The sequence below is a fragment of the Lentzea xerophila genome (genome assembly GCF_051094245.1).
GTDB lineage: Bacteria > Actinomycetota > Actinomycetes > Mycobacteriales > Pseudonocardiaceae > Lentzea > Lentzea xerophila.
In genome coordinates, this window is the sequence record NZ_CP194934.1 from 8514170 (window position 1) to 8570674 (window position 56505).

General features: G+C 68.4%; 56 protein-coding genes and 1 tRNA gene (2 of these 57 only partly in view). 29 read left to right on the forward strand and 28 right to left on the reverse strand.

Annotated features, from left to right (window positions below; all coding sequences use genetic code 11):
* The 3 genes from mctP to ACRSBM_RS40905 form a co-directional block, all read right to left on the reverse strand.
* Nucleotides 1-428, reverse strand: partial view of a monocarboxylate uptake permease MctP gene (mctP, locus tag ACRSBM_RS40895; RefSeq protein WP_434452069.1) — the start only. It extends 1207 nt beyond the left edge of the window; 428 of the gene's 1635 nt are visible here — the first part of the coding sequence; its start codon is at nucleotides 426-428; its stop codon lies beyond the left edge, outside the window.
* Nucleotides 428-694 (reverse strand): DUF3311 domain-containing protein, encoded by a 267-nt coding sequence (locus ACRSBM_RS40900; RefSeq protein ID WP_434452070.1) that lies wholly within the window; start codon nucleotides 692-694, stop codon nucleotides 428-430. Before ACRSBM_RS40900 ends, mctP begins: the two co-directional genes overlap by 1 nt.
* A gap of 82 nt (nucleotides 695-776) precedes the next feature.
* Nucleotides 777-1487 (reverse strand): GntR family transcriptional regulator, encoded by a 711-nt coding sequence (locus ACRSBM_RS40905; RefSeq protein ID WP_434452071.1) that lies wholly within the window; start codon nucleotides 1485-1487, stop codon nucleotides 777-779.
* A 97-nt stretch (nucleotides 1488-1584) separates the two neighbouring features.
* On the opposite strand from ACRSBM_RS40905, the gene ACRSBM_RS40910 reads away from it, so the two are divergent.
* Entirely contained in the window at nucleotides 1585-2364 is a 780-nt protein-coding gene (locus tag ACRSBM_RS40910; protein ID WP_434452072.1) for a LamB/YcsF family protein, read from the forward strand.
* Between the two features lie 20 nt (nucleotides 2365-2384).
* Here ACRSBM_RS40910 and ACRSBM_RS40915 read toward each other — a convergent pair whose 3' ends face one another.
* The 9 genes from ACRSBM_RS40915 to ACRSBM_RS40955 form a co-directional block, all read right to left on the reverse strand.
* Complete coding sequence (locus ACRSBM_RS40915) at nucleotides 2385-3275, reverse strand: ROK family protein (RefSeq protein WP_434452073.1); 891 nt, start codon at nucleotides 3273-3275, stop codon at nucleotides 2385-2387.
* An 11-nt stretch (nucleotides 3276-3286) separates the two neighbouring features.
* A complete protein-coding gene (locus tag ACRSBM_RS40920) occupies nucleotides 3287-5455 on the reverse strand; it encodes a hypothetical protein (RefSeq protein WP_434452074.1) in 2169 nt (722 codons plus the stop codon).
* Between the two features lie 53 nt (nucleotides 5456-5508).
* On the reverse strand, nucleotides 5509-7617 hold the full coding sequence (locus tag ACRSBM_RS40925; RefSeq protein WP_434452075.1) for a hypothetical protein: 2109 nt from the start codon (nucleotides 7615-7617) through the stop codon (nucleotides 5509-5511).
* A gap of 5 nt (nucleotides 7618-7622) precedes the next feature.
* Nucleotides 7623-8390: an amino acid ABC transporter ATP-binding protein gene (locus ACRSBM_RS40930; protein WP_434452076.1), complete on the reverse strand. Its 768-nt coding sequence runs from the start codon at nucleotides 8388-8390 to the stop codon at nucleotides 7623-7625.
* Nucleotides 8387-9184, reverse strand: coding sequence for an amino acid ABC transporter permease (locus ACRSBM_RS40935; protein WP_434452077.1), 798 nt, complete (start codon nucleotides 9182-9184; stop codon nucleotides 8387-8389). The genes ACRSBM_RS40930 and ACRSBM_RS40935 overlap by 4 nt, the downstream gene beginning before the upstream one ends.
* Before the next feature lie 72 nt (nucleotides 9185-9256).
* On the reverse strand, nucleotides 9257-10075 hold the full coding sequence (locus ACRSBM_RS40940) for a basic amino acid ABC transporter substrate-binding protein (protein WP_434452078.1): 819 nt from the start codon (nucleotides 10073-10075) through the stop codon (nucleotides 9257-9259).
* A 241-nt stretch (nucleotides 10076-10316) separates the two neighbouring features.
* On the reverse strand, nucleotides 10317-12971 hold the full coding sequence (locus tag ACRSBM_RS40945; RefSeq protein ID WP_434452079.1) for an MGH1-like glycoside hydrolase domain-containing protein: 2655 nt from the start codon (nucleotides 12969-12971) through the stop codon (nucleotides 10317-10319).
* 102 nt (nucleotides 12972-13073) lie between these two features.
* Complete coding sequence (locus tag ACRSBM_RS40950; RefSeq protein WP_434452080.1) at nucleotides 13074-14771, reverse strand: ATP-binding protein; 1698 nt, start codon at nucleotides 14769-14771, stop codon at nucleotides 13074-13076.
* A 68-nt stretch (nucleotides 14772-14839) separates the two neighbouring features.
* The gene (locus ACRSBM_RS40955; RefSeq protein WP_434452081.1) at nucleotides 14840-16258 is read right to left on the reverse strand and encodes a M20/M25/M40 family metallo-hydrolase; all 1419 of its coding nucleotides are present in this window, start codon (nucleotides 16256-16258) and stop codon (nucleotides 14840-14842) included.
* Nucleotides 16259-16613: 355 nt separating this feature from the next.
* Here ACRSBM_RS40955 and pdhA point away from each other — a divergent pair, with 355 nt between their 5' ends.
* From pdhA to ACRSBM_RS40995, 8 genes are all read left to right on the forward strand, one after another.
* Nucleotides 16614-17810 carry a pyruvate dehydrogenase (acetyl-transferring) E1 component subunit alpha gene (gene pdhA, locus ACRSBM_RS40960; RefSeq protein ID WP_434452082.1) on the forward strand — a complete coding sequence of 399 codons (1197 nt, stop codon included), beginning with the start codon at nucleotides 16614-16616 and terminating at the stop codon, nucleotides 17808-17810.
* Nucleotides 17810-18835 (forward strand): alpha-ketoacid dehydrogenase subunit beta, encoded by a 1026-nt coding sequence (locus ACRSBM_RS40965; RefSeq protein WP_434452083.1) that lies wholly within the window; start codon nucleotides 17810-17812, stop codon nucleotides 18833-18835. Before pdhA ends, ACRSBM_RS40965 begins: the two co-directional genes overlap by 1 nt.
* A 14-nt stretch (nucleotides 18836-18849) precedes the next feature.
* Nucleotides 18850-20247: a dihydrolipoamide acetyltransferase family protein gene (locus ACRSBM_RS40970; protein WP_434452084.1), complete on the forward strand. Its 1398-nt coding sequence runs from the start codon at nucleotides 18850-18852 to the stop codon at nucleotides 20245-20247.
* A 115-nt stretch (nucleotides 20248-20362) separates the two neighbouring features.
* Nucleotides 20363-21283, forward strand: a complete 921-nt coding sequence (locus tag ACRSBM_RS40975) for a MerR family transcriptional regulator (protein WP_434452085.1) — start codon at nucleotides 20363-20365, stop codon at nucleotides 21281-21283.
* A gap of 68 nt (nucleotides 21284-21351) precedes the next feature.
* Nucleotides 21352-21678, forward strand: coding sequence for a hypothetical protein (locus tag ACRSBM_RS40980; RefSeq protein WP_434452086.1), 327 nt, complete (start codon nucleotides 21352-21354; stop codon nucleotides 21676-21678).
* A gap of 217 nt (nucleotides 21679-21895) precedes the next feature.
* Nucleotides 21896-22039, forward strand: coding sequence for a hypothetical protein (locus ACRSBM_RS40985; RefSeq protein ID WP_434452087.1), 144 nt, complete (start codon nucleotides 21896-21898; stop codon nucleotides 22037-22039).
* Nucleotides 22039-22455 carry a hypothetical protein gene (locus tag ACRSBM_RS40990; protein WP_434452088.1) on the forward strand — a complete coding sequence of 139 codons (417 nt, stop codon included), beginning with the start codon at nucleotides 22039-22041 and terminating at the stop codon, nucleotides 22453-22455. The genes ACRSBM_RS40985 and ACRSBM_RS40990 overlap by 1 nt, the downstream gene beginning before the upstream one ends.
* A complete protein-coding gene (locus tag ACRSBM_RS40995) occupies nucleotides 22455-23168 on the forward strand; it encodes an NUDIX hydrolase (RefSeq protein ID WP_434452089.1) in 714 nt (237 codons plus the stop codon). Before ACRSBM_RS40990 ends, ACRSBM_RS40995 begins: the two co-directional genes overlap by 1 nt.
* On the opposite strand, the gene ACRSBM_RS41000 is transcribed toward ACRSBM_RS40995, so the two are convergent.
* Both ACRSBM_RS41000 and ACRSBM_RS41005 read right to left on the reverse strand, forming a co-directional pair.
* On the reverse strand, nucleotides 23161-24375 hold the full coding sequence (locus ACRSBM_RS41000; RefSeq protein ID WP_434452090.1) for an acyl-CoA dehydrogenase family protein: 1215 nt from the start codon (nucleotides 24373-24375) through the stop codon (nucleotides 23161-23163). The genes ACRSBM_RS40995 and ACRSBM_RS41000 overlap by 8 nt on opposite strands.
* 11 nt (nucleotides 24376-24386) lie before the next feature.
* On the reverse strand, nucleotides 24387-25016 hold the full coding sequence (locus tag ACRSBM_RS41005; protein ID WP_434452091.1) for an SCP2 sterol-binding domain-containing protein: 630 nt from the start codon (nucleotides 25014-25016) through the stop codon (nucleotides 24387-24389).
* 101 nt (nucleotides 25017-25117) lie between these two features.
* Between ACRSBM_RS41005 and ACRSBM_RS41010 the strand changes: the two genes are divergently transcribed.
* The gene (locus ACRSBM_RS41010; protein WP_434452092.1) at nucleotides 25118-25753 is read left to right on the forward strand and encodes a TetR/AcrR family transcriptional regulator; all 636 of its coding nucleotides are present in this window, start codon (nucleotides 25118-25120) and stop codon (nucleotides 25751-25753) included.
* Here the strand turns inward: ACRSBM_RS41010 and ACRSBM_RS41015 are convergent.
* Together ACRSBM_RS41015 and ACRSBM_RS41020 are read right to left on the reverse strand one after the other, a co-directional pair.
* Nucleotides 25742-26515 (reverse strand): MaoC family dehydratase, encoded by a 774-nt coding sequence (locus tag ACRSBM_RS41015; RefSeq protein WP_434452093.1) that lies wholly within the window; start codon nucleotides 26513-26515, stop codon nucleotides 25742-25744. The two genes, ACRSBM_RS41010 and ACRSBM_RS41015, sit on opposite strands and share 12 nt — an antisense overlap.
* Nucleotides 26515-27750, reverse strand: coding sequence for a 3-oxoacyl-ACP reductase (locus tag ACRSBM_RS41020; protein ID WP_434452094.1), 1236 nt, complete (start codon nucleotides 27748-27750; stop codon nucleotides 26515-26517). Before ACRSBM_RS41020 ends, ACRSBM_RS41015 begins: the two co-directional genes overlap by 1 nt.
* Nucleotides 27751-27803: 53 nt before the next feature.
* Here ACRSBM_RS41020 and ACRSBM_RS41025 point away from each other — a divergent pair, with 53 nt between their 5' ends.
* A complete protein-coding gene (locus ACRSBM_RS41025; RefSeq protein WP_434452095.1) occupies nucleotides 27804-29009 on the forward strand; it encodes an acetyl-CoA C-acetyltransferase in 1206 nt (401 codons plus the stop codon).
* An 82-nt stretch (nucleotides 29010-29091) separates the two neighbouring features.
* Nucleotides 29092-29352 carry a hypothetical protein gene (locus ACRSBM_RS41030; protein ID WP_434452096.1) on the forward strand — a complete coding sequence of 87 codons (261 nt, stop codon included), beginning with the start codon at nucleotides 29092-29094 and terminating at the stop codon, nucleotides 29350-29352.
* 15 nt (nucleotides 29353-29367) lie between these two features.
* On the opposite strand, the gene ACRSBM_RS41035 is transcribed toward ACRSBM_RS41030, so the two are convergent.
* The 5 genes from ACRSBM_RS41035 to ACRSBM_RS41055 all read right to left on the reverse strand — a co-directional run bounded on the left by ACRSBM_RS41035 (nucleotide 29368) and on the right by ACRSBM_RS41055 (nucleotide 32489).
* Nucleotides 29368-29958, reverse strand: a complete 591-nt coding sequence (locus ACRSBM_RS41035) for a hypothetical protein (protein ID WP_434452097.1) — start codon at nucleotides 29956-29958, stop codon at nucleotides 29368-29370.
* Nucleotides 29955-30683 carry a hypothetical protein gene (locus tag ACRSBM_RS41040; protein ID WP_434452098.1) on the reverse strand — a complete coding sequence of 243 codons (729 nt, stop codon included), beginning with the start codon at nucleotides 30681-30683 and terminating at the stop codon, nucleotides 29955-29957. The genes ACRSBM_RS41035 and ACRSBM_RS41040 overlap by 4 nt, the downstream gene beginning before the upstream one ends.
* An 18-nt stretch (nucleotides 30684-30701) precedes the next feature.
* Complete coding sequence (locus ACRSBM_RS41045; protein ID WP_434452099.1) at nucleotides 30702-31040, reverse strand: hypothetical protein; 339 nt, start codon at nucleotides 31038-31040, stop codon at nucleotides 30702-30704.
* Nucleotides 31033-31737, reverse strand: a complete 705-nt coding sequence (locus ACRSBM_RS41050) for a hypothetical protein (protein ID WP_434452100.1) — start codon at nucleotides 31735-31737, stop codon at nucleotides 31033-31035. Before ACRSBM_RS41050 ends, ACRSBM_RS41045 begins: the two co-directional genes overlap by 8 nt.
* A gap of 137 nt (nucleotides 31738-31874) precedes the next feature.
* Nucleotides 31875-32489: an SIMPL domain-containing protein gene (locus ACRSBM_RS41055; RefSeq protein WP_434452101.1), complete on the reverse strand. Its 615-nt coding sequence runs from the start codon at nucleotides 32487-32489 to the stop codon at nucleotides 31875-31877.
* Between the two features lie 154 nt (nucleotides 32490-32643).
* Between ACRSBM_RS41055 and ACRSBM_RS41060 the strand changes: the two genes are divergently transcribed.
* From ACRSBM_RS41060 to ACRSBM_RS41080, 5 genes are all read left to right on the forward strand, one after another.
* The gene (locus ACRSBM_RS41060; protein WP_434452102.1) at nucleotides 32644-33837 is read left to right on the forward strand and encodes an AAA family ATPase; all 1194 of its coding nucleotides are present in this window, start codon (nucleotides 32644-32646) and stop codon (nucleotides 33835-33837) included.
* A gap of 160 nt (nucleotides 33838-33997) precedes the next feature.
* Nucleotides 33998-34144, forward strand: a complete 147-nt coding sequence (locus tag ACRSBM_RS41065) for a hypothetical protein (RefSeq protein ID WP_169746017.1) — start codon at nucleotides 33998-34000, stop codon at nucleotides 34142-34144.
* A gap of 231 nt (nucleotides 34145-34375) precedes the next feature.
* Nucleotides 34376-35227 (forward strand): NAD(P)-dependent oxidoreductase, encoded by an 852-nt coding sequence (locus tag ACRSBM_RS41070; protein WP_434452103.1) that lies wholly within the window; start codon nucleotides 34376-34378, stop codon nucleotides 35225-35227.
* A gap of 68 nt (nucleotides 35228-35295) precedes the next feature.
* A complete protein-coding gene (locus ACRSBM_RS41075; protein WP_434452104.1) occupies nucleotides 35296-36663 on the forward strand; it encodes a S28 family serine protease in 1368 nt (455 codons plus the stop codon).
* A 14-nt stretch (nucleotides 36664-36677) separates the two neighbouring features.
* The gene (locus ACRSBM_RS41080; protein ID WP_434452105.1) at nucleotides 36678-37025 is read left to right on the forward strand and encodes an NTP pyrophosphohydrolase; all 348 of its coding nucleotides are present in this window, start codon (nucleotides 36678-36680) and stop codon (nucleotides 37023-37025) included.
* A 6-nt stretch (nucleotides 37026-37031) separates the two neighbouring features.
* Here ACRSBM_RS41080 and ACRSBM_RS41085 read toward each other — a convergent pair whose 3' ends face one another.
* The gene (locus ACRSBM_RS41085; protein WP_434452106.1) at nucleotides 37032-37805 is read right to left on the reverse strand and encodes an HAD family hydrolase; all 774 of its coding nucleotides are present in this window, start codon (nucleotides 37803-37805) and stop codon (nucleotides 37032-37034) included.
* 7 nt (nucleotides 37806-37812) lie between these two features.
* Nucleotides 37813-38505, reverse strand: coding sequence for a TetR family transcriptional regulator (locus ACRSBM_RS41090; protein WP_434452107.1), 693 nt, complete (start codon nucleotides 38503-38505; stop codon nucleotides 37813-37815).
* A 97-nt stretch (nucleotides 38506-38602) separates the two neighbouring features.
* Between ACRSBM_RS41090 and ACRSBM_RS41095 the strand changes: the two genes are divergently transcribed.
* On the forward strand, nucleotides 38603-39520 hold the full coding sequence (locus ACRSBM_RS41095) for an SDR family oxidoreductase (protein WP_434452108.1): 918 nt from the start codon (nucleotides 38603-38605) through the stop codon (nucleotides 39518-39520).
* A 28-nt stretch (nucleotides 39521-39548) separates the two neighbouring features.
* Nucleotides 39549-40217 (forward strand): dienelactone hydrolase family protein, encoded by a 669-nt coding sequence (locus tag ACRSBM_RS41100; protein ID WP_434452109.1) that lies wholly within the window; start codon nucleotides 39549-39551, stop codon nucleotides 40215-40217.
* Between the two features lie 4 nt (nucleotides 40218-40221).
* Here the strand turns inward: ACRSBM_RS41100 and ACRSBM_RS41105 are convergent, their stop codons facing one another.
* Nucleotides 40222-41241 (reverse strand): NAD(P)-binding domain-containing protein, encoded by a 1020-nt coding sequence (locus tag ACRSBM_RS41105; RefSeq protein WP_434452110.1) that lies wholly within the window; start codon nucleotides 41239-41241, stop codon nucleotides 40222-40224.
* Between the two features lie 320 nt (nucleotides 41242-41561).
* Between ACRSBM_RS41105 and ACRSBM_RS41110 the strand changes: the two genes are divergently transcribed.
* The 4 genes from ACRSBM_RS41110 to ACRSBM_RS41125 all read left to right on the forward strand — a co-directional run bounded on the left by ACRSBM_RS41110 (nucleotide 41562) and on the right by ACRSBM_RS41125 (nucleotide 46618).
* Nucleotides 41562-43382 carry an NHL domain-containing thioredoxin family protein gene (locus ACRSBM_RS41110; protein WP_434452111.1) on the forward strand — a complete coding sequence of 607 codons (1821 nt, stop codon included), beginning with the start codon at nucleotides 41562-41564 and terminating at the stop codon, nucleotides 43380-43382.
* A gap of 36 nt (nucleotides 43383-43418) precedes the next feature.
* Nucleotides 43419-43712 carry a GroES family chaperonin gene (locus tag ACRSBM_RS41115; RefSeq protein WP_084401587.1) on the forward strand — a complete coding sequence of 98 codons (294 nt, stop codon included), beginning with the start codon at nucleotides 43419-43421 and terminating at the stop codon, nucleotides 43710-43712.
* A gap of 283 nt (nucleotides 43713-43995) precedes the next feature.
* Nucleotides 43996-45780 carry a VanW family protein gene (locus ACRSBM_RS41120; RefSeq protein WP_434453447.1) on the forward strand — a complete coding sequence of 595 codons (1785 nt, stop codon included), beginning with the start codon at nucleotides 43996-43998 and terminating at the stop codon, nucleotides 45778-45780.
* Between the two features lie 109 nt (nucleotides 45781-45889).
* Nucleotides 45890-46618 (forward strand): DUF1206 domain-containing protein, encoded by a 729-nt coding sequence (locus ACRSBM_RS41125; RefSeq protein ID WP_434453449.1) that lies wholly within the window; start codon nucleotides 45890-45892, stop codon nucleotides 46616-46618.
* Nucleotides 46619-46693: 75 nt separating this feature from the next.
* Here the strand turns inward: ACRSBM_RS41125 and ACRSBM_RS41130 are convergent, their stop codons facing one another.
* Nucleotides 46694-48529: an acyl-CoA dehydrogenase gene (locus ACRSBM_RS41130; protein ID WP_434452112.1), complete on the reverse strand. Its 1836-nt coding sequence runs from the start codon at nucleotides 48527-48529 to the stop codon at nucleotides 46694-46696.
* Between the two features lie 243 nt (nucleotides 48530-48772).
* Here ACRSBM_RS41130 and ACRSBM_RS41135 point away from each other — a divergent pair, with 243 nt between their 5' ends.
* The 3 genes from ACRSBM_RS41135 to ACRSBM_RS41145 all read left to right on the forward strand — a co-directional run bounded on the left by ACRSBM_RS41135 (nucleotide 48773) and on the right by ACRSBM_RS41145 (nucleotide 51408).
* Entirely contained in the window at nucleotides 48773-49198 is a 426-nt protein-coding gene (locus ACRSBM_RS41135; protein WP_434452113.1) for a hypothetical protein, read from the forward strand.
* Nucleotides 49199-49295: 97 nt separating this feature from the next.
* Nucleotides 49296-50807 (forward strand): sodium:solute symporter family protein, encoded by a 1512-nt coding sequence (locus ACRSBM_RS41140; RefSeq protein ID WP_434452114.1) that lies wholly within the window; start codon nucleotides 49296-49298, stop codon nucleotides 50805-50807.
* Nucleotides 50808-50991: 184 nt separating this feature from the next.
* Complete coding sequence (locus ACRSBM_RS41145) at nucleotides 50992-51408, forward strand: hypothetical protein (protein WP_434452115.1); 417 nt, start codon at nucleotides 50992-50994, stop codon at nucleotides 51406-51408.
* On the opposite strand, the gene ACRSBM_RS41150 is transcribed toward ACRSBM_RS41145, so the two are convergent.
* On the reverse strand, nucleotides 51394-51888 hold the full coding sequence (locus ACRSBM_RS41150) for a DinB family protein (RefSeq protein ID WP_434452116.1): 495 nt from the start codon (nucleotides 51886-51888) through the stop codon (nucleotides 51394-51396). The genes ACRSBM_RS41145 and ACRSBM_RS41150 overlap by 15 nt on opposite strands.
* A gap of 153 nt (nucleotides 51889-52041) precedes the next feature.
* Here ACRSBM_RS41150 and ACRSBM_RS41155 point away from each other — a divergent pair, with 153 nt between their 5' ends.
* Nucleotides 52042-53232 carry a helix-turn-helix domain-containing protein gene (locus ACRSBM_RS41155; protein WP_434452117.1) on the forward strand — a complete coding sequence of 397 codons (1191 nt, stop codon included), beginning with the start codon at nucleotides 52042-52044 and terminating at the stop codon, nucleotides 53230-53232.
* An 880-nt stretch (nucleotides 53233-54112) separates the two neighbouring features.
* A complete protein-coding gene (locus ACRSBM_RS41160) occupies nucleotides 54113-54880 on the forward strand; it encodes a M43 family zinc metalloprotease (RefSeq protein WP_434452118.1) in 768 nt (255 codons plus the stop codon).
* 263 nt (nucleotides 54881-55143) lie between these two features.
* On the opposite strand, the gene ACRSBM_RS41165 is transcribed toward ACRSBM_RS41160, so the two are convergent.
* Nucleotides 55144-55217: transfer RNA gene (locus ACRSBM_RS41165), tRNA-Gly, on the reverse strand.
* Between the two features lie 48 nt (nucleotides 55218-55265).
* Between ACRSBM_RS41165 and dcd the strand changes: the two genes are divergently transcribed.
* Entirely contained in the window at nucleotides 55266-55847 is a 582-nt protein-coding gene (gene dcd, locus ACRSBM_RS41170) for a dCTP deaminase (RefSeq protein ID WP_434452119.1), read from the forward strand.
* Here the strand turns inward: dcd and ACRSBM_RS41175 are convergent.
* Nucleotides 55844-56505 carry the 3' portion of a cation diffusion facilitator family transporter gene (locus ACRSBM_RS41175; RefSeq protein WP_434452120.1) on the reverse strand. It continues 319 nt past the right edge of the window, so only the last 662 of its 981 coding nucleotides appear in the window; the start codon falls outside the window, past its right edge — the gene reads right to left on this strand; its stop codon occupies nucleotides 55844-55846. The two genes, dcd and ACRSBM_RS41175, sit on opposite strands and share 4 nt — an antisense overlap.

Below are 56505 nucleotides of genomic sequence, written 5' to 3' on the forward strand. Positions count from 1 at the left end.
TGCAGCGCGATGTACGGCATGGTCGCGACGATGCCGGTGATCGCGATCAGCAGCGCCAGCCAGTGCGAGCCGTAGCGGCCCTTCACGAAGTCGGCGGGCGTGACGTAACCGTGCACGCGGCTGACCGACCACATCCGCACCAGCGGCAGGAACACGATCGGGTAGAGGATCACCGTGTACGGCAGGGCGAAGAAGCCCATCGCGCCGGCGCCGAACATCAGGGCGGGCACCGCGACGAAGGTGTAGGCGGTGTAGAGGTCGCCGCCGACCAGGAACCACGTGATCCAGCTGCCGAACTTTCTACCGCCGAGACCCCACTCGTCGAGGTGGTCGAGGGTATCGCCCTTCTGCCACTTCGCTGCGAGGAAGCCCATGACCGTGACCAGCAGGAAGAGGGCGCTGAAGACAATCAGCTCGGTCCACTGCATCAGTTCGCTCCCTCGTCCAGGTCGTCAACGCCGAGCTTGTCCGGCTTGCCGGTGACCACGGGCTGGTCCTTCGTCTTGACGTAGACCAGCCCGACGCAGAGCACGCCGAGCGGGACGAACGCGAACTGGTACCAGTAGAAGAACGGCAGTCCGAAGATCCGGGGCTCGTCCTGGTTGAACCACGGCGTGATGAGCATGAGCAGCGGAACTATCAGCAGCAGGTTCCAGTTGCTCCAGCGCAAGCCGGTCCTGTGATCCGACGGCATGGTGGGCCCTCCGTGTACGCGGTGTTGCGCGGATGTTAGGCCTGATGAAGGGTGCCGTCAGCCTCGTGATCGGAATCGTTGCCTACGACTTAACGTTCTCTTTGGACTGATCCGCCGCAAGACGGCTGACGAGGTCCTGCTCGGCGGCGTCGAAGTACTCGTCGAGCTGTGCGACCGCCTGATCAACCGTTCCCTTGTTCAACAATTCGACGATTTTGCGGTTCCACGGCAGGTAGGTCTGATGAAACGCGTCCACCTCGTGGGCGACGCGGAAGGCGAGCATGAGCTCGGCGAAGAGCCGGTCCGACTCGTCGCTCAGCCGGATGCTGCCCGCGAGCCCGACGATGCCGCGGTGGAACTGGATGTTCGCGCTGCCGGTCTTGCTGAAGTCGTTCTTCTCGGCCCGCGCCACGGCCTGGCGTACCGGCGCCCTGACCGCTTCGCGCTGGGCATCCCCGACGTCGTTCCACAGGCGCAGGGCGCCGCACTCGATCACCCGGCGTGCGGCGTAGAGGTCGCGCACGTCGTCGCCGGTCGGCCGGCGGACGAAGACCCCGCGGCTGTGCTCGTGCACCAGGATCCGGTCACGCGTGAGCAGCCGGAACGCTTCCCTGAGGGTGTTGCGGCTGACGCCCAGCGCCCCGCCGATCGCCTCCTCGCTGAGCCGCAGCCCCGGCTCCAGTTCGCCGTCGAGCACCCGCTCCCGCAGCATGTCGGCGACCTTCTGCGCGGTGCTCGCGCGCTCCAGGTCGGCCTTGCCCTGCGCCAGCGTCGACACCCACGTCTCGGTCACCTCGGCAGTCTATTTGCAGGATCGTTCTATTGCACTATCGTAGAATCGTTCAACAATCCAACGATCTGCGAGGTCGTGAGGGCTGGAGGGGGCGGGCATGGATCTGAACGCGGATCTCGGTGAGGGGTTCGGACACTGGAGGCTGGGCGACGACCGGGCCCTGCTGTCCGTCGTGACCAGCGCGAACATCGCTTGCGGCTACCACGCCGGGGACGCCGACACCATGCGCGAGACCTGCGCGCTGGCCGCTTCCGCTGGTGTCACCGTCGGCGCCCACGTCGGCTACCACGACCTCGCCGGGTTCGGGCGGCGGTTCATCGACGTCTCGCCGGACACGTTGACCAACGAGGTGCTGGCCCAGCTGGGCGCGTTGTCCGCGTTCGCGCGTGCCGCCGGCACTCGGATTTCCTATGTGAAGCCTCACGGCGCGTTGTACAACGCGTTGGTCCGGCACGAGGCTCAGGCTGATGCCGTCGTCGACGCGGTCCGGCTGTTCGATCCCGGGCTCGCCGTGCTCGGGCCGCCGGGGGCCGTGTGGTTGAAGCGCGCCTCGGTGGCCGGGTTGCGGGTGTGGCACGAGGCGTTCGCAGACCGGGCCTACACGGCCGCCGGGACGCTGGTTCCCCGTGGTGAACCGGGGGCTGTGCTGCGGGATCCCGCCGAGATCGCCGCCCGGTGCGTGCAGCTGGCCGTCGAGGGCTGGGTTCGCAGCGTTTCCGGACGGCCAGTGCGGATCGCCGCCGATTCGATCTGCGTGCACGGGGACACGCCTGGCGCGGTGGAGATCGCCCGCGCGGTCCGGGTGGCGCTGGAGGGCGCCGGGGTAGAGATGGGACGAGTCGAGTCGCCGCTGCGGCACACGCGCGTCGCCGGGTGACCGGCGTCTCCTGATGTTGCCTAGCGGACCAGCGCGGCCGCGCCCACCAGGCCTGCCTCACCGCCCAGCCGGGCCGCCCGCACTTCCAGTCCGGCCAGGTACGACAGCCCGGCGTGCGCCTTCAGCGTGCGGCGGACCGGTTCGAACAGCAGCTCACCGGCCTGCGCCACCCCGCCGCCGATGACGGCCAGGTCCAGGTCGCACACCGCCGCAGCGCCCGCGATGGCCATGCCCACCGCCTGGCCCGCTCGGTCGAAGGCGGCCAGCGGGATCTCCTCCCCGGCCAGTGCGGCGGCGGCCAGGTGGGCGGCGTCGGCGTCGTCCGGGGCCTGCCAGCCGGCGCGGCGCGCCCAGTCGACCATGCGAGGGCCGCCCGCCACGGTTTCGGCGCAGCCCCGGCCGCCGCAGGTGCAGGGGTCGCCGTCCGGGTCCACCACGACGTGACCGATGTGGCCCGCGTTGCCCGTCCGGCCGCCGAAGGGACGTCCGTCGAGCACCAGGCCGCCGCCCACGCCGGTGGACACGACCAGGCCGACCATGAACGTGCTGCCCTGGCCCGCGCCTCGCCAGTGTTCGCCGAGGGCCATGCAGACGCCGTCACCCGCCAGCTCCACCCGGAGGCCGGGGAACAGGGAGGCGACCGCGGAGCGGAGGGGGAAGTCCTGCCACGACGGCACGTTGATCGGGGAGACGGTGCCGGCGTGGGTGTCGACCGGTCCCGCCGAGGCGATGCCGACGGCCGAGACCGGCGCGTCCTGGACCACCGCGGAGATCACCGAGACGACGGCGTCCCAGGGGTCGGCGGCCGGCGTGGGGACTCGGGTGGAGCGCACCACGTTGCCGGAGGGGTCCACCAGGGCGGCAGCGATCTTGGTGCCGCCGCAGTCCAGTGCCAGCACGAGATCAGTCACGGGAAGCCATGCTAACCAGCTACTTCCAGGCGGATGGGGGCAGTGGTTCTGACCAGGTCGGCCGCAGCCACGCGGACGACCGCCGACCAGGAGTCCGGCGCGGCCCAGGAGGGCGCCGAGACCGTGAAGTCGAGCGGCAACCGGCCCCGTGCGGGAAGAAGGCCTCCCACGCAGAACGGCCCGACGATCTCCCACGAGGACCGTGGCGACAGCAGCCGTGCCTGAACCGGCAGGTCACCATGGGCACCGGAAGCCAGGACCACCCGCAGCACCGACGACTCCCCGGCGCGCACCGACACCAAAGTCGGTGCCGAGGCCACCCACAGGACCTCGACCGGGTCTTCCGCGTCCCATTCGGGGACGGTGAGCAGCGCGACGTCGTAGACGTCGAACGGCAGGCCCTCCAGCGTGGCACGGATCGGGTGGCACCCGGGGGTGCGCGGCGAAACCAGGCTCACCTCGGCCGCGACGTGGCCGCCCGCGGGGAGGGAGACCGGCAGCGTCTCCCAGGACGCCGACCAGCCGTCGGGCAGCGACAGCCGGACGGTGCCCGTGAACGCGGGGCCGTCCGACACGGCGACCACGCGCAGGCGGGCCGGGCCGAGGACCTCCAGGTGCAGGTTCGCGGGCAGGCCGCCGAGCGGTGCGGGTTCGTGCAGCCAGTAGCGCGCGAAGACCGGGGTCACGGCGGGGCGGACGGGTCCGAGCGGCGGTCCGGCCAGCGAGAGCCGGGAGGGGACGGACGGCAGGGTGCCGGCCGGGGGAGTTCGCGCGCCGAGCACGCCGACCAGCGGTGACGGGTCGAGGTGGTCGACGTCGTTCCACAGCGCGACGGTCGTGGAGCCGACCATCTTCTCGCCGACCTCGCTGTGCCAGACGCTCACCGGGCCGATCAGGTGAGGCGCCGGGAGAACCGGGCCGTCCACGGCGACGAGGGAGGCGATCGGGTCGTACGACAGGGCGAAGTGAGTGGACGCGATCTCCGTGCCGCCGCCGCGTTTCCAGCCGTGGTCGATGTCGTCCTCGACCAACGTGTAGGTGCGCCAACCATGTGCCGGCACGTCGCGCGCCAGGAACGTCACGGTCACGCCGTCCACCAACGTCGGCAGCACGGACCCCTCAGACTCCACGTGCACGTTGCGAGCGGAAGGAAGGTGCACGGACACGATGTCGGTGCACGGCGCGGACAACGGGTTCCAGACGACGACCGACGAGTCCATAGTGGACGTCAGGGCGGCGAGTGAGCGCGAGATGACCTCGGACCGCAGGTCGAAGGCTTCCCGCGGGTGCGCGTGGGCGGCGCGCGCGAGGGCGGCGGTGGGAAAGGTGGCGCCGGTCAGCCGGGACGCGTGCGAGGCGAACACGGCGGCGGGTGAGTCGTCCTCCGGAGCGCGCGGTACTGGCACGGAGCTCCGCACGTAGTAGTCGCGCGGCAACGAGCAGATGACTCGTGGCCACGTGTAGCGCGCGCTCCAGTCGTGGTGGATCGCGGTCACCCACGGGTTCGGAGCGGAACGGGCGTCCCCGACCGGCAGCATCACGTGCGGCGCCGAAGCCGAGTCCCGCAGCTCCAGGAACGAGGCGTAGACCGAGCGCTCGGCCTCCCCCAGCGAAGCAGCCGTCAGCGAGGAACCGGAAGGCAGCGCCGAGAGCAACGGCCGCACACCGACCACATTGGACTCCAAGCCGACGACCTCGACGCGGCCCTCGGCGATCAGCCGCAGCAGCAGCGAGCGGTGCTGCGGGAACGTGTCCCAGTAGGGCTGCACCAGCTCGGCCGACGTCACGGCGAACCGGTAGGCGAGGTCGGTCAGCGCCAGGTCCAGGTGAGCCCGCAAGGCAGAAAAGGGCGCATCGCCCGCCACGTGCGCGACGAGGTGCACCGTCCACCCCGGCGAGCCCACGACCAGCGAGAACGCGCACTGTTCCGTGCCGGCCGCGGACCGCACGACGACCTGGGCGGGCACCACGGCGCCGGGCGGGTGCTCGGAGACGTCGACGGCGACCTCGTAGCCGAACGGGCCCTCCGCCAGCGGACAGCCGTGCCGCGGCGAGTGCAGGCCGCGGCCGCGGACGTGCGCGTGCACCGGTCCCGCCAGGGTGGGCGAGGTCAACCGCACCACCTGCAGCAACGCGGTCCGAGGTCCGACGAACAGCTCGGTGGACTCGGCAGCGATCACCCGAGCATCGCACCATCGTTCCGCACCGGACGAAATACCACGATGGTGGCGTTCTACCGCTTCAGCATCCGGGTCAGACCAGCGGCGACGGTCGTCGCCAGCACCCAGCCCGACACGATCAGCCCCGACGCGATCCACTGCGACGCGCCCGACGTCTGCCAGCGGTTCTTGTTGCCGAAGTCGACGATCGGCACGACCAGGTCGATCGTGTAGAGCCACGCGTTCCAGTGCAGGTGGTCGTCGGCGTTGATCTCGTCCAACCGTCCGTTGACGTGGAACCAGATGCTGCCGGCGGCCCACGCCGCGATCAGCCACCCCAGTGCGCGCGCGGGGCGGTAGCCGTAGCCGACCATCGAGCGCTGCAGGAAGCTCCACAGCAGCACCAGCGGGCCGAAGAACCGCATGCCCTCGGCGACCGCGCGGTACCGCAGGCGTTGCTTCTCGATCAGCACCGTGGAGGCGTGCTCCTCGTTGCCCGCCGCGGTCAGCATCTCGGCGAACTGGTCGTACGGGCGCGGGCGGTAGCTGCGCCGCATCGCCTGCCGCAGCCAGCGCAACCGTTGCTGCACCTGATCGTCGTCGCGCAGGTCGATCGGGTAGGCGAGCGAGTCGTAGCGGAAGTCGTCGAGGTCGATGAAACCGGTGGCGTTCCAGAAGTTCTCGTTGTCGTCCAACGACGTGCAGCGCGCCTGCCGCAGCGTCACCAGGCCCTTGGGCGGCGACACGACGTTGAGCATCAGCTCCTGCACCTGCATGCCCATCGCGTTCAAGGCGTGGCTGTCCAGTTTGTAGCCGAGCACCGCGCCGTTGAAGTTCGCCATGCGGCCGATCACCGCGCGCCGGCACCGCACACCGCCGTGCGCGACGAACTCCTTGTCGCCGCGCGCGCAGATGAGGTCGCGGCCGATCATGGCGCCGCCGATGTCGAGCGACGGCTTCTCGCGTGGCTGGTGGCGGTACTTGCCCGGCCTGGTCAGCCGGCTGCCGCGCAGGTCGAGGTTCGCGCCGACGGTGATGCCGCGCAGCTCCAGGCCGCCGGAGACGTCCGACTCGCGCACCACGAAGTTGCTGCCGATCTGCGAGCGGTTGGCCAGCACGGCGTCGGCGGCCGGATTGTCCACAGTGGCCCGTTCGATCGTGATGCTGCCACGCACGTGCGTGTCGACCATGCGCAGCTGACCCTTGATCTGCACGTGCCGCCCGACGACGTCGCCGCCGATCTCCGCGCCGTCGACGTGCAGCGCGCGGCCCGAACCGGTCGGGTCGTTGCCGACGGCGGGCGGCGACACGGCGTCCAGCACGGCGTCCGCCAGCGAGAACGTGCCGCCGATCTTCGCGTTCACCGCGCGGATGGTGCCCTGGCTGGTGAAACCGCGGTCCAGCTCCAGGTCGCCGGAGACGTCCACGCGGTCGAGGAAGAGCGTCGCGGACGGGTCCGCGTGCGGGTCGTTGGTTTCACGGAAGTCCGAACCGCGCGAAAGCGTGGCGCCGCTGAGCGACAGCGTGGAGCTGATGCGGGCGTTGGCGAGGAACACCACGCCGTGCGAGGTGAACGCGCCGAGCAGGTTGCCGCCGACCTGCATGCCGTTGCCGTTCAACGTGAAGCCGTCGGCGTTCCGCAGCACCGAGCTGCCGAGGTTGACGTTGCCGCCGATGCGCGCGCCCGCGAGCCGCACCTCACCCTCGGTGTGGATGCCGAACCCGAGCAGCGCGCCCGCGACCGTCAGCCGGTCACCGTGCACGCACAGTCCGCCCGGCACGCTGAACCTGCTGTCCCGCAACAACACCGAGCCCGCGATCTCGGCGTCGGTGAGGTCGGTGAGCCCGGTGACGCGGCAGCCGAGCAGCGAGACGTCGTTGCTGCTGCTCAGGTTGCGCGCCTCGAGACCCGGCAGGTCGCAGTCGGCGAACGAGATGCCGGCGAGGTTCGCCTGCCGCAGGTCCGGCGCGGCCTCGAACTGGCAGCGCTCGAACTCCAGCACGTACGGCACCTCGACCGCGCGCAGGTCGAGCACGTCGGTGATTACGCGGTCCACCACGCGGATGACGGGCGGGGTGCTCGGCTTGCGCCGCGGCAACCTCCACCCGCCACCACCGGAACTGTCGTTCTCCCCCAACAGCCCCCGCAGCACGTCCGCCGCGGCGACTTTCCCCCTCGCCACGCGACCTAGACCGGGTCGCTCGGGCCGTGGTGCGTCGGGTCGAGCACGCGGGCCAGGAACTCCTGGGTGCGCGGTTCCCGCGGGTTGCCGATCACGTCGGCCGCCGGGCCCTCCTCGACGATGTAGCCGCCGTCCATGAAGATCACCTTGTCGGCGACCTCGCGGGCGAACTGCATCTCGTGCGTCACGACCAGCATCGTCATGCCCTCGTCGGCGAGCTGGCGCATCACGCCGAGCACGTCACCGACGAGCTCGGGGTCGAGCGCCGAGGTCGGCTCGTCGAACAGCATCACCTCGGGGTCCATCGACAGCGCGCGGGCGATCGCCGCGCGCTGCTGCTGGCCACCGGAGAGCTGCGCGGGCATGGCGTTCGCCTTCTCCGTCAACCCCACGCGCTCCAGGTTGCGCAGCGCGATCTGCTGCGCTTCCTTCTCGCTGCGCTTGAGCACCTTGCGCTGCGCGACGGTGAGGTTGTTCAGCACGCTCAGGTGTGCGAACAGGTTGAACGACTGGAAGACCATGCCGATCTTCGTGCGCGCCCGGTCGATGTCGACGTCCGGGTCGGTCAGCTCGACGCCGTTGACGACGATCTTGCCGCCGTTCGGCTCCTCCAGCAGGTTCACGCAGCGCAGCAACGTCGACTTGCCGGAACCGGACGGGCCGATGATGCAGACCACGTCACCGCGGTTGACCGTGACGTCGATGCCCTTGAGGACGTCCAACGAGCCGAACGACTTCTTCAGCCCGGTGATCTCAACGGAAATCTCGCTCACAGGACGGACACCTTCTTTCCGCCGGAGCGGCGCTCCAGGTACCTCGACAGGTGCCCGAGCGGCAACGTGATGATCAGGTAGCAGAGACCGACGACGAGGATCGGGGTGAGCGACGGGCTGCGGCTCAGCGTCTCCCGCCCGAACTTCGTGAGCTCGTACTGGTCACGGGCCAGACCGATGATGTAGATCAGCGAGGAGTCCTTGGTCAGCAGGATCAGCTCGTTGGTCAGCGGCGGCAGGATGATCCGGAAGGCCTGCGGGATCACGATGGTGATCATCGCGCGGCCCTGGGACATGCCCAGCGAACGCGCCGCTTCGACCTGCCCCTTCGGCACGGCCTGGAGGCCGGCGCGGATGGTCTCGGCGATGTAGGCGGCGCCGACGATGCCGAGCGCCAGCATGACCGTGGAGTAGATGTCGAACTGGATCTGGAACGCGAGCGGCACGCCGTACGCGAGGCCGATGAACACCAGCAGTGCCGGAATGCCGCGGAAGAACTCGATGTAGATCGTCGCGATCCAGCGGTACGGCGCGATCGACGAGAGCTTCATCAGCGCGAGGACCAGGCCCAGCGCGAGGCCGAACGCGAAGCCGAGCGCCGTGTAGATGAGGGTGTTCTTCAACGCGACGGTGATGACGTTGGGGAGCATTTCCCCCATCGTCTCGAAGTTGAAGAACGCCGTGCGGATCTGTTCCCAGTCGGCGAGGAACGCGATCACGACGGCGATGAGGACGAGCAGCGTGTACTGCGAGTACCGGAAGTATTCGGCCCGCTTGCGCTTCGACAGCGCCATTCTGTGACTCCTAGCGGATGTGGTTCGGACGCGAACGGGGCGGCGTCCTCCGCCGCCCCGTTCGTTCGAGAGCTACTTCTTCTCCGGCTTCTTGCCGAACCACTTCTCGTAGATCGTGTCGTACTCGCCGCTTTCCTTGGCCTTCTTCAGGACGGCGTTGATCTTCTCCAGCAGAGCGGTGTTGCCCTTCTTGACACCGATGCCGTACTGCTCGTTCGTGTCGAACTCGGCGGAGACCTGGGTGTCCGGGAACTCCTTGGCGTAGTCGAGGAGCACGCCGTTGTCGTTGATCGCGGCGTCGACGGCGCCGGTGCGCACGGCGGTCTCCATCAGCGGGAGGTCCTCGAACTGGATGACCTCGTAGCCGTTGGCGGCCTTGTTGTCGTTCGCGTAGATCTCACCGGTGGTGTCCTGCTGGACGCCGATCTTCTTGCCCCGGAGGTCCGCCAGCGACTTGATCGGCGAGTCCTTCTTGACCAGCAGGGCCTGCGTCGCCTCGAAGTAGGGGTCGGAGAAGTCCATCCCCTGCTTGCGCTCTTCCTTGATGGTCATGCCGGCGGCGGCGAGGTCGCACTGGTTCGCGTTGAAGCTCGCGCCGGAGGTGATCGTCTCGAACTGGGTGTCGAAGATCTCCTGCTCGACACCGAGGTCCTTGGCGATCAGGTTGACCAGATCGACGTCGAAGCCGACGGTCTTGTCGCCGTCGGTGTACTGGAACGGCTTGTACGACAGGTGGGTGCAGGTGACAAGCTTGCCTTCCTTGACAAGCTTGATCCCACCGTCGGTGGTGCCACCGCCGCTGTTGGTGCTCGTCGCGCATCCGGCGAGCGCGGTCAGCGCAAGGGCCGCTGCGGGCAGTAGGGCGAGCACGTGCCTGGGTCGACGAGCCACTGCGTCACTCCTCGTAACTGTTGCGGACGAGTGAACGGGATCCTGCCACCCGGGTGACGTGGTGGACAGCACGTGGGTGTTACAGGCCACTGCCTTGCAATGATTTTGCGTCAAATCGGGCGATTGGGCACAGAATCTTGTGCCATTTGGGTCAGATCACACAACGTCTTCACGTATTGCACACGAATGATAACCATCTGCGAGCGCGTCCTTGATCAGGATTTGATCACGACAGCGCTGCTCAGCGCCTGCGCTCGGCCATCAGGCCCGCCACCAGGGCCGTCCAGCCGGTCTGGTGGGTCGCCCCGAGCCCTTCGCCCGTGTCGCCGTCGAAGTACTCGCTGAACGTGACGTGACTGCGCCAAAGCGGTGACTCGGAGGCCTCGATCCGCTTGCCGTCCGACGGCCTGCGCCCGTCGTGGTCGGGCAGGAACAGCCCGACGAGCCGGTCGCTCAGCTCGTCCGCCACCTGGCCCGCGGTGACCCAGCGACCCGAGTGCGTCGGCATCTCGACCTGGAACATGCCGTCGTGGAACGCGCAGACCGTGCGCAGCGCCTCCACGAGCAGGGCGTTCGTCGGCAGCCAGACCGGGCCGCGCCAGTTCGAGTTGCCGCCGAACATCGGCGTATGCGACTCGCCCGGCTCGTAGCCCATGCGGTGGTCCTGGCCCGCGACGTTGACCTCCAGGCCCTCGCGGTGGGCCGCACTCAACGAGCGGATGCCGTGCGGCGACAGGAACTCCTGCTCGTCGAGCATCCGGTGTAGCACGCGCTTGAGCTTGTGCTCGTCCAGCAGCGAGACGAACGCGCCGCGCTCGTAGTGGAACGTGATGAACTGCCGCAGCTCCGGCCGGCGCTTGAGCAGGTGCTCCAACCGGCTGGTGAACCCGTGCAGCTCCTCGAGCACCCACGGCTCGAGAACCGCGCTCGCCAGCAACGGGATGAGGCCGACCATCGACCGCACACGCACGGGTTCGGACTCGACGTGGCCGTCCGGGCGGCGGCGCGAGACGCGGTCGTAGCAGAAGCCGTCCTCGTCGTGCCAGATGCCGCCGCCGTGCGACCCGAAGTGCGTGAACGCCTCCGCGATCGACAGGAAGTGCTCGACGAACTTGGTGGCGACGTCCTCGTAGGACTCGTCGCCACGCGCCAGCTCCAGCGCGATCTGCATGAGGTGCAGGCTGTACGAGGCCATCCACGACGTGGCGTCGGACTGCTCCAGCCGCCACTCACCGAGCATCGGCTCCGACCGGTTGACCGGCCCGATGTTGTCCATGCCGAGGAACCCGCCCTCGAACAGGTAGCTGCCGTCGGCGTCCTTGCGGTTCACCCACCAGGAGAAGTTGAGCAGCAGCTTGTGGAAGATCCTGGCGAGGAACTGCCGGTCCCTGCTGCCGTCCGCGCGGTAGACCTGCAACGCCGCCCACGCGTGCACGGGCGGGTTGACGTCGCCGAACTCCCACTCGTAGGCGGGAATCTGGCCGTTCGGGTGCATCATCCACTCACGGCAGAACAGCAGCAGTTGCTCCTTGGCGAACGCGGGGTCGACCAGCGTGAACGGGATCGTGTGGAACGCGAGGTCCCACGCCGCGAACCACGGGTACTCCCACTCGTCCGGCATGGAGATCACGTCGGCGACGTCGAGGTGCCGCCAGTGCACGTTGCGCGCCTCGGGCGTACGTCTCGAGCTGGGCGCCTCGGGCTTCGTCGGGTCGCCGTCGAGCCAGTCACGCGTGCGGAACCGGTAGTGCTGCTTCGTCCACATCAGCCCGGCCAGCGCGCGCCGCAGCACGTGCTTCTCCTCGGGACTGGTCTGCGGCGCGACGGCGTCGTGGAACTCGTCCGCTTCGAGCCGGCGGGCGGTCATGGTCTCCGCGAAGCTCGGCCCGAACGGGTCCAGGTGCCCGTCACCGCCGACGAGCCGCAGCCTGATCGTCACCGTCTCGCCCGGCTCCACCGGGTCGAACGAGTACCAGGCCGCGAACTTGGTGCCCGCCGCGCCCGCGTCGTCCGGCCCGACCACCTGGCACGCGGACGTGCTGCCGCGCACCACGTACTCGCAGATGCCGTCCTTGGTCCACGGCGACGGGTTGTGCCCGGCCCCGAAGAGCGACATCTCGTTGGTCTCGTTGTCCGTCATGAGCATCGACGGCGAGTCGTCCAGATGCAGCGTGTACCGGCCGAGATTGCCGTGGTCAGCCGTGACCTTGCGTCCGGTCGTGGTGCTCGCAACGAGCTGACACGGCCGTTGGTCCCGGCCCCACGCCCATGTGTTGCGGAACCACAGTTGCGGCAGAAGGTGCAACGGCGCGTCCTCAGGCCCGTGATTGGTCGCGCTGATCTCGACGCAGATGTCGTCCGTGTCGGCCTTCGCGTAGGTGACCTGGACGTCGAAGAACCGGTTCTCGTCGAGCACCCCGGTGTCGCTGAGCTCGGGCTCCCGGTTCTCCCGGCCCGCGTTGCGCGCCATCTCCCGCAGCTGCGCGTACGGGAACTCGCGTTGCGGATAGCGGTAGACGACCTGCATCCAGGAGTGGGTGGGCGTCCCGTCGGTCACCCACCAGTGCTCCTTGACGTCCTCACCGTGGTTGCCCTCTTCGTTGGTGAGGCCGAAGTACCGCTCCTTGAGGATCGGGTCCTTGCCGTTCCACAGGGCGAGGGCGAAGTTCATGAAGCCGTGCACGTCGCAGATGCCGGCGATGCCGTCCTCGCCCCAGCGGTAGGCGCGGGAACGGGCGTGGTCGAACGGGAACGACGCCCACGCGTCACCCTCGGGCGAGTAGTCCTCGCGGACCGTGCCCCACTGGCGACCAGACAGGTACGGCCCCCACAGCCGCCACGGCGCAGTCGGTGTGTCCGACTCCGCGAGACGCGCCCGTTCCGTTTGTTCGCCCATCGCCCCAGTGTGGGATACGAGGTCGGACGAACGGTCGGGCCCACGTCTCGGCTGAGTCGTTCCTCACTAAAGGCGGGTGGACCGAAACCGGGTGTGAACGCTCTACCGAGCGCCTGACCACAGATACCGGCGCTTGGGGCTTCTCGGTGCGCCTTCGGCGGTGACCAGGCCTTCCTCGATCAGCTTTTCCAGTCGGAGGAGCACGGTCGGTCGTGAGTACCCGGTCGCCGCGATGAGCTCCCTGGCGCTTGCCGAACCGAGTGAGCGCAGTATGTCGGCGACATCGGTCCGGGGTGAGCTGACCGTGAAGAGGTCTGGAGTCTCAGCTGATGCACCGAGCGAGTAGGTGGCATACCGGCGTCCGCCCGTGCGTACGGCGAGTCCTTTGTTCGCCAGGTCGCGCAACACGGCCGTCGCGTCAGCTTGGCTTGCGCCGAACTGCCGCAGAGCGGCGTTGCTGATCGGGCGGCCGTGGTACATCGTCGCGAGGGCGAGTTCGTGTAGTTGGGTGAGTCCAGGCTCGTGCAGTCGTGCGAGCCACTGGCGGGTAGTGGGGTCGAGCAGTTCTGACCTGCTGAACTCAACCTCGAACCGGTTTGCGAAGTTGCGAAAAATCGGCCGCGCCAAACCGGACCGCTGCAGTTCTTTGATCATCGAGGGAACACCGGAGGCTCTGTTCTCGGCGACGAGCCGGTCGCTCAACGGCAGGTAGGTGTCGGACAGCAACGAAGCCAAGAAGGAGTTGCGCGACGAGCTCACTCCCTCGGTGCCGAGATCCTCCAGGACGACGGGGCCGAACAGCCCTCCCGGGCTGCGCACGAGCAGTCGGTCGGGGTGCAGCTCGATCTGGACCTGGGTGCCACGGGTCCCGCCGCTGTAGTCACGGTGCAGGAGGGCGTTGACCACAGCCTCCCGTACGGCCTCCATCGGGTAGTCGAGCTGCTCACGGCGACCGCTGGCGTCGACGTGAGTCCGGACTCTCATGTGCCTGCGCAGAACCGACATCGTTTCGGACACCAGTTCTGGAATCGGGCCTCGAATCACGGGGTTGTCGTCGAAGCGCGGCCCGTTCTCGTTCCCGCTGTACACCACGACTGACACGGTCAGTTGAGGGAAGTGCTGCTGAGGATAGGAACCGAAGGTCAACAGTCCTCCGATGGAGGGCACCAGCGTTCCGTTCTCGGCTCGCACGAGCACTCGCAGACGTTCCAGCGCTGTGACTTCGTCCATGTCGCGAAACGCTCGCGAAGTCTGCCGTACACGTTCGATCGTGCGACCGAAGGAAACGCGGTCCAGGTCGCCGATCACCGCGTCCGGCACGGCTTCCAGGTCGTAGCGGGGCTGCCCGCGGTTGGCGATCGCCAGGCCGATCTCCGCTTGGGTCATCCTGCGATCGCCGTCGCCTACCCGCACGTACGAGCCTGTTGCGATTCCTTTGGACTCCACGTAGCACGGGCGGTGGTCGGAAGGCAGCGGATCGACCTCGGCCACGACGATCGACAGGCCTTCGAACTCGACGACGTCCACCGCTATGCGCAGTGGAGGGTGCAGACAGTCGCTCGCCAGGGCAGCGAGATCGTCGCGCGACTTCGCGGGGTCAGCGAGCCGGACTGGACGAAAACCAGCGGTTTCGTCCAGTCCGAGCACGAGCATGCCGCCGTTGGTGTTGGCGAAGGCTGACAAGCTCTCGGCTGCGCTCTTCGGCAGACCTCCGGCAGCCGACTTCACCTCGACGTCGCTCATCTCCGCGCCCGTCCGGCGTAGACGTTCGATGAGGGACTGCAAGGTCGAGGCTTCCACCGCGCTCCACTCTCAACTTTAAGGCCGTGACTTGCAAGTACCTTAGAGTAGTTGAGAGTAGCGGTGAGTCAGGACTGCTTCGCGTGCGCGTCCAGCACCAGCGCGACCGCCTCGGTGACGCGAGCCGCGTGCGCAAGGTGCAGCCACTCGTCCGGGACGTGGCAGTTCGAGTCCGGCCCGATCACGCCCGTCACGACGAACTGCGCGTCCGGGTACGCCTCGTGCAGCAGCCCCATGAACGGGATCGAGCCGCCCAGCGACACGGTCCGCCACGGCGCGCCGAAGACCTCCTTGCCCGCCTCGTCCAGGACGGCGGAGAGCCATGGGGCCAGCTCAGGGGCGTTCCAGCCGTCGGCGGCCTCGACGCGGGACAGCTCCACGGTCGCGTTGTAGGGCACGTCGGTCGTGAGCTTCTCGCGCACCGCCTCCAGGGCGGCCGACGAGGAAGCCGTCGGCGGCAGGCGGAACGACAGCACCAGCGAGGTGAACGGGCGCAGCACGTTGCCCGCGTCGTCCGGCAGCGGCAGGCCCTCGGCGCCGGTGACCGACAGGGTCGGCCGCCAGCCGGAGTTGAGGGCCAGCTCCACCTCGTCGGACGACATCGGCTGCAGGTCGCCGACGCGCGGCACCGGGTCCCACAGCGCGCCCGGCGCGGCCTCGACGGCCTCGCGGACCTCGGCGAGCCGCCCGGCCGGGATCTCGACGTGCATCTCCGGCACGAGGATCTCGCCGGTCGCGGAGTCCTCGATCCGGTCGAGCAGGGTCCGGGCGATCCGGAACGACGACGGCACGATGCCGGACGCCATGCCGGAGTGCAGACCGCCGTCGAGCACCCGTACGGTGGCGGTGACCTGCACCAGGCCGCGCAGCGAGGTCGTCAGCCACATGCGGTCGTAGTCGGAGCCACCCGAGTCCAGGCAGACCACCAGAGACACCTGGCCCAGCCGTGAAGACAGGTGCTCCAGGTACGCGGGCAGGTCGGGCGAACCCGACTCCTCGCCGGTCTCCAGCAGCACGACGCAACGGGCGTGCGAACCGCCGGCGGCGCGCACGGCCTCGATGGCGGCGATCGCGGCATATCCGGAGTAACCGTCATCGGCCGCGCCACGGCCGTAGAGACGTCCGTCACGCAGGACCGGGGTCCACGGACCCAGTCCTTCGCCCCAGCCACCTACCGGCGGCTGCTTGTCGAGGTGTCCGTAGAGCAACACGGTGTCGTCGGACGAGTTACCGGACGCGGGCACGTCGACCATCAGAAGTGGCGTACGTCCCGCCAGTTGGACGACTTCCAGCACTGCTCCGGGAAGCGCGCGTGACTCGATCCAGAGGCGCACGTGGTCGATCGCGGCGGCCAGTTCGCCGTGTTCTTCCCAGGCCGGGTCGAACGCGGGCGAGATCGCCGGCACGGCGACGAGCTGAGACAGGCTCGGGACGATGTCGTCGTCCCAGAGCGTCCTGACGGTGCTGGTCACAACTGAGCGGTCCACCTCTCGATCCTGTCACGACTCGGCCTCCGCTCGCGTCCGTAGCCTCTAGTCACAGGCCGCCAGCTAAGTTAACGATCGGTAACCGGGACAACGGTGTCCGTTAATCGGACGGCCTAGTCGGAGGTAAAAATGTCGAACCTCCGACAGTTGTCGCTGATCAGAACGTTGACTCGTGTGTTACGAAGTGGGACGGGTCTCACCAACTCGGGTGAGGCCGTGTCAGGATGTGGTCGTAAGCCACCGTCACCGTCGACGGCTGCCTCCCGGCCCCACAGGGTTGGCGGCGACCGCCGGCGTCGCCGCACGAGATCGTCACGAGCGATCAGGCGGTCGGAGAAGACAGAGGAGAAGGCGCATGTCGTCCCCTGAGCAATGGACGCACCCTGAGCCGGACGCAGCGCCGGCCGCCACTGCCGCGAAACCGACAGCGGAACAGGTGATCGCAGGCTTGCGAGCGACCGACGAGGGCGGCGCCGACCTGGTGCAGCTCCTCACCCCCGAGGGTGAGCGGGTCACGCACCCCGACTTCGACATCGACATCACGCCGGAGGAGCTGCGCGGTCTGTACCGCGACATGGTCCTGATCCGCCGGGTCGACCGCGAGGCGAACGCGCTGCAGCGCAAGGGCCAGCTCGGCATCTGGGTGCCGCTGCTCGGCCAGGAGGCCGCGCAGATCGGGGCCGGCCGCGCGATGCGCCAGACGGACATGGCGTTCCCGAGCTACCGCGAGCACGGCATCGCGTGGACGCGCGGGATCGACCCGCGCGAGCTGCTCGGCATCTTCCGCGGCACCGACCAGGGCACGTGGGACCCGGTCGAGAAGCGCTTCCACCCGTACACGATCGTCATCGGCAACCAGGTCCTCAACGCGGCCGGGTACGCGATGGGCCAGAAGTTCGACGGCAAGGTCGGCGACGACGAGGGAGAAGCCACCATGTGCTTCTTCGGTGACGGCGCGACCAGCCAGGGTGACGTGCACGAGGGCTTCGTCTGGGCCGCGGTCTACGACGCGCCGCTGGTCTTCTTCTGCCAGAACAACCAGTGGGCCATCTCCGAGCCCACCGAGCGCCAGTCCCGCCTGCCGCTGTACCAGCGCGCCCGCGGCTACGGCTTCCCCGGCATCCGGGTCGACGGCAACGACGTCCTCGCGACGCTCGCCGTGACGAGGTGGGCGCTCGACGAGTGCCGCCACGGCAACGGCCCGATCCTGATCGAGGCGTTCACCTACCGGATGGACGCGCACACCACCTCCGACGACCCGACGCGCTACCGGCTGTCGGACGAGCTCGAGATGTGGAAGCTCAAGGACCCGATCGAGCGGGTCAAGGTCTACCTGGTCCGCCAGCAGTGGGCCGACAGCGAGTTCTTCGAGAGCGTCGAGGCGGATGCCGACAAGCTCGGTGAGGAGCTGCGGGAGTTCTGCACGAACATGCCCGACCCGCCCGCTGAACGGATCTTCAGCAACGTCTACGCCGAGGGCAACCCCAACCTCGAAGCGCAGCGCGACGAATTCCTCGACTACGTCTCGGGTTTTGCTGGAGGTGAGCACTGATGGCTGCTCCGACCATGGACCGTTCCACGGCTGCCGCCCCGGCCTCGCCGGTGCAGACGCTCACGATCTCCAAGGCGCTCAACATGGGTCTGCGGGCGGCCATGGAGGCCAACCCCAAGGTCATCATGATGGGCGAGGACATCGGCAAGCTCGGCGGCGTCTTCCGAATTACCGACGGCCTGCAGAAGGACTTCGGTGAGCAGCGCGTGCTCGACACGCCGCTCGCGGAGTCCGGCATCATCGGCACCGCCGTCGGCCTCGCGATCCGCGGCTACCGCCCGGTGTGCGAGATCCAGTTCGACGGCTTCATCTTCCCCGGCTTCGACCAGATCGTGTCGCAGGTCGCGAAGCTGCACTACCGCACGCAGGGCAAGATCAAGATGCCCATCGTGATCCGTGTGCCGTTCGGTGGCGGCATCGGTGCCGTCGAGCACCACTCGGAGTCGCCCGAGTCGTACTTCGCGCACACCGCCGGCCTCAAGGTCGTCTCGTGCTCGAACCCGGCCGACGCGTACTGGATGATCCAGCAGGCGATCGACTGCGACGACCCGGTGCTGTTCTTCGAGCCCAAGCGCCGCTACTACGAGAAGGGCGAGGTCGACACCACGACCACGCCCGGCGCGCTGTTCGAGTCGCGGGTCCTGCGTCCGGGCACGGACGCGACGCTGGTCGCCTACGGCCCGATGGTCCGCACGTCGCTGGACGCCGCCAACGCGGCCGCCGAGGACGGCACCTCCCTGGAGGTCATCGACCTGCGCACGTTGTCGCCGCTCGACCTGGCGCCCGTGTTCGAGTCGGTGCGCCGCACCGGCCGGCTGGTCGTCGTGTCCGAGGCGCCGTCCGAGTCCTCGATCGCAAGCGAGATTGCGGCCAAGGTCCAGCAGGAGTGCTTCTACTCCTTGCAGGCACCGGTGCTGCGGGTGACCGGTTTCGACACCCCGTACCCGCCGTCGAAGCTCGAGGAGGAGTTCCTCCCCGACCTCGACCGGGTGCTGCACGCCGTCGACCGCTCTCTCGCCTGGTAAGGGGACAACCGGAAATGCCGCAGTACAAGCAATTCCCCCTGCCCGACACGGCAGAGGGGCTGACCGAGGCCGAGATCCTCACCTGGCACGTGAAGCCGGGTGACACGGTCACGGTCAACCAGATCATCGTCGAGATCGAGACGGCCAAGGCCGCCGTCGAGCTGCCGTGCCCGTGGGCCGGTGTCGTGACGGAGCTGCTGGCCGAACCCGGCCAGACCGTCGAGGTCGGCGTCCCGATCATCACGATCGACACCGACCCCGGTGGCGCGGCCGCACCCGCCGCACCCGCTCCGGCCGCTGCCGCGGCCGAGGCGAACGGCGCCTCGTCCGGCAAGATCGGCGAGGAGATGCCGGGCGGGCGCATCGCGACGCTCGTCGGCTACGGCCCGAAGTCCGGTGCGGCCAAGCGCCGTGCCCGCAAGGACGCACCGGCCGTGGCCAACGCCGCCGCGGCCTCGATCACGCCGGCCGCGCCGGTCGTGACCGCTCCCGCGCCGGTCGCCGCACCCGTCGCCGCTCCGGCTCCGGTCCAGGCTCCCGGTGGTTACGTGCCGCTGGCCAAGCCGCCGGTGCGCAAGCTGGCGAAGGACCTCGGCGTCGACCTGCACGCGCTCACGGGCTCCGGCCCCGGCGGCGTGATCACGCGGGAGGACGTCGAAAGCGCCCGTTCCGCACCGGCCGAGGTTCCCGCTCAGTCCTTTGTGGACAACGGCACGCGCGAACGCCGGGTGCCCATCAAGGGCGTCCGCAAGGCGACCGCGCAGGCGATGGTGGACAGCGCGTTCACCGCACCGCACGTCACCGAGTTCCTGACGGTCGACGTGACCCCGATGATGGAACTGCGCGCACGCCTGAAGAACGCGCCGGAGTTCCGCGGCGTGAAGCTGACGCCCCTGGCGTTCTGCGCCAAGGCAGTCATCCTCGCCGCGCGCCGCACACCGGACGTCAACGCGACGTGGGACAGCGCCGCGAACGAGATCGTCTACAAGGACTACGTCCACCTGGGCATCGCGGCGGCGACTCCGCGCGGCCTGGTGGTCCCGAAGGTCCGCGACGCCGACCGGATGTCGTTGAAGGAACTGGCGATCGCGCTCGACGAGCTCGCCACCGTCGCCCGTGACGGCAAGACGTCGCCGGCCGACATGATGAACGGCACCATCACGATCACCAACGTCGGCGTCTTCGGCGTCGACACCGGCACGCCGATCCTCAACCCCGGCGAGTCCGCGATCCTCGCCCTGGGCGCGATCCGCGACATGCCGTGGGTGGTCGACGGCGAGATCAAGATCCGCAAGATCTGCCAGCTCGCGCTCTCGTTCGACCACCGCGTGGTCGACGGTCAGCAGGGTTCGCAGTTCCTCGCGGACGTGGGCGCGCTGCTGGCCGAGCCTGGCATCGCGATGACCTACTGAGGTTCCATCCCGAGAAGGCTCTCGCACTCCGGTGCGGGGGCCTTTTCGCTGTTCAGCCACCCGTTCGGTTATTCAGGTTGACCCTCCAGCGACTGGAGGGTTCACAGTAGTTCCCGTGACGCGCTACCAGATCGGCGAGCTGGCCAGGATGACCGGACTCACCGTCCGCACCATCAGGTTCTACTCCGACTCGGGCCTCATCCCGCCCGCGGACAGAACCTCCGGCGGCTACCGGACCTACGACGCGGACGCGGTGGCGAGGCTGAAGCTGGTCCGCACGCTCAGAGACCTGGGCGTGGACCTGCCGACCGCCGGCCGCGTTCTGGCCCGTGAGGTGTCGGTGACCGACGTGGCGCGTGCACATGCGGAAGCGATCGACGCGCAGATGAAGACGTTGCGGCTGCGCCGCGCCGTCTTGCGCGCCGTCGCCAAGGGAGGGGAGATGGAACTGATGAACGAGTTGGCACGCATGTCGGACGAGGAGCGCCAGCGGATCCTCGACGACTTCTTCGAGGAGGTGTTCGGGCCCTACGAGCTGGATCCGCAGTTCGAGCAGCACATGCGATCCGTGCGGATCGAGCTGCCGGACGACCCGACGACCGAGCAGCTGGAGGCGTGGGTCGAGCTCGCGAAGCTCGTGCAGGACCCGGACTTCCGCGCGACGGTCAAGCGGATGTCCCAGCAGCACGAGGAACGCCGCCGTGACGGCGCGGACATGGGACCGCCGCCCGGAAACCAGATGGAGGCGTTCAACTTCGCGATCGACCAGGCCCGCGCGGCACTCGACGCCGGCATCGCGCCGGACTCGGACGCCGCGCGCGAGGTCGTGGACCGCGTGAACGCCAAGTGGGCGGAGACGCTGGACCTGCCGAACGACGAACGCCTCGTCGAGCGGCTGCGCGAGCTCGCGGACTTCGCGGACCCGCGTGCCGAGCGGTACTGGGTGCTGATCGCGAAGGTCAACGGCTGGCCCGCCATGCCGGACCACTCGCGTGAGCGGGCCTGGCTGCGCGAAGCCGGCCAGCCGTTCGGCTAGACCTCCGAGATCCCGCGGGAACCGGCTGGGCGCCCAGCTCGTTCCTGTGGCAACGAAGGGGGAACTTCATGTCCGTACTTTTCGAGCTCCTCGGGGGCGCGCTCGCGGAGGCCTTCGGTCCGTCCGGCGACGACCACTCGCGCGGGGACGGCGACGTCTTCCTGGACGGCGAGTGGCACGAGGGCGAGCTGTTCTTCGGTCCCACCAAAATCATCTGGGACGAGCGGATCGTCTTCAGCGACGACGAGGGCAGGGTCGAGCAGATCGTCGACCAGGACCCGCCGCACCCGAACTTCGTGGTGCTGCACTTCCGCCGCCCCAAGGACGTCGTACTGCTCGCCGTGCACCGCCGGGAGCTTCAACGCGTCGGCGCGGTCCTGCAGCTGCCGCTCTAGCGGGGGCTCCCCGACCGGCAAAGAATAGGCTTACAAAAGCCAGGGAAGCCTTACCTGAATTGGTGCGGGTTTAGTTCATCGTGAATAGTTCGCTGTTCGCCTCCGCTTGTCAACCGTGCGACTCTGTAGGCACGGAGTTGAATTCGGGAGGTGTTCAACGGTGGTCAGCCCGACAAAGCGGCGCGGCGGGTGGAAGGAAGCTTATGCTGTCCTAATCGTGTTGCTCGTGTTCGGACTCGCGGCATTGCTGGTCGCGTTCGGGCACGACCTGGGCGTCGTGACGGCGGCCGTCACCACGACCTCGGTGGCCGCCGCCGAGCTCGTCCGGCGGCTGCGGCGCGGTTCGGACGGTGGTCGGTGATGGGCTTCTCCGCTGCCGTGATCGGCAGCTTCCGGAGGCACTACGCCGAGGTCGTGGCCGTGGTGCGGGAGCTGGAGGAGGCGGGTTTCGAGGTCCGCTCGCCGGTCGTCTCCCGCATCATCAACCCCGGCGCGGCCTACGTGCGGTTCGAGACGGACCTGCCGCAGCTGTCCAACCTCGACATCCAGGCCGCCACGCTCGCCAAGATCCTCGATTCCGACGTCGTCTACCTGGTCGCGCCCGGCGGATATGTCGGGCGCACCACCTGTTATGAACTCGGCTGCGTGCAGGAAAGAGGAATTCCGGTCTATTTCTCCGAGGTGCCGGAGGACCTTCCCATCGCGATTCCGCTGGAAAACGTGTGCGCGCCCGGTGAATTGATGAGAAGAGTACAGACACGCGAGGTCGGTGCTTGATGTCCACGTCGTCCCGTCATTCCGTTCGCGCCACGGTGCTGACCCACACCGTCGACCTGGTCGTGCTGACGGTGCGCGACGACCAGCTCAAGGTGCTGCTGGTCGTCCGGGGCAACCCGCCGTTCCGCGGCCATCTGGCCCTGCCCGGCGGCTTCCTGCGCGCCGGCGAGGCGCTGGAGCACACGGCCGGGCTGGAACTGCAGGAGGAGACCGGCCTGGACGCGACGCAGCTGCCGTTGCGCCAGCTGAAGACCTACTCGGACCCGGACCGCGACCCACGCGGCCGCGTCATCACCACGGCGTTCCTCGCCGTCGCGCCGAACCTCCCGGTCCCGATCAGCGGCGGAGACGCCCACCGCGCCGACTGGGTAGAGGTGGAGGACACCCTCTTCGACCGCCTGGCCTTCGACCACGGCACGATCCTGCGCGACGCGATCGAGGCCGTGCGCCGAGAACTGGAGTGCACGAACCTCGCGACCGCGTTTCTGTCGCCCTCGTTCACGCTGCCCGAACTGCGCCGCGTTTTCGAGATCGTGTGGGGCGTCTCGCTCAACGCCACCAACTTCCGCCGCAAAATCGTCGAAAACTACAAAACGGTCATCGTTCCGGTCGGCGAGACCCGGCGCACCTTCAAGGGCGGCCGCCCAGCGCTGCTCTACCGCTGGGCGGGTTCCGACGTTCTGTCGCCGCCGATGACGAGACCGCTCACCTGATCTGCATGCCCGAGATCGCGCGCGACACGACCAAACGCTGAATCTCGGAAGTTCCTTCGAAGATGGTGAAGATCTTGGAATCCCGGTGCATCCGCTCCACCGGGTGCTCCCGCGTGTACCCGGCCCCACCGAGGATGTGGATCGCCCGTTCGGTCGCCCACACCGACACCTCGGACGCCTTGAGCTTCGACATCGAGCCCTCGCCGGCGGTGAACGGCACGTTGTTGCGCCCCATCCACGCCGCGCGCCACACCAGCAGCCGCGCCGCGTCGATCTCCATCTTCATGTTCGCGAGGTCGAAGGCGATCGACTGGTTCTCGATGATCTTGCGGCCGAACGCCTCGCGGTCCTTCGCGTAGTCCAGCGAGTACTCGTAGGCGGCACGGGCGACGCCGACGGCCATGGCGCCGACGGTCGGGCGCGTGGTCTCGAACGTCGCCATCGCGGCCTGTCCGCCGGCCTTCTGGCCCTCACGGGCGCGCGCGAGCCGGGCTTCGACCCGTTCGCGGCCACCGAGGACACAGCGGCCGGGCACCCGCACGTCGTCGAGGAACACGTCGGCGGTGTGGGAGGCGCGCATGCCGTGCTTCTTGATCTTTCCGGGCGACGACAACCCAGGTGTGCCAGGGGGAATGATGAACCCGGCCTGGCCGCGCGAGCCGAGGGAAGGGTCCAGGACGGCGGTGACGACGTGCACGTTCGCGATGCCGCCGTTGGTGGCCCAGGCCTTCTGGCCGTTGATCACCCACTCGTCGGTGGCCTCGTCGTAGCGCGCGCGGGTGCGGTAGCCGGCCACGTCCGAGCCCGCCTGGGGTTCCGAGGCGCAGAAGGCGGCCAGCTTCGGCTCGCTCTCGTCGCCGAAGCACTCCGGTACCCACTCGGCGAGCTGCTCGGGCTCACCGGAGGCGAAGATGCCCGCGACGGCCAGGCCGGTGCCCATCAGCGCCAGGGCGATGCCCGCGTCGCCCCAGAACAGCTCCTCGGTCGCGATCGGCAACGACAGGCCGATCGGGTCGGCGAACCAGGTCGCGAGGGCTTCGAAGCCGTAGAGGCCGATCTTCGCCGCCTCCTGGATCACCGGCCACGGCGTCTCCTCGCGCTCGTCCCACTCCGAGGCCGCGGGCCTGATCACGTCGCGGGCGAAGCCGTGCACCCAGTCCCGCAGGTCGGTCTGGTCTTCGTTCAGCTCGAGCGAGAAGCCACCCACTGAAATGTCTCCTAAGCCTTCGGGATGTTGAACAGGCTCATGAAACCGGCCGCGAACCCGAGGTCGCCCTTCACCTTCAGCTTGCCGGTCATGAACAGCACGGGCGCGGAGGCGTTGCCGGTCGCGAGCTTCAGGAAGTCCGCGGGCGTCAGCGTCACGATGGCACGGGCCTCGCGCGTCACGCCCTTGTTGATCGTGCACTCCGCGTTCTCGATGATGGCCTCGTACACGTCTTCGAGCACGTGGAAGTGCACGACGGCGCGCGTCGCTCCCGCCCTGTCGGCGCGGAAGTGGACCTCCATGCGCCGGAACACCTCGTCGAGCACGCGCGTGCGCAGGGCCGGGTCGGCCACGACGGCCTCGATCTGGTCCTTCGAGGCGCGCGAGATGATGCGGGCGAAGTTGGCCGGGTCCATCTTCGACAGGTCGAGGTCCGCGCCGCCGTCGGCCAGTGCGCCCAGGGCGTTCAGCAGAGCGGCGAAGTCGTCTTTGCCCAGCTTCTTCGGGTCGATGCCGCGGGCGATGACGTCGATGTTCACGCCCTTGAGGGCGGGATCGTCCGGCGAGACCTGCTGCAACGTGCTGATCAGCTCGGCAGGGCTGAGCTTCGCGATCGCCTCGGTGGTGAGGTCGAGCGTCATTGACACACCTCCTGGTACCTACTCGCGAGTAAGACTACTGATGAGTAGATAGAGCGGCAAGCTGATCGGATAATCTTGTGGATCCGAACTGAGAGGTAGTGATGCGCACAGAAGGTCGAGCCAAGCGCTTGCCACGCGCGGTGCGTGAGCGGCAGATCATGGATGCTGCCGTGGACGTCTTCTCACGGCTCGGCTTCCACTCGGCCTCGATGGACGAGATCTCCGAGGTCGCGGGCATTTCGAAGCCGATGCTCTACGCCTACCTCGGGTCGAAGGAAGAGCTGTTCGCGACCTGCATCCGGCGTGAGGCCACGCGGATCATGGAGGCCATCGCGACGGGCGTCGAGCCCGACCAGGAACCGGACGTGCAGCTGTGGAGCGGCCTGCGGGCCTTCTTCGGGTTCGTGGGGGAGAACCGGGCGAGCTGGCAGGTGCTGCACCGGCAGGCGCAGACCCAGGGCGGTCCGTTCGCGGTCGAGCTCGCGGACATGCGCGGCCGGGCGGTCTCGCTGGTCGCGGCGTTGCTCACCCAGTCGACGAAGGCGCCGGCGACCAAGCTGGAGGCCGAGTCGCTGGCCGCCGCGCTGGTCGGGGCCGGTGAGTCGCTCGCGGAGTGGTGGCTCGACCACCCGGAGGAACCCGCCGGTGTCGTCGCGGCACGCCTCATGAACCTCGTCTGGATGGGCTTCGGCGACCTGGTCGACGGCAGGGTCTGGCATCCACCGTCACGTCGTTAGCTCGTGGGCTGAGCCGATCAGGTGGGGTCCCTTGCCCCACACGGCGAACTCCCAGCCGTCAGCACCCTCGGCCGCCGAGAACTCGACGCGACCGGGGATGAGCAACGGCTTCTTGAACCGCACGCCGACCGTCACGGCCCCGGGCAGCCTGCCCTCCAGCGCCGCGACGCAGCGCGCCTTCGTCCACATCCCGTGGGCGATGGCGCGCTGGAAGCCGAACAGCTTGGCGCCCAACGGGTGCAGGTGGATCGGGTTCCGGTCGCCGGACGCCGCGCCGTAGCGCCGTCCGACGTCCGCGGGCACCCGCCACACCGCCGACCCGGCCGGCCGCTCCAGCTCCTCGCCCGTGCCCGGCGCGCCGCCGGTCCGCCGCAGATAGGTCGAAACCCCTTCCCAGACACCGGAAACCGACGTCACCACGTCGACCTGGGTGCCCTGCGGGTGCGGCCGCAGATCGCGCGCGGACACCGTGATCTCCAACGGCTCGTCCAGCGTCAGCGGCCACGACTGCGTGATCCGGTTCGCGACGTGCACAAGACCGGGCAGCGGGAACGGGAAACCCTTGCCGGACATCAGCTTCATCTGCAACGGGAAGCCCAGCACGTGCGGGTACGTCAGGGGCAGCGCGTCACGCAACCCGAAGCCGCACACCGCGTTGTAGGCGCTCAGGTGATCCAGCGACACGTCGACGGAAGCCGAGACCGGTTGGGCGGCAAGGGTTTCCCCGCGCCGGAACGACGTCAGTGCGGCACGCAACAACATCAGGCCCCCAAGAGCATCTGGCCGCACACCCGCACGACGTTGCCGTTCACCCCACCGGAACCCGGCGACGCGAACCACGCCACGGTCTCCGCGACGTCGACCGGCAGCCCGCCCTGCGACAAGCTGTTCATCCGCCGCCCGACCTCGCGCGTCGCGAACGGCACCGCCGCGGTCATCTTCGTCTCGATGAAACCGGGCGCCACGGCGTTGATCGTGGCCCCGCGAGCGGCCAGGACGGGTGCGAGCGTCCGGACCATCCCGATCACGCCGGCCTTCGACGTGGCGTAGTTGGTCTGACCGACGTTGCCCGCGATGCCCGCGATCGACGACACCCCGACGATCCGCCCACCCGTGCGCAGCACGTCGCCGTGCAGCAGAGCCTCGTTGACCCGCTCCTGGCACGCGAGGTTGACCTCCAGCGCCGAGTCCCACAGCGAGGAGTCCATGCGCGCCAACGTCTTGTCGCGCGTGATGCCCGCGTTGTGCACCACGACGTCCACGCCGCCGTGCCGTTCCAGCAGGTACGAGGTCAGCTTCGCGGGATCGCCGGTGATGTCGAGCTGCAGCGCCGACCCGCCGATGGAGTTCGCGACCTTCGACAGCTCGTCACCGGCCGCGGGTACGTCGAGGCAGACCACGTGCGCCCCGTCGCGCGCCAGCGTCGAGGCGATGGCCGCACCGATGCCCCGCGAGGCGCCCGTGACCAGCGCGACCTTGCCCGCCAGCGTGCCGGTCGGCGAGTTCGCGGAAACGTGGATGACCTGGCCGGACACGTAAGCCGATCGTCCGGACAGCAGGAACCGCAGCGTCGACTCGACCCCGTCCTCCGCGCCGTCTGCCACGTAGACGAGATTGGCCGTGCCGCCGCGGCGCAGCTCCTTGCCGACCGACCGCACGAAGCCTTCGAGAGCCCGCTGCGCCACGGAGTCCGGCGACCGCCCGATCACGATCACCCGGCCGCACGGTCCGAGCTGCGTGATCGCGGGGTGGAAGAAGTCGTGCAGTTGCCGCAGATCGGCGACGGCCGAGAGCTCGGACGCGTCGAACACGAGTGCGCCGTAAGGAGCCGAGCCCGTTTCGAGCTGCTTGAGGAAGGGCAGCCTGGAAGCTCCACCGACCAGCACGGGCGTGGCCAACGCGGCATCGCGGCGGAGCGGATACGGGTTCGGCAGGCCGAGCCTGCGAACGAGCTGACGACCCAGCCCCGACGTTGCGAACTTCTGGTACCTGTCCACGTCACACAACCTACTCGCTAGTAAGTCTACCCGCTAGTAGGTAGTATGACGGCATGCGAGTAGCGATCATCGGCGGCAACCGCATCCCGTTCGCCCGCTCGAACGGCCCGTACGCCACCGCGTCGAACCAGGACATGTTCACCGCGGTGCTCGACGGCCTGGTCAGCCGCTTCGGGCTGCAGGGCGAGCGGCTCGGCGAGGTGGTCGCGGGAGCGGTGCTCAAGCACTCGCGCGACTTCAACCTCGTCCGCGAGTCGGTCCTGGGCAGCAGGCTCAGCCCCGAAACCCCCGCCTACGACCTCCAGCAGGCGTGCGGCACCGGGCTGCAGGCGATCATCGCCGTCGCCAACAAGATCGCGCTCGGCCAGATCGAGGCGGGCATCGCGGGCGGCGTCGACACCACCAGCGACGCCCCGATCGGCGTGAACGAGAACTTCCGCAAGCTCCTGCTGGAGTTCAACCGCACCCGCAAGATCAGCCTGCTGGCGAAGCTCCGCCCCAGCCACGTCGTGCCGCACCTGCCGCGCAACGGCGAACCGCGCACCGGCAGGTCCATGGGCGAGCACGCGGCCATCACCGCCGAGAGGTACGGCATCACCCGGGTGGATCAGGACGAGCTCACCGCGCGTAGCCACCAGAACCTCGCGCGGGCCTACGACGAGGGCTTCTTCGACGACCTAGTCACCCCGTACCTCGGCCTGACCCGCGACCAGAACCTCCGCCCGGACAGCAGCACCGAGAAGCTCGCGAAGCTCAAGCCGGTCTTCGGCGACACGATGACCGCCGGCAACTCGACCCCGCTCTCCGACGGCGCCTCCGCCGTCCTGCTCGCCACCGAGGAGTGGGCCCGCGAGCGCAAGCTGCCGGTACTCGCCTACCTGACGTTCGCCGAGACCGCCGCCGTCGACTACGTGCACGGCGACGAAGGCCTGCTCATGGCACCCGTGCACGCCGCACCGCGCATGCTCGCCAAGGCGGGCCTCACGCTGCAGGACTTCGACTTCTACGAAGTGCACGAGGCGTTCGCGTCCCAGGTCCTGGCCACGCTGAAGGCCTGGGAGAAGGAGCTCGGCGAGATCGACAGGTCCAAGCTGAACGTCAACGGCTCGTCCCTCGCGGCAGGCCACCCGTTCGCCGCCACCGGCGCCCGCATCGTGGCGACCCTGGCGAAGTTGTTGCACCAGAAGGGAAGTGGACGCGGGTTCGTGTCCATTTGCGCGGCCGGCGGTCAGGGAATCACGGCGATCCTGGAACGGTGACGCACTCAGGCCTGCCGAACACGACGGTTCGTCATGCACACTCACAGGACCGCGCCGCGGCGGTACTGGGGGTGGGGCGAGAGTGCGGGACCTGCAGGTCGATCCTGAGAGGGACCCGGTGCTGGCGCGTGCGCTGGTGGGAGCCCTCCGGGACGAGTGGCGGCCGGCCGCCGACGCGATGCGGTCGGCGCGGGAGTGGGAACGCCGCGCCTACATCACGCTGACGCTGGCGGCCGCGGCCGAGCGCCGGGTCGAGTGGCTGAAGAACTGGCTCAAGGCGCGTCCGGATGACCGTGACGCCGTCGCGGTGCACCACGCGATGGAGTCTCTCAACGAGAACTAGCGGCGATCGTCAGCACTACGGCTGCACGGCGGCGTAGAACTTCTTCGCGAGCTCCCGCGCGGACGCTCGACACTGCTCGCCGTCGGTGTCGCCAGTGCGTACCACCACCAGCACGGCGTTCTCGTCGAGAACCTCCAACGCGCAGTCCGGAGCCCGCCCTTCCCGCCAGCGCGCGTCCGAACCGATGTTCACGTCACCGTCCTTCTCCCACGACGCGGAGCGGTCGGTGAAGTACTTCTTCGCGTGGTCGCCACCGGACATGACGCCAGTGGCGTCGTCCGTGTTCTCCCACGAGCGGACGCTGAACACGGTCGTCTGCTCGGGTGCCCTGAACGTGCAGGTTCGCGACGACGAGTGGGAACCCGCCGACTGGTCGTCGTCCGGTTCCGCGACCGGGAGTTCCGCGCCCACCTGCTGCCGGATGTCCAGACAGCTCTTCAGCCGCTCGGTCGCGTACTTCACCGGCGCCGGGGATGGACCGCTCGGCTTCACGGGCGGCGTGGAGACCGGCGTCGGGGTCGACTGGAACGTCGGCGTCTCCGCCCGTTCGACGCTGCAGCCGGCGACGAGGGCCAGTGCCGCCACCGCAGCGGCGAACGCCCTCACCCCTTCACCGCCTGCGGCCAGCCCTGGTCGGGCAGCTTCATGTCGGTCATCATGCTCATGATGTCCCGCACCTTGCTGAGGGCTTCGACGAACCGCTTCGCGATGCCCACCAGGTTGTCGAGCGACTGCGTGACCAGGGTGCCGATCGCCCCGGCGAGGTCCTTGACCGTGAACACGATGCCGACGACCGTGGCACCTTCGAGCGCGGCGGCGACCAGTGCGCCGAGGAACTCGGTCACCATCTTCGACAGTTCGGTCATGTACTCGACGTTGTACTTGGCGATGTCCATCAGCCACTTGCTGACGCCGTCGGCCTTGGTCGAGACAGCGCTGATCGCGTCGTTCTGCGAGGTCAGCCGCTGTGAGTAGGCGGTGGCGGCCTCGCCGGACCAGCGGGCGGCCAGGAGGGTGTCGGACGGCTGGTGACTGAGTCCGTTCATCGGTTGCTGGACCTTCTCGACCCAGTTGAAGGACTGCCAGATCAGCGACACGACCGGCATGTGGTGCTCCACCGCGGTCCTGATCAGCTGGAACATCTTCTCCATGGCTTCGCGAATGGTGTCGAGAGCCGGATTGATGACGAGCATCGCCGGACCGAGTACGAAGCGCCAGTCGTTGATGTGGTCGATGCCGGCGTTGAACTTCTGGGCGCACTCGCGAGCTTTGTCTTCGAGCCCTTGGAACCCGCGCTCGAACAGGTTGGTCAACTCATCGGGACCGCTCATGGGACTGTGGTGCTCCTACTAGCCGTAGATCTTGCCGAGGTCGATCTCGTTGACGCTCTCGGTGCGGTCGTACTCGTCCGCGATCGCGCGCAACGCGCCGTCGATCTGGTTGAACTCGGTGACCGCTCCCGACACGCACTTCTCGATGAACGCGCGGAACTGCTCGTACTGGCCCGCCTCGAACGCGGCGTTGACCATCCCGGCTCCCAGGGTCGCGAGGTCGCCCACGAAGAACGCCGCAGCTGAGAGGTGTGCGTCGCGCACGGCCTGCACGACCGGCTCGGCCTTGTCGGCCTTCTCCTGCCAGAGCTTGGCCTCTTCGCGCAGATCCTGGGTGACGACCTTGTAGTCAGCCATTCCAGTCCCCCTCGTCCAGGACACGGAAATCGGTGAAGTAGTCGTCGTCCCCTTCGCCACCGCCGGTTCGCGGCCGAGCAGCCGGCGCGGCGCGTTCGCCGGGATCGATACCGAGACCCGCGCGCACGAAGAGACGTTGGACGTCGTCGGCCAGCACCGTGTCGGACGAGTTGCCCAGCGCCTGCGGGTCACCGTGCAGCGAGATCGGTCCACCGTTGCGCATCCGCATCGACAGGTAGCCGAGCGGGCTGCGGATCTCCGTGACGTCGGTCTGCGGTGGTGCCTGCTCCCGGCGGCGGATCGCGTCGTACTCGGCGTCGATGGCGTTGAGCCGGGACCTCGTGCCCGCCATCCATTCAACGAGCGGCACGTCAGCGGGATCAGTCTGCGGCACCGGGGATGCGGATCGGCTCTGTGGATCCGGACCACGGTGCGCGAACTCCACGGCGATCGCACGTTGAACCGCGGTCACGTACGTGTTGTAGACGGTGGCTGGAAAAGCCTCCGGGCGCAGTTGGTCGATCCAATGTGGGCGAATGCGCACGTTCGTCACCATCTGGTTCTTGTCCACCACGATGCTGACGATCCCCGCGGGATCGCGGGCCTCATAGGAGTCGGCGGCCTGCAGAGCGACGCCCCCGGGATGGGTGAGCTCGGCCAGGCGAGCTCTGATCTGCGGGTTGTCCGGAACGTTCAACCTCGCCAGCTCTATGTGCTCAAGAGGCACAACGCATTCCCCCGAGTTCCGTAGCGATCATGCGTACGGACCGACCATAGCGACGCGCCGAGGGCAACGCTGGCTGTTTGCGTAATCAGACGGTTTCGTTCAGTGATCTAGTCGAGCAGCGACCACGCGGCCGTGCACGACGCCGACACGGTGATCTGCTGCGCCTTGAGGTTCAGCTGGTCCACCATCCCCGCCGGTCCGGCCATCTCGAACGACGCGGCGCCGCTCATCATCCGCGGCGAGTAGTGCGCGCCGCCCTCGGTGTCGCCGATCCGCAGCAACGGCCCGAGCCGCCGCCCCAGCGCCGTCGCGTAGCCCTCGGCGCGGCGCAGTGCGTCCGCCACGGCTTCCCGTTGCGCCTCGCGGATGGCCTCGGTGTCGTCGACGAGCGTCCACGACGGGCCGTTGATCCAGGACGGCTCGGCCTGCACGAGCTCGGCCAGCAGCGCGTCGAGGCGGTCCAGGTTCTTCACCCGGATCACGTACTGCTGCGACGCGCGGCTGCCGACGCGCTGGTTGTTGTCCCAGTTGTCGTGCGCGGACAGCTGCCGCGACCGCACCTCGAACTCCTCGAGCAGCGGCTCGACGGCGGAGATGCGCTGGTTGAGCATGCTCACCGCCTCGGAGCGCTCGGCGCCGAGCGCCTCGAACGTCACGTCCACCTGGGCGCGGTCGGCGGTTCGCTCGACCTCGCCGGTCCCCTTCGTCACGACTTCAGCCACGTGAGCCAGCCAACCGGCATGGGGGTTCATCCGCAACTATTAGTCTCTATTGCTCAATCACTAGAAAAACATATACACGCGCATCCGGCCGCACTTCGAGCTTCGTCTGCGCGTCTCTAAGGCCAGCGCTAGAAACGCGGATACGGTGCGAGCCATGGACCCGGTGCGCAACCCGTTCGCTCCCGGTGCAGGCCAGCGGCCTCCTGAGCTCGCCGGCCGGGACAAAGAGGTCGGCGCGTTCGAGGTGGTGCTCGAACGTGTGGCCCGCGGCCGTCCCGAACGCAGCCTCGTGCTGACGGGGCTGCGGGGCGTCGGCAAGACCGTGCTGCTCGGGGAGCTGCGGTCGATGGCCGTCAAACGCGGCTGGGGCGCGGGCAAGATCGAGGCGAGGCCCGACGCCGACCTGCGCAGGCCCCTGTCGGCCGCGCTGCACCGGGCGGTCAGGGACATCGCGGTCCGGCACCGCGCGCCGGACCGGGTCGAGGCGATCCTCGGCGTGCTCAAGGCGTTCGCGCTCAGGGCCGCTCCGGACGGCGCCAGGCTGCGCGACCGCTGGCAGCCCGGCATCGACGTCCCGGCGGCGAGCGGGCGCGCCGACTCCGGTGACATCGAGATCGACCTGGTCGAGCTGTTCACCGACGTCGCCGAGCTCGCGCAGGACGTCGGCACGGGCGTCGCGCTGCTCATCGACGAGATGCAGGACCTCAGGCCGGACGACATCAGCGCGTTGTGCGCGGCGTGCCACGAGTTGTCCCAGCTCGGTGCGCCCCTCGTGGTCGTCGGCGCGGGCCTGCCGCACCTCCCCGCGGTGCTGTCCGCGAGCAAGTCCTACTCGGAACGCCTCTTCCGCTACGTCCGCATCGACCGCCTCAGCCGCGAGGACGCCGACCGCGCCGTGCTCGCCCCGGTCGAACGCGAGGACGCGGGCATCACCGACGAGGCGATGGACGCCCTGTTCGACGCGTCCGGCGGCTATCCGTACTTCATCCAGGCCTACGGCAAGGCCGCCTGGGACGCCGCGCCGGCCGATCCGATCACCGCCATGGACGTCTCCGTGGCCGCCCCGGAGGCCGACGCCGAGCTGGCGGTGGGCTTCTTCGGCTCCCGATACGAGCGTGCAACGCCCGCCGAACGCGAGTATCTCCGGTCGATGGCCGAGTTGACCGACGGAAAGGATGCGGGCGTCAACACCGCCCAGGTGGCCGACCACCTCGGTCGCAAGCCCTCCTCGCTGTCGCCCGCGCGGGACTCGCTCATCAAGAAAGGCCTGGTCTACAGCGCGGAACGGGGTCAGATCGCCTTCACCGTGCCGCACTTCGGGCGGTTCCTGCTCGGCCGCGAGGAGTGACCTGGGCAACCCTGTCGTTGTCCGGCTGTTCACGTTGTCAGCCGATGATTCATCGGCGTGTGCGCCACCTCACCGGATAATCGCGTGCGTTCACGCTTGGGAAGGTGCATACTTAAGTCACCAGCCAAACAAGACCTCGAAGAGGGAAGTGCAGACCGAGATGAACTTCGCAGCGAAGCTCCGCGCCCGTCGTGCCGAGGCGCGCAACCGGAAGGCCGTGGCTCGCGCGATCGACATGGCGACCACCCCGTCCATGCGTCACGAGCTGATGGCCATCGCCCAGGCTCAGGTCACCACCCTGCGCTGACTATCGACCCGGCACTCGCTCGACGGCGCCCCGCCGCGAGTGCCTCCCCAAACGGGAACCCCTGGAGCACCTCCCGCGCTCCAGGGGTTTTCACTCTGTTAAACGTGATCCACGCCACAGTATGATGGCGTTGTAACAGCGCGCATCGGTCCACCGATGTCACTGTTGACCTCGCGGTGCTGTCGGACCCCCGACCTGGCAGCACCGCGAGGTTTCTTGTTTGCTGGGGACATGAAGATCGCCGTGCTCGGCACCGGCCTCATGGGTGCCCCCATCGCAGCCAACCTCGCCGCCGCCGGACATGACGTCCGGGTCTGGAACCGTACGCGCGCCAAAGCCGAGCCGCTCGCCGATAAGGGCGCCACCGTCGCCGGCACGCCCGCCGAGGCCGTCGAGGGTGCGGAGATCGTGCTGACGGTGCTCAACGACGGCCCCACGGTCACCGCGACCATGCAGGACGCCGCGCCTTCGCTGCCACACGACGCGGTCTGGATCCAGGCGTCCACGGTCGGCGTCGCGGCCACCGAGGACCACATCGACCTGGCCCGCTCGCTCGGCCTGGAGTTCGTCGACGCGCCCGTGCTCGGCAGCACCAAGCCCGCGGCCGAGGGCAAGCTCGTCGTGCTCGCCTCCGGCGCCGAGGAACTGCGCGAGCGCGTCCAGCCGGTGTTCGACGTGATCGGCGCCCGCACGATGTGGGTGGGCGAGGCCGGGGCGTCCACGAAGCTGAAGCTCGTCGCGAACAGCTGGGTGCTCGCGCTGACCGCGGCCGTCGGTGAGGCCGTGTCGCTCGCGGAGGCGTCCGGGCTCGACCCGAAGCTGTTCCTGGAGGCCGTGTCCGGCGGTGCGATGGACTGCGCGTACCTGCAGACGAAGGGCAACGCGATCATCGAACGGTCGTTCCCGCCCGCCTTCACCGTGCAGAACGCGCTGAAGGACGCGTTGCTCGTCAACGAGGCGGCGGTCCGCGCGAACGTGCACCTCGACGTGGCGCAGGCGTCGAGCGCGCGGCTGAACCGCGCCGTCACCAAGGGACACGGCGCCGAGGACATGGCCGCGTCCTACTACGCCAGCTACCAATGAGCACCGGCTACCGATAAGCCCGACGATCGGCCGGTCCGGCGGGCGTGCGGGCTCAATAGCGTGGCCTGGTGAACAGACTCGTACGCTCCGTCCTGGCGTTCGGCCTGGCATCCGCGCAGGTCGTGGCCACCGCCGTAGTCGCGTCCGCGGCACCCGACATCGCCGACCGCATCGCCGCCATCCCCGGCGTGCGGATCATCAACGAGGGCACGTCCGGCACCGCGCGGACGTTCGTCCTCGGCATCCAGCAGCCCGCGGACCACCGCAAGCCGCGCGGCCCGTGGTTCGAGCAGCGCTTCTCGTTGCTGCACAAGGCGGAAGCCAAGCCGATGGTGCTGCACACCTCCGGCTACCACCTGTCCGGCACGATCAGCGCGTCCGAGCCCGCCCGGCTCGTCGACGGCAACCAGATCAGCGTGGAACAGCGGTTCTTCACGCCGTCACGGCCGGCGCCGGCCGACTGGGACGACCTGAACATCTGGCAGGCGGCCAACGACCACCACAAGATCGTCACGGCGTTCAAGAAGATCTACGGCGCTCGCTGGCTCTCCACAGGTGCCAGCAAGGGCGGTATGACGTCGATCTACCACCGCCGGTTCTTCCCGCGCGACGTCGACGCGACGATCGCGTACGTCGCGCCGAACGACGTGGTGAACGACCGCGACGTCTACGGCGAGTTCATCCGCGAGGTCGGCAACGACCCGTCGTGCAACCAGCGGCTGGAAGGCGTGCAGCGGCAGATCCTGCAGCACCGCGACGCGTTCGTCACCCGCCTGGAAGCCAAGGGATACACGTACAAGCAGTTCGGCGGCGCGCACCGGGCACTGGAAGTCCTGGTGCTCGACACCCCGTTCACGTTCTGGCAGTACGGGACCCAGGACCAGTGCGTCCTCGTGCCGGGAGCGGGCGCCTCGGTGGACGACCTGTGGACGTTCATCGACAAGACCGTCGGCTTCGACTTCTACACCGACGCGGGCGTCGCGCCGTACGAGACCTACTACTACCAGGCCGGAACGCAGCTCGGCTGGCCGGAAGCCGACGAGTCCGCGGTGCGCGACCTGTTGCGCTACCCCGGTTCCAGCGTGCCGCGGACGATGGTGCCCGACTCGATCAGGTTCCCGCGCTTCGACAAGCGCGCGATGGCGGACGTCGACCGCTGGGTGCGCCACCAGGGCTCGCGGCTGCTGTTCGTGAACGGGCAGAACGACCCGTGGAGCGCCGAACCGTTCCGGCTCGGGCGGGGGACGCGCGACTCGTTGTCGTTCACGGTGCCGGGTGGCAACCACGGCGCGAACATCGCCAAGCTGCCCGAGAAGGAGCGCGCGGCCGCGACGGCAGCGGTGCTGCGCTGGGCCGGCGTCGCCGCTTCCGCCGGTGCGCTTGCCGCCGACGAGGGCCCGGACTCGCTGGACGCGCTGCGGGCGCGCCGGGGCTGAGGCACGCTGGGGGCGTGAAGCCGTTGCTCGTGGTCGACGCAGCCAACGTCGTGGGATCGGTGCCGGACGGCTGGTGGCGCGACCGGGCGGGCGCGGCCGAACGCCTCCGTGACGCCCTGCGCGGCCGGGACGACGTCGAGGTCGTCCTGGTCGTGGAAGGCAAGGCGCGCACCGTGTCGAGCATCGACGACGTCCGGGTCGTCGCCGCCCCTGGCGAGGGTGACGACACGATCGTCGAGGTCGTGCGGACCGAGGGCTTGGGGCGTTCGGTGACGGTGGTGACCGCCGACCGCGAGTTGCGGCAGCGGGTGACGGCGCTGGGTGCCGAGGTGGCGGGACCCACCTCGGTGCCGCGCCGCTAGCTCAAGCTAGAGCCGGAAAAGCCGTTCGAGGACCTGCGCGACCCCGTCCTCGGTGTTCGGCGGGGCGTGGTTGTCGCAGGCCTGCTTCACGAGCGGGTGCGCGTTGCCCATCGCGTACGCCGTGCCGGCCCAGCCGAGCACCGACAGGTCGTTGGGCATGTCCCCGAACGCGATGACCTCCTCCTTGGTGATTCCCCTTGTCCCGCAGAGGGATTCGAGAGTGGCGGCCTTCGAGACACCCGGCGGGCTGATCTCCAGCAGCCCCATCCCGCCCGAGTGCGTGACGGTGACGTGCTGCCCGACGGCCTCCCTGGCGATCTCCATCAGGTGGTCGGTCTCGGCGTCCGGCGCCCACGCGAGCATCTGCACGACCTGGTGCGCCTCCGCGAAGACGTGGTCGAGCAACTCCAGTGTCCTGTGTGGATTCTTCGGCCCGAACCCCTGGAAACCGGGCTCCGACAACACTTCCAGCCCGGTCTCGACCGCGATGCCGACGTTCGGGATCACCTCGGCCAACGTCTCCGCGACCTTCCGCACGACGTCCAGCGGCACCGTCTGCGCGTGCGTGACCTCGCGGTGCGTCAGGTCGTAGATCATCGCGCCGTTGGAGCAGATCGCCGTACCGGTCAGCTCCAGGTCCTGCACGAACCGCGGCGGCCGTGCGGTGACGACCACGACGTCGGCGTCGACGGCGCCGAGGGTGGCGCGGGTGCGGTCGCTGAGCACCCCGCCCGGTTGCAGCAGCGTGCCGTCGAGGTCGGTCGCGATCAACCTGATCATCGGCCGATTATCGGGCAGGACTCTCCTGCGCGGGAGCGACTTTCGCCCGAGCCAGCAGGCCGGAGACGGTCACCTCGACGGTGCGGCGCACGACGCCGGTGAAGTCGACGCGCATCATGGCCATGGCGGGGTCGGCGGCGAAGGCGTCGAGAACGGCCTGAGGTGGGCGGCTGCTCGGCCAGGCGCCGACCGCAATCAGCATGACGGTCTGGATCAGGGTGCCCGCGTCCTCGGCATCCAGTTCGGGCAGGAGCCGTCCGGTGAACCGGACGAGCGCCTCCAGATGCTCGAGGACGGCACGCTTGTGCCGCAGCGCGGTGTCGGCGGAGATGTTGCGTTCCAGCACGGTGGCCTGTGCGCTGGTCAGGTCGCACAGCACCGGGCGGCGTGCCAGCGAGGTGGCCAGGAGCTCGGCCAGCAGGTCTCCGCGTTCCGCGGCGGAGCCGCCGCCGGGCGTCGCCGCGCTCTCCAGTTCGGTGATCCAGTCCGCCACCTCCGCCTCCAGCAGCGCCAGCAGCACGGCCTCCCGCGACTCGAAGTAGCGCAGGACGTTGGCCTTGGCCAGGCACACGCGGCGGCTGAGCCCCGTGAGGGTCAGTTCGGCCACCGGCATCTCGCTGAGCATCGCCGCCGCGGCGTCGAGGATCTGCCGCCGTCGCTCGTTGCGCTGCTCCTCGGTGCGCGCCCGCTGGAAACCCATGTCGTGCATGTTACAGACCGGCGGTACTTTACTAAAAGACCGACGGTCCGTTATGTTGGAGGCATAAGAGACCGGCAGTACGTAACGAGGGGTTGCGATGTACCAGGTACCTGACCAGCGAGGTAAGCGCGTCGTCGTCACCGGCGCGAACAGCGGCACCGGCAAGGAGGCGGCCAAGCGCCTGGCCGGAGCCGGCGCCGACGTCGTCCTCGCGGTGCGCACCGAGGCCAAGGGCGAGCAGGCGAAGGCGGAGATCCTCACCGCGCATCCCGGCGCTCTCGTCGAGGTCCGGCGGCTCGACCTGGCGGACCAGGCCTCGGTGGGAACGTTCGCCGACGAGCTGATCGCCGGCGGCAAGCCGTTGGACGTGCTGGTGAACAACGCCGGTGTGATGAACGTGCCCGCGCGGACCGAGACCGGCGACGGCTTCGAGCTCCAGCTCGCCAGCAACTTCCTCGGCCCGTTCGCCCTGACCGTCCGGCTGCTGCCGTTGCTGCTGGCCGCTCCCGCACCCAGGGTCGTGACCATGGCCAGCGGTGCCGCGTACCTCGGGCGGATCGACTTCGACGACCTCCAGGCGCGCCGCCGGTACAGCCCGATGCCGGCCTACGCCCGCACGAAGCTGGCCAACCTGCTGATGACGGTGCACCTCGCGGATCTGGCGGCCGAGCGGGACTGGCCGTTGCTGTCGCTCGCCGCGCACCCCGGCTACACCCGCACCAACCTCACGACCTCGGGCCCGCGCCTGAACGGCGGCCGTCCCGGCCTCGTCGAGTCGATCAGCTACAAGCTCACCCCCTCGCAGGGAGTCGAGCAGGGCACCGAACCACTCCTGTACGCGGCAGCCGACCCCGGTGCCGTCGCCTGCGGCTACTACGGGCCGCGCTGGGCGCTCGTCGGTCCGACCAAGCCCGCCTCGATGCCCCGGTCCGCGCGGGACAAGGCGCTGGCCGCACGTCTGTGGGCGGAAGCGGAGCGCCTCACCGGGACGTCCGTGGAGGTCGTCGGCCGGTGACCCCTCCCGCTCGGGCAGGATCAAGGTCATGACTCATCGAGTTGACGACATGCCGTTGCCGGTTTGGCTCCCGGAGTCCGGTTCCGGCCCCGGCATCGTGCTGATCCAGGAGATCTTCGGCCTGGACGGATACCTGCGGGGCATCGCCGAGAAGCTCGCCGCGCTCGGCTACGTCGTGGCCGTGCCCGAGCTGTTCCACCGCTTCCAGCCGGGCTGGGTGGGCGAGCACGACCAGGCAGGCATTCAGAAGTCGATGGAGGTAGTCGGCAACCTCGACTTCCCGCTCGCCGTGCAGGACGTCGTCGCGTCGGTGCGGTACCTGCGCGGCCTGCCCGAGGTGACCGGTGGCGTCGGCGTGCTCGGCTTCTGCCTCGGCGGCACGCTGGCCTACAACGCGGCCGTCGCCTCCGACCCGGACACCGCCGTGTCGTTCTACGGCTCCGGTGTGCCGGACCAGATCGACACGCTGGACCAGGTGTCGTGCCCGATCCTGTTCCACTTCGGCACCGAGGACGAGTACATCACCGGGTACGACAAGGTGGTGGACGCGGTGGAGGAGCACGAGGGCGCCGAGATCCACCTGGAGCCCGCCGGCCACGCGTTCCTCAACCACCTCGGCCCCTGGTACGACCAGGCCGCCGCCGACCGCGCCTGGGACCTGACCGCGCAGTTCCTCGCGCGCACCCTCCCGGCCTGAGCCGTCAGGCGATGCACGGCACCGCGAGCTGCTGGGAGAAGAACTTCTCCAGCGGCTTGCGGTGCAACCGCCGTTCGACGGCGATCAGCTCGTTGCGCCGGTAGTGCCTGACCTGAGTGCTCGTGACGACGAACCCGTGCCGTTCGGTGGTGGGCATCTCGTCGTAGAGCAGAGCGTGCTGCCCTTGCGTCACGACGACGTCCGCCAGCCCGTCGGGAATCTCACTGGCACGCGTCGCGATGGTGGCGGCCAGCGCGTCCGGCCGGTTGCGCAGCCTGCGGTGCGGCCACGGCACCCCGTGGTGCTCGGCCTCGAGCGTCCGGTGCAACGCCCTGGCGGCGTGCCGGATCGCCTTGATCGAGTCGCCGCTGATCACGTGCGCCTGCGGGCTGTCGAGTGACGTCTCCCGCCGAAAACCGGTGCACACGATGACCCGGTCGTACCGCAGCGCCCCCGTGCCGTCGATCAACGCCACGAACTCGTTGCCATCCTTGACGATCCGCTGCACCGTCCGCCCGACGGTGTGCGTGAGCCGGGCGGTCGCCGCGATGTTGTCCACCGTCTCGAACGCGCTGTGCCCACGCCCGATGATCAGCACCCGCTTCCCCGCGTACTCGGTCGGATCGGTGCTGGCGCTCGCGTACGTCTCGGCGTGCTCGATGCCCGGAATGCTTGGCCGGTAAGGCTTCTTGCCCGTCGCGATGATGACGTGCCGCGCGTCGTACCGGTCGAGGTCGCTGACCGGCGTGTTGTAGCGGACGTTCAACGGCCGCGCGAAATCCTCCAGATACCGCACCAGGTCGTCCGCGTTGGGAAACGACCGCTTGCTGTAGCGCGCGAACGGCACACCGTCGAACAGCGAGTTGTCGTCCGTCGACAGCACACGGTGCCGCGGGAACGTCCTGAAGAAGCTCGCCGGCTCCGGCCCCGCCTCGAGAATCAGGTAGTCGCGGCCCGCGCGGTGCAGAAAACGCCCCATCTGCAAGCCCGCCGGGCCCGCACCGATCACCAGGTACTCCACCATCACGCACCTCCCGGCGTCCTCTACGCCAACGACGGCGCAAAGGTTCAGACGGGCGGTTACCGTCCATCATGTGGATTGCGGCCTGCTCTGGTCAATCAGAAGGCACACGTAGCCCACACGCCGGACCCGGTCGAAAGGTCGCCGGGCGTCACGAAGACGATCCACCGGCTGGTCGACGACGCCTTCTGTGACGAGCGCGACGAGGCCGAGTCGATCGGCTGGCCGTTGCGCACCGCCGCAGCGGAAGCTCGCCGGCTGCTTGGCCGGTCCACATTCTGGACGTCGGAACACCGCAACCGTCCACAGTGTTGGATACGGCCGTGACGACTGTGAAGCGCCGAACCCGTGTCCGTGCCCCCGAACTGGTAGGACGCGGCTGGCTGAACACCGGTGACGCCACGGTCAGCCTCAAAGACCTGCGCGGCAAGATCGTGCTGCTCGACTTCTGGACGTTCTGCTGCATCAACTGCCTGCACGTCCTCGACGAGCTCCGCCCCCTCGAGAAGGAGTTCGAGGACGTCCTGGTCACGATCGGCGTGCACTCGCCGAAGTTCGTCCACGAGGCCGACCCCGAGGCGCTCAAGGCCGCCGTCGAGCGCTACGAGGTGCACCACCCGGTCCTCGACGACCCGGAGCTCACGACCTGGCAGAACTACGCCGTCAAGGCGTGGCCGACGCTGGTCCTAGTCGACCCCGAGGGCTACGTCGTGCATGTCGCCGCTGGCGAGGGCCATGTCGAGGCGCTGAAGACGATCATCGGCGAGATCGTCCACGAGCACGACGAGAAGGGCACGCTGCACCGCGGTTCGGGGCCGTACCAGGCGCCGGAGCCGGCGGACACCACGCTCCGGTTCCCGGCCAAGGCCATCGTCACGCCGGACAACACCATCCTGGTGAGCGACTCGGCCCACCACAGCATCGTCGAGCTGGAGGCGGACGGCGAGACCGTCATCCGCCGCATCGGCACCGGTGAACGCGGCAGAACAGACGGCAAGTCGCCCACCTTCTCCGAGCCCGCCGGCCTCACGCTGGTGCCCAACACCCACGGCTATGACGTCGTCATCGCGGACACGGTCAACCACCTCCTCCGCGGTCTCGACCTGGCCACCGGCGAGGTCACGACGCTCGCGGGCACCGGTGAGCAGTGGCGGGACGGCGAGACCGACGGGCCGGCCGACAAGATCGAGCTCACCAGCCCGTGGGACGTCGCGTGGTGGAACGGCGGCGTCGCCATCGCCATGGCCGGCAACCACACGCTGGGCTTCTTCGACCCCGCGACGAACACCGTCAGCCGCCTGGCGGGCACGACGGTCGAAGGCATCAACGACGGGCCGAAGGACGAGGCCTTCTTCGCGCAGACGTCCGGGCTGGCCGCGGACGGCGACCGGTTGTGGATGGTCGACTCCGAGACGAGTGCGTTGCGCTACCTCGAGAACGACGAGGTCCACACCGTGATCGGCAAGGGGCTCTTCGCGTTCGGCCACAAGGACGGCGACGCGGACGAGGCCCTGCTGCAGCACCCGCTGGGCGTCACGGTCCTCGCCGACCACTCCGTCGTCATCAGCGACACCTACAACAACGCGATCAGGCGCTTCGACCCTGAGACGAACATCCTGACCACCATCGCCACGGACATCGCCGAGCCGTCCGACGCGCTCCTCGTCGAGAACGAACTCGTCGTGGTCGCGAGTGCGGCGCATCGGCTCGAACGGTTCGCGGCGGCCGCGACGAAGATCGACGGCGAGGCCCACGAGGTGAAGCGGCCGTCCACGGGCATCGCGCCGGGGCAGTTCGAGCTCGCTGTCGTGTTCACCCCGCCGACCGGGACGAAACTGGACGAAAGGTACGGCCCGTCGACTCGTCTGGAGATCACCAGCTCACCGCCGGAGCTGATTCTGGAGGGCGCGGGCGTCGGCACCGAACTGGTACGGGCGTTGCGGATCAACGATCAGGTCACGAACGGTGTCCTGCACGTCGTGGCGCAGGCCGCCAGTTGCAGTGACGATCCGGCGGAGGAACACCCCGTGTGCCGCCTGACCAGGCAGGACTGGGGTGTACCCGTTCGAGTGATTGCGGATGCACCCAGCAGGCTGCCGTTGTTGATGGGCGGCATGGACGAGGAGGGTCCGCAAGCCACGTAGACTCTGCGGGTGCCTGATGTCAAGCTCGAGATCCAGATGCTGTACGACCGTGTGATGGTCCGCATCTCGCCGGAGGACGGCGAGCGGCGCTCCAGCGGAGGCATCGTGATCCCCGCTACGGCCCAGATGGCGAAGCGGTTGGCGTGGGGTGATGTGTTCGGAGTCGGTACCAGCGTGCGCCACGTGAAGGTCGGGGACCGGGTGATGTTCAACCCGGAGGATCAGCTTGAGGTCGAGGTGCACGGCACCACGTATCTCGTGATGAGGGAACGCGATCTGCACGCGGTTGCGACGGAGCTCACCGAGCACGGTACTGGTCTGTACCTATGAGCCGCCGGTTCGTGATCTGCGTCTGATAGCTACACACATATGCCACCTCAGGAGAGACAGGGCAACGGGGAGAGCTGTGCCGTACGACGCTGACAAGACGAGAGCGATGCCGCCGGTGGGTCCCGGCGGCACGTCCTCCGAGCAGACCGCCAAGATCAATCCGGTCCAGGTGAACGCCTCGACCGAGGCGTGGCCGTCGGAGGAACCGGACTCGAACGAGCCGACCGTCACCGCGGCCGTGCCCGGTGTCGGCTTCCCGGCCAGCGAAGACGCCACCGAGTACATGAAGCCGGTGGCGCCCCCGGAGCCCAGGGGAGAGGACTCGGGCGTCTACGGGCCCGTGATGATCGAGCCCGGCGAGGACGACGCGAAGCCGGGGTTCGCCAAGAGGAAGGCGTTGATCGTGGCCGCGGCCGTGATCGGCGCCTTCGGCCTGCTCTACGGCCTCGACATCCTCGTCTCGAGCGGCAACGTGCCGCGCGGCGTGACGGTGGCGGGCGTCGACGTCGGCGGCATGAGCCACGACGACGCCGAGAAGAAGCTGCGCGACGAGATCGGCCCGCGGCTGAGCAAGCCGGTCGCGCTCAAGGCCGGCGACGTCGACGCCGAGCTCGACCCGCAGGCCGCGGGTCTGGAGCTCGACTGGGCCGGCACGATCGACCGTGCGGGCAGCCAGCCGCTCAGCCCTGTCACGCGCGTCACGTCGTTCTTCACGAGCCGCGAGGTCGGCGTCGCGACGAAGGCCGACGACGCGAAGGTCTCCGGTGCCCTCGAAGCCCTGCGCCCCAAGCTCGACCACGACCCGATCGAGGGCACCATCAGGTTCGAGGGCGCCACGCCCGTAGCCGTCGAGCCGCACGACGGCCAGAAGCTCAAGACCGAAGAGGCCGCCAACGCCGTCGTCGCGAACTGGGCGTCCGGGAACCCGGTCGAGATCCCGATGGACTTCACCCCGGTCAAGACGACCAAGGAGGGCGTCGAGCAGGCGCTCAACGACATCGTCAAGACCGCCGTCTCCGGTCCCGTCGTCATCAAGGGCGAGGGCAAGGACGCGACCCTCACGCCGGAGCAGATCGGCACCACGCTGACGTTCGCCCCCGGTGAGGGCGGCGCGCTGAACGTCGCGCCGAACAAGGACAAGCTCGTCGAGGTGACCTTGGCGCAGCTCAAGGACACGGTCAAGGAAGGCAAGGACGCCGCGATCGTCTTCGAGGGCGGCAGGCCGACGGTCAAGCCGTCGGTGGACGGCCTCGACCTCGACTGGGACAAGAACCTCCAGCCCTACTTCGACACGCTGAAGAAGACCGACGGCCGCGAGGTCAAGTTCGAGTACAAGCACACGCCCGCGAAGGTCACCACCGAGCAGGCGAACAAGATGGGCATCAAGGAGGTCATCGGCGAGTTCCAGACCGGTGGCTTCGCCCCCGCCTCGGGCGTCAACATCCGGGTCGTGGCCGAGAAGGTCAACGGCGCGATCGTGAAGCCCAAGGAGACGTTCAGCCTCAACAAGTACACCGGCCCCCGCGGCACCGCGCAGGGCTACGTCGAGGCGGGCATCATCGAGAACGGCATCCCCGGCACGGCGGTGGGTGGCGGCATCTCGCAGTTCGCGACCACGCTCTACAACGCGTACTACTACGCGGGCATGAAGGACGCGGGCCACCGGGAGCACAGCTACTGGATCACGCGGTACCCGAAGGGCCGCGAGGCCACCGTGTTCATGGACAACGCGGGCAACAGCCTGATCGACATCGCGTTCACGAACCCGGACGACACGGGCGTCGCCATCCAGACGATCTGGACGCCGTCCTCGCTCAAGATCGTGCTCTGGGGCACCAAGAACTACGACGTCACCGGTTCCACCAGCGGCGAGTTCAACCCCACTCAGCCGCAGGAGAAGAAGGTCAACAAGGCCGGGTGCACGCCGAGCAACGGCGCTCCGGGCTTCTCGGTGACGGACACCCGCACGATCACGGACCGCCGCACCGGCCAGTCCCGCAGCGAGTCGCGCACGGTCCGCTACGACCCGCAGTTCAAGATCATCTGCGAGCCGCCGCCCGGCGGCTGAGCAGCTTTCAGATTCACAGTGGCCACGCGCGGGTATTCACCCGTTCGTGGCCACTGTTGCGAACGAAGCGCGAAGACACCCCGTCGTCCAGACGTTGGGGCGGGTGGGAATGGTCGTGTACGGAGCGGTCCACGTGCTCATCGCGTGGCTGGCGCTCCAGGTCGCGTTCGGCGGTGGCGCCAAGCGGACGGACTCGAAGGGCGCGCTGACCGAGCTCGCGGACGGTGGCGCCTGGGTGTTGTGGACCGTGGCCATCGGCCTGGTCTTCTTCGCGGTCTGGCAGCTGATCCTGGCCTTCGTCGGCTACACCTACATCGGCAAGACGCGGAAACGCGTCTCGAAGCGCATCGGTTCCGCCGCCCGTGCCATCACCGCCGGCGGTATCTCGTTCGGTGCCTTCAAGTTCGCCACGAGCGGCAGCAGCGGCAACCAGACGGAGCAGCAGCAGGAACTGACCGCGCAGGTGCTCGCGTGGCCGGGCGGCCAGTGGTTCGTCGGCGCGGTCGCGATCGGTGTGCTCGTCACCGCGGGCGTGATCGCCTACAAGGGCTTCAAGAAGTCCTTCGAGAAGGACCTCGACCTGGGCCGCGCGCCGTCGTGGATCGAGCCGGTCGGCCGGATCGGCTGGATCGGCAAGGGTTTCGCCTACGGCGTGATCGGAGTCCTCATCGGACTGGCGGCGATCAACGCGGACCCGGAGCAGGCGGGCGGCATGGACAAGGCGCTGCACACGTTGGCAGCACAGCCTTACGGCGTGTTCCTGCTCAGCGCGGTCGCGATCGGCATCGCGGCGTTCGGCGTCTACTGCTTCGTCGCCGCGCGAGCACTGAAGGAATGAACAAGCCGGCGCAATGAAACGGGTCCGCGCACCTCGGGCAGGAGGTGCGCGGACCCGTAGTCCTTGAGGCGTCTTCTAGAAAACGCTCTCGTCGATGTCCATCAGCGCGTTGTCCGTGGACTCGGCGATCTTGCGACGCGAGGTGAGCTCCGGCAGCACGGTCTTCGCGAAGAACGACGCCACCGCGACCTTGCCCTCGTAGAACGCCTTGTCCTTGGCGGACGGCGTGCCACCGAGCTTCTCCAGCGCGACCTCGGCCTGGCGGAGCAGCAGCCAGCCGACGAGCACGTCACCGGCGGTCATCAGCAGGCGGACCGAGTTCTGGCCGACCTTGTAGAGGTTGCGGACGTCCTCCTGCGAGGTGGTCAGGAAGCCGACCAGCGCGCCGAGCATGCCCTGCAGGTCTTCGAGACCCTGCTTGAGCAGCGCCCGCTCCTCCTTCAGGCGACCGTTGCCGCCCTCGTTGTCGAGGAACTTCTGGATCTCACCGTTGATGAACGTGAGCGCCTGGCCCTTGTCGCGGATGATCTTCCGGAAGAAGAAGTCCAGCGACTGGATGGCCGTGGTGCCCTCGTACAGCGAGTCGATCTTCGCGTCGCGGATGTACTGCTCGATCGGGTACTCCTGCAGGAAGCCCGACCCGCCCAGCGTCTGCAGCGACTGCGCCAGCTGCTCGTACGCGCGCTCCGAACCGACGCCCTTGACGATCGGCAGCAGCAGGTCGTTGACCTTCGCCGCGAGCTTCGCGTCGTCGCCGCCGAGCATCACCTTGTCCTGCAACGTCGCCGTGTACAGGTACACCGCGCGCAGGCCCTCGGCGTACGCCTTCTGCAGCATCAGGCTGCGGCGCACGTCGGGGTGGTTGGTGATGGTGACGCGAGGCGCGGTCTTGTCCGTCATGCGCGTCAGGTCGGCGCTCTGCACGCGCTCCTTGGCGTAGGACAGCGCGTTCAGGTAACCGGTCGACAGCGTCGCGATGGCCTTGGTGCCGACCATCATCCGGGCGTACTCGATGACGTCGAACATCTGCGCGATGCCGTCGTGCACCTCGCCGAGCAGCCAGCCCTTGGCGGGCACACCGTGCTGGCCGAAGGTCAGCTCGCACGTGGTGGACGCCTTGAGGCCCATCTTGTGCTCGACGTTGGTGACGAAGGCGCCGTTACGCTCGCCCAGCTCACCGGACTCCGGGTCGAAGTGGAACTTCGGCACCAGGAAGAGCGACAGGCCCTTGGTGCCCGGCTTCGCCTCGATGCCGTCGCCCTCCGGACGCGCGAGCACCATGTGCATGATGTTCTCGGTCAGGTCCTGGTCGGCGGACGTGATGAACCGCTTCACGCCCTCGATGTGCCAGGAACCGTCGTCCTGCTTGATCGCCTTGGTGCGGCCGGCGCCGACGTCGGAACCGGCGTCCGGCTCGGTCAGCACCATCGTGGCGCCCCAGCCGCGCTCGATCATGAGGTTGGCCCAGTGCTTGTCGCGGTCGGTGCCGTTGTTGTAGACGACCGTCGCGAAGCTCGGACCCGCCAGGTACATGTAGACGGCCGGGTTCGCGCCGAGCAGCAGCTCGGACGCGGCCCACGTGACCGACGGCGGCGTGCCGAAGCCGCCGAGCTCGTTCGGCAGGAACAGGCGGTACCACTCGCCGTCCCACACCGCCTGATACGACTTCTTCAGCGACTCCGGCAGGGTCGCCGAGTGCGTCGCCGGGTCGAACACCGGCGGGTTGCGGTCGGCGTCGACGAAGGAGTCCCCCAGGACACCCTCCGCGAGGTTCTTCACCTCGGCCAGCACGCTGCGCGCCGTGTCCTCGTCGGACTGCTCGAACGGCCCCGTGCCGAGGTGGTCCTGCACGTTGAAGACCTCGAACAGGTTGAACTCGAGATCCCGGACGTTGCTCTTGTAGTGGCCCATCTCGTCAGCTCACTCCTCAGGGTCGCGGCGGGGTCGCCTACTGACCGGTAACAACAGAGTATTACTCGACAGTAACCCCGGCAAGGCCGACCACCCGGTGGTGGCGAAGTAGACAGTCCTCCCGGCGACCTGAATCAGGCATGAGTGCCGGTCAGACGCGTACCGGACGCTCGGGAACCATCTCCAGCAGCCCTGGCGTCGTGCGCTCGGCGAAGTCCACCGCGCGGGGCGACATGGCCCGGCGTGACGCTGCTCGGCGACGCCGACCACCCGCTGTTCGCCGACTTCCAGCGGCTGGTGCGGACCACGCCGGCGTTGCGCGCCTACGGGCACCGGATGTGGATGCGGCACCAGGCGGCGTTGGCGCAGGTCATCGCCGCGGAGATCGGCGCGCCGGACGACGACGTCAGGTGCGCGGCGCCGGCCCGGTTCGCCCTGGAGGCCCGGGACGTGATCTTCGACCGGCCCGGCCGCGAGCGGGCAGCGGACGAGGTGTTCGGGCTGCTCGAGCACGGATGGGCAGCCGTCCAGCAGTCCTGGCCGGTAATCGCGTGCGTGTGGTCGCGCGTCTGGTTCGGCGCGCCCATACGGTTCACGTGGGTGAACAAGGGTCACGAATGTGATTCAAGACTCGCCAAGGTCTTCCGCGCCACGGCAACAGTCTCGTAAGACCTACGTCACATATCCCGTGCGGATGTGCCAGGTTCCCGCCGCCATGAGGCCTGGTGCTCTCGCGGGCACACGTGTGTGCACGCAAGGAGGTCACATGGGCACCCTCGATTGGATCGTGGTCGCCGGTTACTTCGTGGTGATGGTCGGCATCGGGCTCTGGTCCCGAGGGCGGATCAAGAACATCGCCGACTTCTTCACCGCGGGCGGCAAGATGCCGTGGTGGTTGTCGGGCATCTCCCACCACATGTCCGGGTACAGCGCCGTCATGTTCGTCGCGTTCGCGGCGGAGGCGTACCGGCTCGGCCTCACGGTCTACATCTGGTGGTCGCTGACGATCGGTCTCGGCGTCGGAATCGGCGCCTTCCTCTGGGCACCCGCCTGGAACCGGCTGCGCTCGAAGCACGACGTCAAGTCGCCGCTCGAGTACCTGGCCATCCGCTACAACGTGCCGACCCAGCAGGTCATGGCGTGGGCCGGTGCAGGACTGAAGGTCGTCGACATCGCGGCCAAGTGGGTCGCGGTCGCGTTGCTGCTGCAGGGTTTCGCCGGCGTCCCGATCTTCTGGGGCATCGCGCTCGTCGGCGTCGTCACGATGGTCTACTCGGTGCTCGGCGGCCTCTGGGCGGACGCGCTCACCGACTTCGGCCAGTTCATCATCCAGGGCCTCGCGGGCTTCGCGATGTTCTTCGCGGTCGCCTCGCACTTCGGCGGCATCAACTTCATGTGGACGATCTGGGACAAGCTCCCCGAGAGCCACAGCGAGCCGCTGACCGGCCCCTACACGCTGACGTTCTTCATGGCGCTCTTCCTGATCAAGACGCTCGAGTACAACGGCGGCATGTGGAACCTGGCCCAGCGCTACATGGCGGCCCCCTCGGGCTTCGCCGCGAAGCGCTCGGCACTGCTGTCGGCCGCGCTCTGGCTCGTGTGGCCGCTGATCCTGTTCTTCCCGATGTGGGCGGCCCCGCTGATCGTGCCGGGCATGGAGGCCAACGCCGAACAGGCCTACGTCGAGATGGGCAAGGCCATGCTCCCCGCGGGCATGGTGGGCCTCGTTCTCGCCGGCTTCTTCTCGCACACGATGGCGATGGTCTCCTCCGACGCCAACGTCATCACCGCCGTCATCACCCGTGACATCCTCCCGCGCCTGTGGAAGGGCGCTCGTGCGATGACCGCGGAGGCGCAGCTGAAACTGGCGCGCATCACCACGTTCCTGTTCATCGGCCTGTCGATGACCATCGCGTTGACGGCGGACACGAAGGGCTTCGTGTTGAAGGTCGTGATCGCCCTGGTGGCGGCCACGATGGGCCCGATCGCGATCCCGCTGATGCTCGGCCTGCTCCCGTGGTTCCGCAAGTTCGGCCCCACGGCCGCACTGTCGTCGACCGTCGGCGGCCTGGGCACCTGGGTGTTCCTCTACGTCGAGCAGCAGTTCCTGAAGGACTTCGCCGTCTCACAGGCGCTGATCGTCTCGACGCCGCTGCTGGTCTCCCTGGCCCTGTACCTGGTGATCGGCTTCGCGAAGCCGGAACCGAGCCCGGAGCGCGACGCCCTGATCGACTCGCTGAAGTCCGACGAGCCCGACGTGGAAGCCGTCAAGGCGTAGCGACGTTCCTGATGATCTCGCGGCGGCGCACCCGAACAGGGTCGTCGCCGCGAGCCTCAGGCAGGGCTTCGGCGTGCTCGAGCACGCGCGTTATGCGCTACAAGACGTCCGTGTGGCGCATCGGTTGCCGTGGCGTGCGTCATCGTCACGAGACTCTCGCGTAGTCCGCATGCACAGTGGATACATGGGAAAGTGGAGTCCCGCGGACGACGCGGAACTGGCGACGGGCTGGCGGCTCTGGCTGGAGCTGAGCGACCGCGTGTGGCCGGACCCGTCGTGGGACGGCACCCCCGCCGACGCGATCCGCCAGGTCCGTGCACTGCTGACCGTGTGCGAGGAGATCCGGCTCGCCTACCTGGCCGAGTCTCCCCGCCCGTCCGTGGCGCTGCTGCAGCTACTGCAGTCGATGTCCTTCGTGGCTTCCTTCGCCGTCGACCTGTGGCACGACGACACACACCCGTTGGACATCGAGCGCGCCGAACTGCTGCACGGCGACCTGGCGTCGTTCGCCGACCACGTCGCCGGGGTGCGCGCTGCCCTCGCGCACGGGGGCGGCTGGGTGGAACTGGACCGCCGGCCGTGGGGCCTAGCGGTCGACTAGCCGCCGCAACTGCCCGATCTCGGCCACGTTCTTCATCAGCTCCGCGTTCACCCACGCGACGGTGTGCGCCACCGTCATCCCGCCGTCCGGCCACGGAAACGTGGTCCGCGCATCCAGATCGGCGCTGTCCAGCGTGCGGAGCCATTCGTCGCGCAGCCCCCGCAACGAGCCAATCGCGCCCTCAGGACCCGGCCAGGCGAACTCACGCGGCTCGACCTGCTCGACGTGGTCGATCGCGGCCGTCCACCACCAGCCGATGTGCCACGTCAGCCAGGCCATCGTGGCGACCCCGGCGGACTCCTGTTCGGGCGTCGGCCAGTCGCGCTCCCAGGCCGCGCCGTCGCGTCGCATGGTGAAGACGTGGACGCTTCTCGGCTCCCAGAGGAGGTCCGCCGGGGTGAGCAGGTCGAGGTGGTACTCGAACAACGACCAGGTCATGTCGAACTGCCAGCGCAGCAGGTCGCGTTGGGAGACGGGCACGACAGGAACCTAACGGCTGCCAGCAGGGTGACGCACACCAGTCAGCGCGGCCGGCTCCACGGCTACCCTGGTGACAAGGCGTTTCCTCGCTCAACTCAGGACCTGGGCCTGGATGCGAACCGGCGGATGACATCCAGCAGCGGAGGTGCTGCCGTGACGGACGAGCCCGCAAACGAGGTCGGCCATCGACTGCGGCAGATCCGCCATGCCCGCAGGAAGTCACTGCAGGCGATCTCTGGACTCGCTGGAATCTCAGCGTCCTACCTGTCCCGCTTGGAGAGCGGGGACCGGGCGCTGGACCGTCGTTCGCTCGTCGTGGCGCTGGCGAACGCGCTGGAGGTCGCGCCAAGCGAGATCACCGGTGCAGCCGTCGTGCTTCCTGGCCAGTCGGACGAAGATCGATCCCTGAACGGTGTTCGGCTCGCACTGCTCTCGGTGAGCATGGGCGAACCTCAGGGTGAGGTCGTACCGCTCGATGGCCTTCAGGCTCGGGTGACCGAACTGCTGGACCATCAGAAAGACTGTGACTTCATCGAGGTCGGGCGCGCTCTGCCCGGATTGATCCGAGACCTGCACACGACGCTCGCTGCGGGCCGCGAAGTCGAAGCGCTGCTTCGTCTCGTGACGTTGACTCACGTGCAAGGCACCCAAGCCTGGCTGATGGACGTCGGGGCAAGTCTCGATCTCGGTTGGCAGGCAGCGGCTCTCGCCAAAGACGCCGCCGACCGGGTCGATGATCCGCTCACCCACGCCGTGAGCGCGTTCGGAACAGCCTTCGGCTTGATGGGCGCTGGTGCCTTCGATCTTGCTACGCGCACCGTCTCGGCGACGAATCCCGGCACTGCGACGTCAGAGGCCATGCAGGCTGCCGGGATGCTGTCGCTCACGTCGTCACTGCTGGCTGCGGCTCGGGCGGACGGGGCAGCGCGGTCCGCAGCGTTGGACCACGCAGCTGATCTTGCCGCTCACACAGGTGAAGGCAACGCCCTGTGGTTCGGATTCGGCCCCAGCAACGTCGGCGTGTGGCAGATGTCCGTCGCGCTCGAAGCGGGAGACCACGCGGAGGCTGCTCGGATCGCCACCACGGTCGACCCCGGGGCGCTTCCGTCGCCGACGCGGCGATCGGCCTACTACCGGGAGTACGGCCGGGCGCTGGCTCATCTGCCGCGCAGGACCGATGACGCCGTGATGATGCTGCGGCGCGCGGAGGCGATCTCGCCGACGCGGATTCATCGTCACCCGTTCATGCGTTCAATCCTGGCCGAGCTCCTGATGAAGGTGAAGCGGGACAGCACCGGCCGGGAGCTCAGAGGCATGGCTTACCGAGCTGGTCTTCACGTCTAACCCGATCAGGCGACTTTGCCACGCAGGCAAAGATCGTGAGTGACCGTTCCTACGGTCCGATGCATGGTGATCTCGATCTTCTGCGGTCCTCTCCTGATCCTGGTGTTCACGCTGGTGGCCCGCGTCCGGGCTCAGCTTCAGTTCGACGCTGTGAGCGGAGCATGATCACGCGAGCCGACGCGGTCAGCTTCCATCTGGACGCCGTAACTGCGCACCGGGTCGGGGCGGGAGTCTTCCGGCAGCTTCTGCACGTCATCACGCCGGACTCGCCACAGATCGACTTCCACGGGATACCGCTCTGGTTCGCCACGTGCGGTGCTGTTCGCGTTCCCGTTCCACAGGCATCTGCTCACCGTCAGCGGTGTGAGCTGTGCCCGGCGTTGCCGTACGTAGAGCGCACAGCGACCTAGGCACGAGATCAACGAAGAAGGCCCAGGCGAGTCGATCGCGACTTCAACCTGGGCTTTCGTTGCTTGAGCGGGTGACGGGAATCGAACCCGCCTCTACAGCTTGGGAATCCGTTGCGTCACCATGTCGTGCGAGCGTGAACCGATCGCCCGGGTCGTCTCGGCGGAGTCATCCGCGCGTACCGTCATACCGCCTAACCGCATGGACATAGCTGCGGCAGGCACAGCTCGGGAGAACGGCGGTGGCGTTGGCGACTTTCCATTCCGGCTCGCCTTCCGTTCTCTGTGTCAAAGGGCAGCGTTGACTGCCCGAATTCGCGATCACACCCACTCTTCACCTGCGAGACGCCAACTTCAACGTCCATGATCAATAGGCAAAGGCGGCTCACCGGTGTGCTCAGCGCCGGCTTGGTGACTGTTCTTGCGGCGTCGGGTTCAGTGGCTCTGCCCTCCGCGAACGCCTCCCCCCTGCGGTGTCCGCCGCCTCGACCGCCACGGTGGTCGAGATCCCGGTGTACTTCCACCTGGTGACCAACCAGGGCGTGGGCCACTGGCAGCGGGCGGACGTCGAACGTGTCGTCGAGCAGCTCAACGTGGGTTTCGCGAAGGGCTTCCCGGCGCCGCCTCCCGGCACCTGGGGCAGCGACTGGGGGCCCAGGGACGGCACGTCCACACCCGCGCCGTTCCGCTTCGTCCTCAAGGACGTCGACTGGACGGAGGACGCGAACTGGTACAACGAGCACAAGTACAAGCCCGACGACATCGAGGGCAGGTCGCTGCTCGCGAAGGTGCGCAAGGGCGGTCTGAACGCGATGAACGTGATCAGCCCGACGGGCCCTGGCACCTATGGCACCTCCTCCGCCTTCGCACCCGAGTGGGCCGTCAGGGATCCGCAGAAGGACATGATCTGGCTCAATCCGGCCAGCTTCACGGCGAAGCCTTACAGCACGGCGGCGTCCACGATCGTGCACGAGGCCGGTCACTGGCTGGGGCTCGGCCACACCTTCGAAGGCGGCTGCGGCGACTCCGGCGACGACGGTGTCGAGGACACGCCCAAACACCTCGTGGACAGCGCTCCGTCGTTCCTCGATCCGGCCCCTGACAGTTGCCCCGACAAGCCCGGCAAAGATCCGCTCTGGAACTTCATGTCCTACGGGACCTATGCGCGGGTGTTCACCCAGGGGCAGGTCGATCGCATGATCGACCAGTACCAGAGGTACCGGGCTCCTTCCCGGAACTGACCAGGAGCCAGGTCGGCGAGGCGCTGATCTATCAGCATGCGACCGATGAAGCGGACAAGGAGTTTGGCGGCCGGGCTGAACGCGTTGATCGCGGAGGAGCGCAAGCCCAAGTGGCCGACCAGCGACAAGGACGACGGCGACGGTGCTGCGGGCGTGCTCGTCCCGGCTGGCTGGTTGCACCTGGATCGCACGGTGACCTCCTCACGAGATCAAAAACGAAGGCCCTGGCGAGTCGAATGTGACTCTTACCAGGGCCTTCGTCGTGGAGCGGGTGACGGGAATCGAACCCGCCTCTACAGCTTGGGAAGCTGTCGTTCTACCAATGAACTACACCCGCGAAGCAGTGCGTCGCCGATCATACACAAGCCTGGGCTAGCCTGTCCGGGTGCTGCTGAGTGACCAGGATCTGCGCAAAGAGGTCGAGTCCGGCCGTCTCGCCCTCGACCCCTTCGACGCCGAGATGCTCCAGCCGTCGAGCATCGACGTGCGGCTGGACCGGTTCTTCCGGGTCTTCAACAACACGAAGTACACCCACATCGACCCATCGCAGCAGCAGGACGAGCTGACGAGCCTGATCGAGGCGCCGCAGGACGAGCCGTTCGTGCTGCACCCCGGCGAGTTCGTGCTGGGCTCGACCTACGAGATGGTGACGCTGCCGGACGACCTGGCCGGACGCCTCGAAGGCAAGTCCAGCCTCGGCCGGCTCGGGCTGCTGACGCACTCGACGGCGGGCTTCATCGACCCCGGCTTCTCCGGCCACATCACGCTGGAGCTGTCGAACGTCGCGAACCTGCCGATCACGCTGCACCCCGGCATGAAGATCGGGCAGCTCTGCCTGTTCAAGCTGTCGAGCCCGGCGGAGCACCCGTACGGCTCGAAGCAGGCGGGCAGCCGCTACCAGGGGCAGCGCGGGCCGACGCCCAGCCGTGCCTACCTGAACTTCCACCGCACGGACACGCGCCGCTAGCTCAGGTCCCCGTAGCGCTCCAGCACGCGGCGCCGGAGTTCCGGGTCGGTGCGTGGCACGGGTTCGAGGAAGACCTCGTCGAGGTCGCCGAACTCCGCGTGCAGCTCCGCGGAGATGCGCACGCACGCGTCCTCCAGCTGGTGCGCGGTCAGCGAGTCGTCGAAGTCGAGCCGCGCGCACAGCAGCACGCGGTCGGTGCCGATGAGCATCGTCAGCACGTCCACGACGGCGTCGACTTCCGGGACCTCGGTCAGCCGGCGCCAGATCGCCTTCACCATCACCGGGTCCGCCTGCCGTCCGATCAGCAGGCCGCGGTTGGTGCGGGCCAGGATGTACGCCACCAGGGCCAGCAGCACGCCGATCGCCAGTGAGGCGAGGCCGTCCCACAGCGACGAGCCGGTGAGCTGGTGCAGGCCGAGGCCCGCGAACGCGAGCACCAAGCCGATCAGCGCGGCGGAGTCCTCCAGGAACACCGTCTTCACGGTCGGGTCGTCGGACACCCGGAGGAAGTCGAAGAACCCGCGGCCGTGCTTGGCGGACTCGGAGCGCACCTGGCGGAAGGCCTGCGTCCACGAGATGGTCTCCAGCGCGAAGGCCAGGCCGAGCACGACGTAGCCGACCAGCGGCCGGGTCTGTTCCTCCGGCTCGCCGAAGACCG

Coding starts and splice junctions, on each gene's coding strand:
- ACRSBM_RS40900 (WP_434452070.1), bottom strand. CDS start 694: ATGCCGTCGGATCACAGGACCGGCTTGCGCTGGAGCAACTGGAACCTG.
- ACRSBM_RS40910 (WP_434452072.1), top strand. CDS start 1,585: ATGGATCTGAACGCGGATCTCGGTGAGGGGTTCGGACACTGGAGGCTG.
- ACRSBM_RS40935 (WP_434452077.1), bottom strand. CDS start 9,184: ATGGCGCTGTCGAAGCGCAAGCGGGCCGAATACTTCCGGTACTCGCAG.
- ACRSBM_RS40945 (WP_434452079.1), bottom strand. CDS start 12,971: ATGGGCGAACAAACGGAACGGGCGCGTCTCGCGGAGTCGGACACACCG.
- pdhA (WP_434452082.1), top strand. CDS start 16,614: ATGTCGTCCCCTGAGCAATGGACGCACCCTGAGCCGGACGCAGCGCCG.
- ACRSBM_RS40965 (WP_434452083.1), top strand. CDS start 17,810: ATGGCTGCTCCGACCATGGACCGTTCCACGGCTGCCGCCCCGGCCTCG.
- ACRSBM_RS40970 (WP_434452084.1), top strand. CDS start 18,850: ATGCCGCAGTACAAGCAATTCCCCCTGCCCGACACGGCAGAGGGGCTG.
- ACRSBM_RS40980 (WP_434452086.1), top strand. CDS start 21,352: ATGTCCGTACTTTTCGAGCTCCTCGGGGGCGCGCTCGCGGAGGCCTTC.
- ACRSBM_RS40990 (WP_434452088.1), top strand. CDS start 22,039: ATGGGCTTCTCCGCTGCCGTGATCGGCAGCTTCCGGAGGCACTACGCC.
- ACRSBM_RS40995 (WP_434452089.1), top strand. CDS start 22,455: ATGTCCACGTCGTCCCGTCATTCCGTTCGCGCCACGGTGCTGACCCAC.
- ACRSBM_RS41005 (WP_434452091.1), bottom strand. CDS start 25,016: ATGACGCTCGACCTCACCACCGAGGCGATCGCGAAGCTCAGCCCTGCC.
- ACRSBM_RS41010 (WP_434452092.1), top strand. CDS start 25,118: ATGCGCACAGAAGGTCGAGCCAAGCGCTTGCCACGCGCGGTGCGTGAG.
- ACRSBM_RS41015 (WP_434452093.1), bottom strand. CDS start 26,515: ATGTTGTTGCGTGCCGCACTGACGTCGTTCCGGCGCGGGGAAACCCTT.
- ACRSBM_RS41025 (WP_434452095.1), top strand. CDS start 27,804: ATGCGAGTAGCGATCATCGGCGGCAACCGCATCCCGTTCGCCCGCTCG.
- ACRSBM_RS41040 (WP_434452098.1), bottom strand. CDS start 30,683: ATGAGCGGTCCCGATGAGTTGACCAACCTGTTCGAGCGCGGGTTCCAA.
- ACRSBM_RS41045 (WP_434452099.1), bottom strand. CDS start 31,040: ATGGCTGACTACAAGGTCGTCACCCAGGATCTGCGCGAAGAGGCCAAG.
- ACRSBM_RS41060 (WP_434452102.1), top strand. CDS start 32,644: ATGGACCCGGTGCGCAACCCGTTCGCTCCCGGTGCAGGCCAGCGGCCT.
- ACRSBM_RS41065 (WP_169746017.1), top strand. CDS start 33,998: ATGAACTTCGCAGCGAAGCTCCGCGCCCGTCGTGCCGAGGCGCGCAAC.
- ACRSBM_RS41070 (WP_434452103.1), top strand. CDS start 34,376: ATGAAGATCGCCGTGCTCGGCACCGGCCTCATGGGTGCCCCCATCGCA.
- ACRSBM_RS41085 (WP_434452106.1), bottom strand. CDS start 37,805: ATGATCAGGTTGATCGCGACCGACCTCGACGGCACGCTGCTGCAACCG.
- ACRSBM_RS41090 (WP_434452107.1), bottom strand. CDS start 38,505: ATGGGTTTCCAGCGGGCGCGCACCGAGGAGCAGCGCAACGAGCGACGG.
- ACRSBM_RS41095 (WP_434452108.1), top strand. CDS start 38,603: ATGTACCAGGTACCTGACCAGCGAGGTAAGCGCGTCGTCGTCACCGGC.
- ACRSBM_RS41100 (WP_434452109.1), top strand. CDS start 39,549: ATGACTCATCGAGTTGACGACATGCCGTTGCCGGTTTGGCTCCCGGAG.
- ACRSBM_RS41105 (WP_434452110.1), bottom strand. CDS start 41,241: ATGGTGGAGTACCTGGTGATCGGTGCGGGCCCGGCGGGCTTGCAGATG.
- ACRSBM_RS41115 (WP_084401587.1), top strand. CDS start 43,419: ATGCTGTACGACCGTGTGATGGTCCGCATCTCGCCGGAGGACGGCGAG.
- ACRSBM_RS41120 (WP_434453447.1), top strand. CDS start 43,996: ATGAAGCCGGTGGCGCCCCCGGAGCCCAGGGGAGAGGACTCGGGCGTC.
- ACRSBM_RS41125 (WP_434453449.1), top strand. CDS start 45,890: ATGGTCGTGTACGGAGCGGTCCACGTGCTCATCGCGTGGCTGGCGCTC.
- ACRSBM_RS41130 (WP_434452112.1), bottom strand. CDS start 48,529: ATGGGCCACTACAAGAGCAACGTCCGGGATCTCGAGTTCAACCTGTTC.
- ACRSBM_RS41140 (WP_434452114.1), top strand. CDS start 49,296: ATGGGCACCCTCGATTGGATCGTGGTCGCCGGTTACTTCGTGGTGATG.
- ACRSBM_RS41145 (WP_434452115.1), top strand. CDS start 50,992: ATGGGAAAGTGGAGTCCCGCGGACGACGCGGAACTGGCGACGGGCTGG.